At 73.6% G+C, this 57,275-nt stretch carries 48 protein-coding genes and 1 riboswitch (2 of these 49 cut by a window edge); of the genes, 15 read left to right on the forward strand and 33 right to left on the reverse strand.

Going from position 1 to position 57,275, the window contains the following annotated elements; translation table 11 throughout:
* On the forward strand, positions 1–392 hold the 3' portion of the coding sequence (locus tag JE024_RS10695) for a PQQ-dependent sugar dehydrogenase (protein WP_205376485.1). The gene continues 766 nt to the left of window position 1, outside the view; 392 of the gene's 1,158 nt are visible here — the last part of the coding sequence; its start codon lies off the left edge, out of view; its stop codon occupies positions 390–392.
* 91 nt (positions 393–483) lie between these two features.
* On the opposite strand, the gene JE024_RS10700 is transcribed toward JE024_RS10695, so the two are convergent.
* The 5 genes from JE024_RS10700 to JE024_RS10720 form a co-directional block, all read right to left on the reverse strand.
* Positions 484–3,564 (reverse strand): ATP-binding protein, encoded by a 3,081-nt coding sequence (locus tag JE024_RS10700; protein WP_205373358.1) that lies wholly within the window; start codon positions 3,562–3,564, stop codon positions 484–486.
* Positions 3,565–3,665: 101 nt separating this feature from the next.
* Positions 3,666–3,836, reverse strand: a complete 171-nt coding sequence (locus JE024_RS10705; RefSeq protein ID WP_205373359.1) for a hypothetical protein — start codon at positions 3,834–3,836, stop codon at positions 3,666–3,668.
* Between the two features lie 216 nt (positions 3,837–4,052).
* Positions 4,053–5,306, reverse strand: a complete 1,254-nt coding sequence (locus tag JE024_RS10710) for a serine hydrolase domain-containing protein (RefSeq protein WP_244882749.1) — start codon at positions 5,304–5,306, stop codon at positions 4,053–4,055.
* Positions 5,307–5,481: 175 nt separating this feature from the next.
* A complete protein-coding gene (locus JE024_RS10715; protein WP_205373360.1) occupies positions 5,482–7,692 on the reverse strand; it encodes an MMPL family transporter in 2,211 nt (736 codons plus the stop codon).
* Positions 7,693–7,895: 203 nt separating this feature from the next.
* On the reverse strand, positions 7,896–9,989 hold the full coding sequence (locus tag JE024_RS10720) for a phosphocholine-specific phospholipase C (RefSeq protein WP_205373361.1): 2,094 nt from the start codon (positions 9,987–9,989) through the stop codon (positions 7,896–7,898).
* A 261-nt stretch (positions 9,990–10,250) separates the two neighbouring features.
* On the opposite strand from JE024_RS10720, the gene JE024_RS10725 reads away from it, so the two are divergent.
* The gene (locus JE024_RS10725; RefSeq protein ID WP_307840696.1) at positions 10,251–11,150 is read left to right on the forward strand and encodes a hypothetical protein; all 900 of its coding nucleotides are present in this window, start codon (positions 10,251–10,253) and stop codon (positions 11,148–11,150) included.
* Between the two features lie 764 nt (positions 11,151–11,914).
* On the opposite strand, the gene JE024_RS10730 is transcribed toward JE024_RS10725, so the two are convergent.
* The 10 genes from JE024_RS10730 to JE024_RS10775 form a co-directional block, all read right to left on the reverse strand.
* The gene (locus tag JE024_RS10730) at positions 11,915–12,196 is read right to left on the reverse strand and encodes a hypothetical protein (RefSeq protein WP_205373363.1); all 282 of its coding nucleotides are present in this window, start codon (positions 12,194–12,196) and stop codon (positions 11,915–11,917) included.
* A 155-nt stretch (positions 12,197–12,351) separates the two neighbouring features.
* Positions 12,352–13,860, reverse strand: coding sequence for an Asp-tRNA(Asn)/Glu-tRNA(Gln) amidotransferase subunit GatB (gene gatB / locus JE024_RS10735; protein ID WP_205373364.1), 1,509 nt, complete (start codon positions 13,858–13,860; stop codon positions 12,352–12,354).
* Positions 13,861–13,876: 16 nt separating this feature from the next.
* Entirely contained in the window at positions 13,877–14,119 is a 243-nt protein-coding gene (locus JE024_RS10740) for a hypothetical protein (RefSeq protein ID WP_205373365.1), read from the reverse strand.
* Positions 14,116–15,612, reverse strand: coding sequence for an Asp-tRNA(Asn)/Glu-tRNA(Gln) amidotransferase subunit GatA (gatA, locus tag JE024_RS10745; RefSeq protein ID WP_205373366.1), 1,497 nt, complete (start codon positions 15,610–15,612; stop codon positions 14,116–14,118). Before gatA ends, JE024_RS10740 begins: the two co-directional genes overlap by 4 nt.
* A 5-nt stretch (positions 15,613–15,617) precedes the next feature.
* A complete protein-coding gene (gatC, locus tag JE024_RS10750; RefSeq protein ID WP_005311569.1) occupies positions 15,618–15,914 on the reverse strand; it encodes an Asp-tRNA(Asn)/Glu-tRNA(Gln) amidotransferase subunit GatC in 297 nt (98 codons plus the stop codon).
* Positions 15,915–16,512: 598 nt separating this feature from the next.
* Positions 16,513–18,630 carry a putative bifunctional diguanylate cyclase/phosphodiesterase gene (locus JE024_RS10755; protein WP_205373367.1) on the reverse strand — a complete coding sequence of 706 codons (2,118 nt, stop codon included), beginning with the start codon at positions 18,628–18,630 and terminating at the stop codon, positions 16,513–16,515.
* A gap of 357 nt (positions 18,631–18,987) precedes the next feature.
* The gene (gene ligA, locus JE024_RS10760) at positions 18,988–21,171 is read right to left on the reverse strand and encodes an NAD-dependent DNA ligase LigA (protein WP_205373368.1); all 2,184 of its coding nucleotides are present in this window, start codon (positions 21,169–21,171) and stop codon (positions 18,988–18,990) included.
* A 31-nt stretch (positions 21,172–21,202) separates the two neighbouring features.
* Positions 21,203–22,207 carry a methionine synthase gene (locus tag JE024_RS10765; protein WP_205373369.1) on the reverse strand — a complete coding sequence of 335 codons (1,005 nt, stop codon included), beginning with the start codon at positions 22,205–22,207 and terminating at the stop codon, positions 21,203–21,205.
* Positions 22,208–22,300: 93 nt separating this feature from the next.
* Entirely contained in the window at positions 22,301–22,990 is a 690-nt protein-coding gene (locus JE024_RS10770) for an SDR family oxidoreductase (protein ID WP_205373370.1), read from the reverse strand.
* A 16-nt stretch (positions 22,991–23,006) separates the two neighbouring features.
* Positions 23,007–23,546, reverse strand: a complete 540-nt coding sequence (locus JE024_RS10775) for an LOG family protein (RefSeq protein ID WP_205373371.1) — start codon at positions 23,544–23,546, stop codon at positions 23,007–23,009.
* A gap of 394 nt (positions 23,547–23,940) precedes the next feature.
* On the opposite strand from JE024_RS10775, the gene JE024_RS10780 reads away from it, so the two are divergent.
* The gene (locus JE024_RS10780) at positions 23,941–24,738 is read left to right on the forward strand and encodes an alpha/beta fold hydrolase (protein ID WP_205373372.1); all 798 of its coding nucleotides are present in this window, start codon (positions 23,941–23,943) and stop codon (positions 24,736–24,738) included.
* A 208-nt stretch (positions 24,739–24,946) separates the two neighbouring features.
* Here JE024_RS10780 and JE024_RS10785 read toward each other — a convergent pair whose 3' ends face one another.
* The 4 genes from JE024_RS10785 to mnmA all read right to left on the reverse strand — a co-directional run bounded on the left by JE024_RS10785 (position 24,947) and on the right by mnmA (position 31,844).
* A complete protein-coding gene (locus JE024_RS10785; protein WP_205373373.1) occupies positions 24,947–26,971 on the reverse strand; it encodes a sulfatase in 2,025 nt (674 codons plus the stop codon).
* A gap of 85 nt (positions 26,972–27,056) precedes the next feature.
* Entirely contained in the window at positions 27,057–28,793 is a 1,737-nt protein-coding gene (locus JE024_RS10790; protein ID WP_205373374.1) for a sulfatase, read from the reverse strand.
* Positions 28,794–28,927: 134 nt separating this feature from the next.
* The gene (locus JE024_RS10795; protein WP_205373375.1) at positions 28,928–29,938 is read right to left on the reverse strand and encodes a formylglycine-generating enzyme family protein; all 1,011 of its coding nucleotides are present in this window, start codon (positions 29,936–29,938) and stop codon (positions 28,928–28,930) included.
* A 781-nt stretch (positions 29,939–30,719) separates the two neighbouring features.
* Entirely contained in the window at positions 30,720–31,844 is a 1,125-nt protein-coding gene (gene mnmA / locus JE024_RS10800) for a tRNA 2-thiouridine(34) synthase MnmA (RefSeq protein ID WP_205373376.1), read from the reverse strand.
* A gap of 61 nt (positions 31,845–31,905) precedes the next feature.
* Between mnmA and JE024_RS10805 the strand changes: the two genes are divergently transcribed.
* A complete protein-coding gene (locus tag JE024_RS10805) occupies positions 31,906–32,610 on the forward strand; it encodes an N-acetylmuramoyl-L-alanine amidase (RefSeq protein WP_205373377.1) in 705 nt (234 codons plus the stop codon).
* 64 nt (positions 32,611–32,674) lie between these two features.
* Here the strand turns inward: JE024_RS10805 and JE024_RS10810 are convergent, their stop codons facing one another.
* A complete protein-coding gene (locus JE024_RS10810; RefSeq protein WP_205373378.1) occupies positions 32,675–32,911 on the reverse strand; it encodes a hypothetical protein in 237 nt (78 codons plus the stop codon).
* Between the two features lie 814 nt (positions 32,912–33,725).
* Between JE024_RS10810 and JE024_RS10815 the strand changes: the two genes are divergently transcribed.
* The 6 genes from JE024_RS10815 to JE024_RS10840 all read left to right on the forward strand — a co-directional run bounded on the left by JE024_RS10815 (position 33,726) and on the right by JE024_RS10840 (position 38,342).
* Positions 33,726–34,094, forward strand: a complete 369-nt coding sequence (locus JE024_RS10815) for a hypothetical protein (protein ID WP_205373379.1) — start codon at positions 33,726–33,728, stop codon at positions 34,092–34,094.
* A gap of 123 nt (positions 34,095–34,217) precedes the next feature.
* Positions 34,218–35,393 (forward strand): radical SAM protein, encoded by a 1,176-nt coding sequence (locus JE024_RS10820; RefSeq protein ID WP_205373380.1) that lies wholly within the window; start codon positions 34,218–34,220, stop codon positions 35,391–35,393.
* Between the two features lie 6 nt (positions 35,394–35,399).
* Positions 35,400–35,993 carry a hypothetical protein gene (locus tag JE024_RS10825; protein WP_205373381.1) on the forward strand — a complete coding sequence of 198 codons (594 nt, stop codon included), beginning with the start codon at positions 35,400–35,402 and terminating at the stop codon, positions 35,991–35,993.
* Positions 35,994–36,044: 51 nt separating this feature from the next.
* The gene (locus JE024_RS10830; RefSeq protein ID WP_205373382.1) at positions 36,045–37,127 is read left to right on the forward strand and encodes a DNA polymerase III subunit beta family protein; all 1,083 of its coding nucleotides are present in this window, start codon (positions 36,045–36,047) and stop codon (positions 37,125–37,127) included.
* A 163-nt stretch (positions 37,128–37,290) separates the two neighbouring features.
* The gene (locus JE024_RS10835) at positions 37,291–38,139 is read left to right on the forward strand and encodes a helix-turn-helix domain-containing protein (protein WP_205373383.1); all 849 of its coding nucleotides are present in this window, start codon (positions 37,291–37,293) and stop codon (positions 38,137–38,139) included.
* Entirely contained in the window at positions 38,136–38,342 is a 207-nt protein-coding gene (locus JE024_RS10840; protein WP_205373384.1) for a DUF397 domain-containing protein, read from the forward strand. Before JE024_RS10835 ends, JE024_RS10840 begins: the two co-directional genes overlap by 4 nt.
* Before the next feature lie 9 nt (positions 38,343–38,351).
* Here the strand turns inward: JE024_RS10840 and JE024_RS10845 are convergent, their stop codons facing one another.
* The 3 genes from JE024_RS10845 to JE024_RS10855 form a co-directional block, all read right to left on the reverse strand.
* Positions 38,352–39,515 (reverse strand): cysteine desulfurase family protein, encoded by a 1,164-nt coding sequence (locus tag JE024_RS10845; protein ID WP_205373385.1) that lies wholly within the window; start codon positions 39,513–39,515, stop codon positions 38,352–38,354.
* A gap of 257 nt (positions 39,516–39,772) precedes the next feature.
* Positions 39,773–40,144, reverse strand: coding sequence for a hypothetical protein (locus tag JE024_RS41030; RefSeq protein WP_244882753.1), 372 nt, complete (start codon positions 40,142–40,144; stop codon positions 39,773–39,775).
* Positions 40,145–40,170: 26 nt separating this feature from the next.
* Positions 40,171–40,353, reverse strand: a complete 183-nt coding sequence (locus tag JE024_RS10855; RefSeq protein ID WP_205376771.1) for a hypothetical protein — start codon at positions 40,351–40,353, stop codon at positions 40,171–40,173.
* 74 nt (positions 40,354–40,427) lie between these two features.
* Between JE024_RS10855 and JE024_RS10860 the strand changes: the two genes are divergently transcribed.
* Complete coding sequence (locus tag JE024_RS10860) at positions 40,428–41,042, forward strand: TetR family transcriptional regulator (protein WP_205373386.1); 615 nt, start codon at positions 40,428–40,430, stop codon at positions 41,040–41,042.
* A 255-nt stretch (positions 41,043–41,297) separates the two neighbouring features.
* Here the strand turns inward: JE024_RS10860 and JE024_RS10865 are convergent, their stop codons facing one another.
* The 10 genes from JE024_RS10865 to JE024_RS10910 form a co-directional block, all read right to left on the reverse strand.
* Positions 41,298–42,176, reverse strand: coding sequence for a thioesterase family protein (locus tag JE024_RS10865; protein ID WP_205373387.1), 879 nt, complete (start codon positions 42,174–42,176; stop codon positions 41,298–41,300).
* 22 nt (positions 42,177–42,198) lie between these two features.
* Entirely contained in the window at positions 42,199–42,870 is a 672-nt protein-coding gene (locus JE024_RS10870; RefSeq protein WP_205373388.1) for a trimeric intracellular cation channel family protein, read from the reverse strand.
* A 56-nt stretch (positions 42,871–42,926) separates the two neighbouring features.
* Positions 42,927–44,525: an oligopeptide/dipeptide ABC transporter ATP-binding protein gene (locus tag JE024_RS41035; RefSeq protein ID WP_244882755.1), complete on the reverse strand. Its 1,599-nt coding sequence runs from the start codon at positions 44,523–44,525 to the stop codon at positions 42,927–42,929.
* Positions 44,522–45,520, reverse strand: coding sequence for an ABC transporter ATP-binding protein (locus tag JE024_RS10880; RefSeq protein ID WP_205373389.1), 999 nt, complete (start codon positions 45,518–45,520; stop codon positions 44,522–44,524). The genes JE024_RS41035 and JE024_RS10880 overlap by 4 nt, the downstream gene beginning before the upstream one ends.
* 6 nt (positions 45,521–45,526) lie before the next feature.
* Positions 45,527–46,480 carry an ABC transporter permease gene (locus tag JE024_RS10885; protein WP_205376488.1) on the reverse strand — a complete coding sequence of 318 codons (954 nt, stop codon included), beginning with the start codon at positions 46,478–46,480 and terminating at the stop codon, positions 45,527–45,529.
* 10 nt (positions 46,481–46,490) lie between these two features.
* Positions 46,491–47,495: an ABC transporter permease gene (locus JE024_RS10890; RefSeq protein ID WP_205373390.1), complete on the reverse strand. Its 1,005-nt coding sequence runs from the start codon at positions 47,493–47,495 to the stop codon at positions 46,491–46,493.
* 86 nt (positions 47,496–47,581) lie between these two features.
* Entirely contained in the window at positions 47,582–49,252 is a 1,671-nt protein-coding gene (locus tag JE024_RS10895) for an ABC transporter substrate-binding protein (RefSeq protein WP_205373391.1), read from the reverse strand.
* A gap of 252 nt (positions 49,253–49,504) precedes the next feature.
* Entirely contained in the window at positions 49,505–50,311 is an 807-nt protein-coding gene (locus JE024_RS10900; RefSeq protein ID WP_205373392.1) for an enhanced serine sensitivity protein SseB C-terminal domain-containing protein, read from the reverse strand.
* Between the two features lie 229 nt (positions 50,312–50,540).
* Positions 50,541–51,287: an enhanced serine sensitivity protein SseB gene (locus tag JE024_RS10905; protein WP_205376489.1), complete on the reverse strand. Its 747-nt coding sequence runs from the start codon at positions 51,285–51,287 to the stop codon at positions 50,541–50,543.
* An 825-nt stretch (positions 51,288–52,112) separates the two neighbouring features.
* Positions 52,113–52,781, reverse strand: a complete 669-nt coding sequence (locus JE024_RS10910; RefSeq protein WP_205373393.1) for an AAA family ATPase — start codon at positions 52,779–52,781, stop codon at positions 52,113–52,115.
* A gap of 216 nt (positions 52,782–52,997) precedes the next feature.
* Positions 52,998–53,095, forward strand: a riboswitch (glycine riboswitch).
* A 150-nt stretch (positions 53,096–53,245) separates the two neighbouring features.
* Here JE024_RS10910 and gcvT point away from each other — a divergent pair.
* The 4 genes from gcvT to JE024_RS10930 all read left to right on the forward strand — a co-directional run.
* On the forward strand, positions 53,246–54,361 hold the full coding sequence (gene gcvT, locus JE024_RS10915) for a glycine cleavage system aminomethyltransferase GcvT (RefSeq protein WP_205373394.1): 1,116 nt from the start codon (positions 53,246–53,248) through the stop codon (positions 54,359–54,361).
* 79 nt (positions 54,362–54,440) lie between these two features.
* Positions 54,441–54,818, forward strand: coding sequence for a glycine cleavage system protein GcvH (gene gcvH / locus JE024_RS10920; protein WP_205373395.1), 378 nt, complete (start codon positions 54,441–54,443; stop codon positions 54,816–54,818).
* An 11-nt stretch (positions 54,819–54,829) separates the two neighbouring features.
* Entirely contained in the window at positions 54,830–56,089 is a 1,260-nt protein-coding gene (glyA, locus tag JE024_RS10925) for a serine hydroxymethyltransferase (protein WP_205373396.1), read from the forward strand.
* Positions 56,090–56,220: 131 nt separating this feature from the next.
* A protein-coding gene (locus JE024_RS10930; RefSeq protein ID WP_205373397.1) for an L-serine ammonia-lyase crosses the window boundary here: on the forward strand, positions 56,221–57,275 show its 5' portion. Its footprint extends 316 nt past the window's final position; 1,055 of the gene's 1,371 nt are visible here — the first part of the coding sequence; it begins with the start codon at positions 56,221–56,223; the stop codon falls past the right edge of the window.

The following is a 57,275-nucleotide window of genomic DNA, read 5'->3' on the forward strand; positions in this document are numbered from 1 at the left end:
CGGAGTTCGGGCAGAACACCTGGGACGAGCTGAACCTGATCGAGCCCGGCCGCAACTACGGCTGGCCCGAGGCCGAGGGCAAGGCCGGCGAGGCGGGCTTCACCGACCCGGTGGCGCAGTGGCGGACGGAGGAGGCCTCGCCGAGCGGCATCGCCTGGGCGGCCGGGTCGATCTGGATGGCCGGGCTGCGCGGCGAACGGCTCTGGCGGATCCCGCTCGCCGGGGCGGAACCCTCCGCGGAGCCCGAGGCGTTCCTGGAGGAGGAGTACGGCCGGCTGCGCACGGTGGTGCCGGCCGGTGGTGACGGCCTGTGGCTGGTCACCAGCGAGACCGACGGCCGGGGCACGCCCGGCGGGGGCGACGACCGGATCCTCCGGCTGGAGGTCCGGTAGAGGTCGCCTTTTTGAGGCTCGGTTCGCCTCCGGGGCGCTCAAGACGGCGCCCCGGCGCGCCCGGTGGGTCCGGGCACGGGCCGGGTGGCGGTCAGGGTGCCGCGGGGGTCTCCTGCAGGAGATCGGTGAACAGCCGCAGCCGGTGCGCCATCGCGGCGGCCTCTCCCCGCCCGGAGACGCCCAGCTTGGCGAGGATGTTGGAGACGTGGACGCTCGCCGTCTTGGGCGAGATGTACAGCTCCTCGGCGATGCGGCGGTTGCTGTGGCCGGCCGCGACCAGGCGGAGCACGTCCTGCTCGCGCGGGGTGAGCCCCAGCGCGGACGTGTCGGCCTCGGGCACCGGCGCGGCCTCGACGGCCGGTGCGCCGTCCTCGGTGAGCGCGATCCGGGCCCTGCGGGCGAGCAGAGCGAGGTCCTCGGTCAGCGGCCGGGCGCCCAGCTCGCGGGCGGCCTCCACGGCCTCCCGCAGCAGCGAGCCGGCCCGGGCGCGCTCCTCGGCGCCGCCGGCGGCTCCGTGCAGCAGCGCCTCGGCGCAGCGCCGGCGCACCAGGGCGAGGTCGTAGGGGCGGCCCAGCGGCTCGAACGCCGCCACGGCCTCGGCCCAGTCGGCGGCGGTGTCCTCGCCCCCGGCCCGGCGCAGCTCCGCGCGCACCCAGCGCTCGTGGGCCGTCCACACGGGGACGGCGGTGACCAGCCTGCGGGCCGCCGCGCGGATCCCGCCGAGCGCCTCGGCACGGCCGGCCTCCGCGGCGGGCAGCCCCCGGGTGTCGGCCTCCAGCGTCGCGGCGGCGCGCAGCAGCGGCCAGGCGAAGCACTGGGTGCCGGGCGGGAAACCGCCGTCGGCCGCCCGCTGGAATTCGGCACGGGCGTCGGCGAGCCGGCCCTCGGCCGCCGCGACGCGCAGCGCGATGGTGGCGAGCGGCAGCGTGGTCTGGGGCATGGGGTTGTGCGGGCCGAAGTGGCGCTGCGCGGCGGCGAGCCGTTCGGCCGCGGCCCGGGTGTCGCCCCGGTCGACGGCGAGCAGGGCGAGCAGCGCCGAGGCGTAGCCGCGGGGCATCGGGCTGGTCCCGACCCGCAGGGCCCGGGACGCCGCCTCCTCGGCCTCCTGCCAGTGGCCGAGCGCGTGGTTGGTCTCCGCGATGTTGCTGAGCACCCACGCCTCGGTGTCCAGCAGCCCGTAGCGCCGGGTGTGCCCGACGCCTTCGAGGAGGAGTTCCATCGCCTCGGCGGACCGGCCGACGCTGTGCAGGACGGAGGGGAGGTTCACATGGGTGCGGCCGATGTGGCCGGGCAGGCAGAGCGCCAGCACCCGGTCCTTGACGTCGTACATCTCCTTCAGGCCGCCCTCGACGTCGCCGGAGTCGACCATGAGGCTGCCGCGGGTGAGGCGGGCCTTCAGCTCGATGTCCTCGTCGCCGACCATCCGGGCGTAGTCGACGGCCCGTTCGGCGGTGGCGAGGCTCTCGGGGCCGGGGCGGTGGGTCATCCCCCAGGCCGCCGCGTCCGCGAGCACCTCGGCGTGGACCGCGGAGGGCGGCAGGCCGCGCACGAGCTGCTGGGCGGTGTCCAGTTCGGCCCAGCCGTCGCCCCGGCCGAGCGAGGAGACCAGCCGGGAGCGCTGCACCGAGAACCAGGCGGCCCTGAGCTGGTCGCCCTCCGACTCGGAGAGGCGCTGCCCCCGCTTGCTGATCTTGTAGGCGCGTTCGCGTTCCCCGCAGAGGCGGCCGGCGAGCGACGCCTCGGCCATCAGGTCGAGGTAGCGCAGGGGTGTGGTCTCCGGGTCGCAGCCGCACGGCGGGTAGACCTCGACGTGGTCGACCGGGCGCAGCCGCTCGCGCACCTCCTCGGGCGCGTCGTCCCACAGCTCCATCGCCCGCTCCAGCAGGCCCAGTTGTTCCGCGTAGGCGTGCCGGCGGCGGGCGACGACGGAGGCCGCCAGCACGGCGGGCAGCGCCTTGGCGGGGTTGTTCGCCCGGTACCAGTAGCCGGCGAGGCGGGTGGCGCGCTGTTCCTCGGCCACCAGGGCCGGGTCGGCCTCCAGGGCCTCGGCGTACCGGCGGTTGAGGCGGGAGCGCTCGCCGGGCAGCAGGTCGTCGCTGACGGCCTCGCGGGCGAGCGAGTGGCGGAAGCGGTAGCCGTCGCCGTCGGGGGTGGCGAGCAGGATGTTGGCGCCCACGGCGGCGCGCAGCGCCTCGTCCAGGTCGTCGTCGGGCAGGCCGGCGACCGCGTGCAGCAGCCCGTGCTCGACGGTGGAGCCGCCCTCGGCGAGGATCCGGGCGACCCGCTGGGTGTCCTCGGTGAGCGCCTCGATGCGCACCAGGAGGATGTCGCGCAGCGAATCGGGCAGACCGGTGCAGGAGTCGTCGCTGAGGCTGGCGGCGAGCTCCTCGACGAAGAAGGCGTTGCCGTCGGAGCGTTCGAAGACGCGGTCGACGAGGGCGGGGGCCGGCTCGTCGGCGAGGATGCCGGCCATCTGCCGCCCCACCTCGGACCGGTTGAACCGGGTGAGCTCCAGGCGCTGGACGGTGCGGGTGCGGTCGAGCTCGGCGAGGAAGGGGCGCAGCGGATGGCGGCGGTGGACGTCGTCCGAGCGGTAGGTGGCGATCAGCAGGAGGTGCCCGCGCCGCAGGGTGCGCAGCAGGTACGCGAGCAGATGACGGGTGGAGGCCTCGGACCAGTGCAGGTCCTCCAGGACCAGGACGACGGTGCGCTCCCCCGAGACGCGCTCCAGCAGCCGGGCGGTCAGCTCGAAGAGGCGCGCGGTGCCCGACTCGTCGGGCCGCCCGGCGTCCGCGCCGGTGCCCAGCTCGGGCAGCAGCCGGGCGAGTTCGTCCTCCTGGCCGGCCGCCGCCTCCGCGAACTCCTCGGGGAGCTGCCGCCGCAGGGCGCGCAGCGCGGCCGAGAAGGCGGCGAACGGCAGGCCGTCCGCGCCGATCTCGACGCAGCCGCCGACGGCGGTGACGGCTTCGCGCCGGCACGCCTCGGCGAGCAGTTCCTCGACGAGCCGGGTCTTGCCGACGCCGGCCTCGCCGCCGATCAGCAGTGCCTGCGGCTCGCCGCAGGAGCGCGGGGCGCCCGCGGTACGGGTCAGGGCGTCGGCGAGCACGGCCAGTTCGCCGGCGCGGCCGACGAACACCGGGCTGACGGATCGGGTCTCCACACCGCTGAGCATCGCACAGGAGTCCGACAACGCGGCGGGGCGGACCACCGCCGTGGCCCGCCCCCTCCCCCCGGTCCCCACCGGGGTGTCACTCCCGCGTGCGGCGCGGACGATCACGCCGCGCGGGTGAAGCGGTCGTCGGGCCGGCTCACCCGCCCCTCCTCGTCCTTGCGCCGGCGTCTCGCGGTGCGGCGGACGGCGGCGACCTCGCGGACGAGGCGCTGCCGCTCGGCCTGGCGGATCAGTTCGGCACGGTGCATCTCGTGGATCTCGTAGTGCAGCACGGTGTGCTCCCCGGTTCGTCGGTCTCGGCCGGCGGCGTCTGCCGCCGGTGGAAACTCTCGTCCGCAAGGCGGGGCCCGCGCATCGGGCGGGTGCCGCATCCGCGGCGGCGTCCCGCCTTAGGGCGGGGGCGGGGGGTCCCCAGGCGGCCGGGCCGTTCCCCGCGGGTACCTCAGAACCGGGGCGCGGGGGCCTCAGACCGCCGGGGCGGGGGCCGTTCAGGTGCGGAGCAGGGCGCAGACGGCGTCCTCCTGGATGTCGCGGACGGTGCTCAACAGAGCGGGCGCCACCTGGGCGTTGATCTGCCGGGTCAGCGAGAACGTGAGGGAGTACCTGCCGTCGGGGGTGGCGGCGACGAGCTGGGTGTAGCCGGGGAAGTTGCCGGTGTGCCCGAGGACGACGCCGCAGCGAGTGGTGTAGCGGAAGATGCCCAGCCCCGCCCGGTTGGCGCCGGGCCCGGCGGGCTCGGACGCGCCGGGCACCCAGCGGCGCTGTTCGCGGACGACGGACGGCGAGGTGAGGACCCCGGGGGCGTAGCCGCGGATGAAACGGGTCATGTCCCGGGGGGTGGAGACGATGCCGCCGGACGCCCAGACGCCCGAGGCGCTGAGGATCTCGCTGATGTCCTCCGGCGGCGCGGGCGGGTCGACGTCGTAGCCGTGGAGGTAGGGCTCGGGCAGCTCCCAGCCCTGCGGGAGGCTGGTGTTCCGCAGGCCGAGGGGCCGGTAGACGATCCGGCGGAGCAGTTCCTCGTAGGGGCGCCCGGTCACGGCCTCGGCCATCAGGGCCACGGCGATGTTGTCGGAGTTGGAGTACAGGTAGCGCGAGCCGGGGGCGAAGACCAGGGGCTCGCCGGCGACGAAGCGGAGCAGCCGCCGGGAGTCGAAGCGGCGGCGGGGGTCCTCCTGCAGCAGCCGCTGGAACTCGGGGGCGGTGGTGTAGTCGGGCAGGCCGCTCGTGTGCTGGAGGAGCTGGCGCAGGGTGACGGCGTGCCAGGCGCGCGGCAGGCGGGGCAGGCGCCTGCCGATGGTGTCGTCGAGACCGAGCCGGCCCTCCGCGACCAGGTGCAGCGCGACGGCTCCGCTGTACGCCTTGGCCGTGCTGGCGATCCGCATGTGGTCGTCGATCCGGGGCGGGCGCCCGGTCGCGAGGTCGGCCGTGCCCGCGCGCAGCACCCGCTGCCGGCGGTCGTCCCGGAGCACGACCACGGCGCCCGGCGGGCCGTCCTGCCGGTGCACCAGGGCGTCCAGGCGCTTCTGGAGGCTCCGTACGGAGACGGGCGGCGTCGCCGTACGGGAGCCGGGGCCGGCGGCGGAGCCGGCGGGCGGCGGGGCGGGGACGGGTGCCGCGGGTGCCGGGGGCGCGATGCCGAGGGCGGCCGCGGCGAGGGCGAGGCAGGCGCCGAGGCGCAGCGCGCGGGCACGGCCGCGGCGGGGGGCGGGGCCGGGAGCGGGGGGCGGTGCGAGGGGCATGGGGGAACCTCTGCTGGGGGGAAGGACTGACTCCCCATCAGCATCCGGGCTGGGCGGTGCGGCGCCCGTGCGGGTGCTCCGTCCGGCCCAGCGCCCCCGCGCGGCGGGGGCGGGCGGCTCCGGACTCCCGGACTCCCGGGCTCCGGGCTCCGGGCTCCGGGCTCCGGGCGGTGCCCTACGAGACGAGCTTGTCCTCGTCGCGGGTCTGCTGGGCCGGAATGGCCGGGCGGGCGGCCTCGCGGCACTCCGGCTTCTCGATGCTGATGCGGGGCAGCAGCCGGTCCAGCCGCTTCGGCAGCCACCAGTTCGCCCCGCCGAGCAGGTGCATCAGGGCGGGCACCAGCAGGGTGCGCAGGACGAAGGCGTCCAGCGCGACGGCGACGGCGAGGCCGATGCCGAACATGGCGATGACCCGGTCGCCGCTGAGGACGAAGGCGAGGAAGACCGAGATCATGATCACGGCCGCGGAGTTGATGACCCGGCTGGTCTCGGCGAGGCCGACGCGCACCGCGCGCCGGTTGTCCCCCGTCTCCAGCCACTCCTCGTACATCCGGCTGACCAGGAACACCTGGTAGTCCATGGAGAGCCCGAAGAGCACCGAGACCATGATCACCGGGAGGAAGGGCTCGATGGGCCCGCCGCGGCCCAGGCCGAGCGGTTCGCTGCCCCAGCCCCACTGGAAGATCGCGACGACCACCCCGAAGGCGGCCGCCACCGCGGCCACGTTCATCACCGCGGCCTTCAGCGGGATGCCGATCGAGCGGAACGCGAGGAGCAGCAGCAGACAGCCGAGGGCGACGACGACGCCCACGAAGAGCGGCAGTTTGCCGACGATGACACCGGCGAAGTCGTCGTAGCTCGCGGTGATGCCGCCGACGTACGCCTGGAGCGAGGTGCCCTGCTCTGCGGCGGGCAGCACGTCGTCGCGCAGCCGGTCGACCAGCTCGCTCGTCTCGCGGGACTGCGGCGAGGAGTCGGGGACGACGGTGAGCACGGCGGTGTCGCCGCTGCCGTTGTAGACGACGGGGCCGGCCGATGCCACGCCGTCGGCCGTCCCCAGGGTCCCGGCCAGGCGGTCCATGGCGATCTTGTCGTCGGCGCCGTCGAGGGTGGCGACGACGGTGAGCGGTCCGTTGACGCCGGGGCCGAAGCCGTCGGCGAGCAGGTCGTACGCCTGGCGGGTGGTGGCGGTGGCGGGCCCGTTGCCCTGGTCGGAGGTGCCGAGGTGCAGGGAGAACGTGGGCAGGGCGAGCACCAGCATCACGACGGCGGCGACGGCGCCCAGCAGCTTCGGCCGGCGTTCGACGAAGGCGGACCAGCGGGCGGCGAAGCCGGTCGGCAGCTCGGGCCGGGGCCCGTGCTCGGCAAGCCGGCGCCGCTCGCGGCGGCTGAGCGCCCGGGGGCCGATGAAGGAGAGCAGCGCCGGGAGCAGGGTGACGGACGCGGCGACGGTCAGGACCACGGTCAGCGAGGCGGCGATGGCGACGCCGTTGAGGAAGTCCAGGCGCAGGATCAGCATGCCGAGCAGGGCGATGCAGACGGTGGCCCCGGCGAAGACGACGGCCCGTCCGGTCGTGCTCACGGCCTCCCGCGCGGCCTCGGCGACCGGCAGGCCGCGCTTGAGCGCGCCGCGGTGTCTGGTGACGATGAACAGGGCGTAGTCGATGCCCACGCCGAGGCCGACCAGCAGGCCCAGCATCGGCGCGAAGTCGGCGACCGTCATCACGTGGCCGAGGAGCACGATCCCGGCGTAGGCGGTGCCGACGGAGACCAGGGCGGTCACGATGGGCAGCAGGCTGGCGGCCAGGGAGCCGAAGGCGAGGAACAGCACGACGGCGGCGACGGCGACTCCGACGATCTCGGCGACGTGCCCGCCGGACGCCTCGGTCAGGGCGGTCACGGTGCCGCCCATCTCCACCCGCAGCCCGTCGCCCTCGGCCGACTTCGCGGTGTCGACGACGGCGCGGGCCTGGCCGGCGGAGATGTCGTCGGCCTGGGCGTCGAAGGCGACGACGGCGTACGCGGTGCGGCCGTCGGCGCTGATCTGCCCGGTGCCCCGGTCGCCGTAGGGCCCGGTGACGGCGGCGACGCCGTCCAGGGCGGCGACCTCGTCGAGCATCGCCGTCACCTGCCGCTCGGTGGCGGCTGAGCGCACGCTGCCGTCGGCGGTGTGCCACACGATGGTGTCGCTGTCGCCGCCGAGGCCGTGGAAGCCCTCCTGGAGGAGGGCGGTGGCCCGGCCGGACTCGGTGCCGTGGGCGTCGTAGTCGTTGGAGTAGGCGGAGCCGGCCACGACCGCGCCGGCGGCGGTGCCGCCGAGGGCGAGGAGCCAGAGCAGGACGACGACGAGTCGGTGGGTGACACACCAGCGCGCGATAGCTGCCAACGGACCTGCTCCCTGAGTGGTGCGTCGATCTTTGACCGGGAACAGCCCGCAAAGAAACGCATGACCTGTACCGCCACTGTCGCAGCCAACTGTGATCGTTTGCCCGTTTCGTGGCATTACTCACAGCGGTGCGCGGAAGCCGGATCTTCGGGAGAACCGGCCGCCGCGCACCCGCCGCGGGGAGCGGGCCGCGCTCGCGCGGCTCAGCCGGAGACGCCCGCGCGGCCGTTCTCGATGCGTCCCATCAGACGGCGCCGGAAGCCCTCGTCGCCGTCGGCGGTCACCTCCAGGTCGTACCAGCCGTGGGCGTCCGCGGCGGAGTGCACGAGCGTGCGGGCCCGGCCGGGGCGGACCGTGACCCGGTGGGGCCGGCCGTGCAGATCGGCCTCGTCGGCGTAGCCGAGCGGGCGGACCGCGAAGGTGAGCGGGGTGGTGCCGTCGTTGCGCAGGGTGAGGTGCAGGTCCCGGTCGCGGGGATCGACGCGCGAGACGACCCCGGCGCCCCCGTCCCGGCGGCCGGCGAACTCGCGCCGGAAGCCGCCCGGGCCGGTGATCGTGAAGCGGTAGGCGTCACCGGCCAGCGGCACCTCCCAGAGCGCCTCCCCCCGCACGTCGCGGTGCTGGGGCACGGCGAACTCCCCGGCGTACGGGTAGAGCGCGAAGTGCGCGCTCGCCCGGCCCGTGTTGCGCAGGGTCACCGTGAACGCCTCCCCGTCGGCCCTCCCGTGGGCGTCGGGCTGGTACGGCAGCGGCCGGGACGGGCGGGTGCCCGGCTCCTGGACGGGCATCCGCTGCTCCGCCGGCGGCAGCGGACGCCAGCGGCCGGTGAACGGCGGGACGGGGCCGGGGCGCTCCACGGGGGGCTGCCGCCGGCCGCGGCCGAAGTCGAAGGCCGACGTCAGGTCGCCCGTGACGGTGCGCCGCCAGCGGGTGATGTTCGGCTCGGCGACACCGGTCCACTTCTCCAGCAGGCGGATCACCGAGGTGTGGTCGAAGACCTCGGAGCAGACGTACCCGCCGACGGACCACGGGGAGACGACGAGCATCGGCACCCGGATGCCGAGACCGGTGGGCAGCCCCTGCCAGCGCTCCTCGGTGTCCCCGGCGGGCGGCACCGGCGGCGGCACGTGGTCGAAGAAGCCGTCGTTCTCGTCGTAGTTGATCAGCAGCACGGTGTGCCGCCACACCTCCGGGTGGGAGGCGAGCGCGTCCAGGATCCGGTAGACGAGCGAGGCGGAGGCGATCGGCGACGAGGAGCCGGGGTGCTCGGAGTCGACCGCGGAGGGCACCAGGTAGGAGACCTCCGGCAGCGTGCCCGCGGCGACGTCGGCCCGGAAGGCGTCCGCGAGACCGCCCGTGGGGACGCGGCGCAGCCCCCGCTCGAACAGCGAGCGCTCGGCCGGGGTCAGCGCGGCGACGCCCCGGTCGAGCGCGGCGAGCAGCCGCTCCCGCTCGGCGGCGTCGGCGGTGGAGCGGACCTTCGCGTAGAAGGCCTCCATGTAAGTGAAGTCACCCGCCGGGGCCAGCGCCTTGCGGGCGATCCGCTTGAAGGTGGTGAAGAACTCGATGTTGTTGTCGGTGAAGTTCTCCCACTCGGTGTACGTCCGCCAGCTCCGGCCCGCCTTCTCCAGGCGCTCGGCGTAGGTGGGCCAGGGGTAGCCGGGGTGGGTGCCCTCCGCGTACGCGGCGTTCGTCACCGCCCGCTTGCCGTCGGCCTCGTAGCCCGTCCAGCCGCTCCACAGATGGTTGCGGTTGGGGCTGGTGGAGGTGTGGGTGGAGGAGTGGTAGGCGTCGCAGATCGTGAAGGTGTCGGCGAGTTCGTAGTGCAGGGGCAGGTCGCGGCGGTCGTAGTGGGCCATGGTCGCGCCGGTCTTCGCGGAGACCCACCCGTCCATCCAGCCGTCGCGCCACGCCTTGGCGCCGCCGCTCCAGGAGTGGTCGAGGTCGCCGATGTACTGGAGGTCCTTGCGCTGCGCCTCGGCGGCGTCCCGGACGGGGAAGGGCAGCACCGGGCCGGACGGCCCCGGCTGCTCGAACACCGTGCCGCCGGAGGGAAGATCCACGGCGTTGCGGTCGCCGAAGCCGCGGACTCCGCGCAGGGTGCCGAAGTAGTGGTCGAAGGAGCGGTTCTCCTGCATCAGGACCACGACGTGCCGCACCGCGTCCAGTCCGCCCCGGGGCGGCTCGGCGGCGAGCGCCGTTCGGAGCGACGGCGGCAGCAGGGAACCGGCCGCGGCCGCGCCGAGGGCGCTTCCTCCGAGCGCGAGCATCCTTCTGCGTGAGACTTCCGGTGACATGCGCGACCTCTTCGTCGACGGCCAGTGGGGCGGCTGCGGTCCAGCGGTGGACACGGCCCGGACGGTACTGAGCACGGGTGGCCCCGAGAAGGCCCGGTGGCGTCATCGCCGTGAACGTCCATCCGCCCGGACGAGGAGTCCAAGCGAGATCCGGCCACCGCCGACGGGCCGGCCAGCACGGCACCGGTCCGCTGGGGCCCGAATCGGTCGCCGTCGCCAGTACGCCCCGAAGTGTCGGCGCCGGCTGGCACCATGGCCGGCATGGACTACAGGGGGCCCCACGGGACGGCACCGGCGCCGGCGGACGCCGCGGAGTACGCCCGCGCGCTGCACGACACACCCGGGCCGTACCTCGGCCGGGCCCCGGCGGCCGTGCTGGTGCACGAGCCCGGGGCCGGCCTCGCGGCGCGGCGCGAGGCCCTGTGGGACGTGTACGCGGCGATCGTGGCCCGGCTCGGCGAACCGACGCTGTACGGCGGCTCGTCGCACGGCCCGAGCGTCCGCTGGCGCGACAGCCGCAGGACGGTACTGCTCTCGGGCGACCGGGACACCGTCGGCCTCTCCGTGCACGACACGGCGGCGCTGGAGGGCGAGGAGGACCGCACGTTCGCCTGGAGCGGCGCCTGGCGGGCCGACGACCCGCTCGGCACCGGCGAACTCCCCTACCTCTGGCGGCTGGACCGCGGCGGCCCCGGCGAGTCCCCCGCCGGCCGCCCGCGCTGCCGCGCGGCCACGACCCTCGACGACTTCCGGGCCCGCCTCGGCATGCTCCTCGCGGCGTGGGTGGAGCAACTGCCGGTGCAGGTGGGCACGGACTGGGCGTCGTTCCGGCTGACCAGCGCCGCCGACCGCGGCCGCCAGCTCCTCGTCTCCTACAGCATCGAGGACGGACTGCACGCCTCCGTCGACGACCGCGACGGCCCCGACGGGGAGGACCGGGCGCGGACGATGCACGCCCGGGGCTGGCAGTACCGCGACCGCGGCTGGTGGCAGACGGAGTTCACCGCCCCCGACCGGGCCGAGGCCACCGCCCTGGCCGATCTCGTCGTCGCCGAACTCTGGGCCCGCGGCACCCTCGACCCGGAGTCCCTCCGCGCCCGCGACGTGAGCTGCAAGGACCGCGGCGAGATGTGGCTCCCGGGGCTGGGCATCCGCCAGTGAGGCGCGCGGGGCGCGCGCTGCGGGCGGGCCGCGCTGAGCGCGGCGGCCGCGGGAGCCGTCCCCGGGGCGGTACGGGCAGCCGGGGCGGGGCGAGCGCACGGGGGCCTTCAGCGGCCGGACGCACTCAGGCGGCACGGGCAGCCCGGCCTCGGGACCCTGGCCCGGGCGGGCCGCCGGAAGCGCTGCACGCACCTGGCGCGCCCCGGCACGCGAGACGCCGGGCGGCGGAAGCCCCGCGGCTCCCGGCGGACCCGGCGGCCACGGGAGCCGTCCCCGGGGCGGTACGGGCAGCCGGGGCGGGGCGAGCGCACGGGGGCACGGGCCGCCCGGCTGGGGGACGTGGCCAGGGGCGCCGCAGGAGCGGTCGGACTCACCCCGGCGTGCGCTGACGCGCAGGTGGTGCCGCGCGGCGCCCGCAGGGCCCGGCGGCTCCGGGAGCCGTCCCCGGGTGTGGCCCTGGGGCGGTACGGGAAGCCCCGCCTGGAGCGCCGCGGGAACGACCGGCCGCACCTGGCGTGCCCCGGCATGCGAGACGCGTGGTGCGCGGGAGTGGGTGGCGCCCTGAGCGCGGCACCAGCAGGTTCCCGCCGGCCTGGCGGCCGCGGGAGGCGGCGCGGGCCCGCTAGGCCGGAACGCCGGCGGAGCGGCGGGACCGCGCGAACCCGGCCCGGTGTCGCCGGAGGGGCGGACCCCCGAGACCGCGAGCGCCCCCGGCCGGCCCTCCGGGGCGGCGCCGGGGCCCGTCGGCCCCGGGGCCGGTCGGGTCAGGAACCCAGGAGGCCCGTGACCGGGGCGAGCTGGCCCGTCAGGGGGTCGAGGTCGTGGGGGATGCCCGCCAGGCGGTTGAGGCCGTTGAGCTGCTGGGTGGGGGTGGGGAGCTGCTCGCGGTGCTCGGGGGCGACGGAGCTCGTCGCGAGGGAGTCCAGCTCGTGGGTCACCGAGAGCGCCCCGGCGTCGGAGTGGGCGGCGCTCGCGGCGGGGGCCGCGAGGGCCGTGGCGCCCGCGGCGAGCGCGACGGCGGCGAGGACACGCTGTGCTGTGATCATGCCGTGAGCAACGGCCCCGCCCCCTGATCGGTCACGGCCCCCCGCCCCCGCTCACCCGTGCGGTGCCGGGACCGCACGCCGCGGGGGCGGCGCGCACCGCGTGGTGCGCGCCGCCCCCGTGGACGGTCCTGCCGGGCGCGCGGCCCGGCGTGGGCTCAGCCCTCGACGCCGAGGCGCTCCAGGATGAGCTCCTTGACGCGTGCCGCGTCCGCCTGGCCGCGCGTGGTCTTCATGACCGCGCCGACCAGCGCGCCGACCGCGGCCACCTTGCCGCCGCGGATCTTGTCGGCGATCGCCGCGTTGCCCGCGATGGCCTCGTCGACGGCCGCGCCGAGCGCGCCCTCGTCCGAGACGACCTTCAGGCCGCGCTTCTCGACGACCGCGTCCGGGTCGCCCTCGCCGGCGAGCACGCCCTCGATGACCTGACGGGCCAGCTTGTCGTTGAGGTCGCCGGCCGCCACCAGCGCCGTCACCCGGGCGACCTGCGCCGGGGTGATGGGCAGCGCGGCGAGGTCGACGCCCTGCTCGTTGGCGCTGCGGGCCAGCTCGCCCATCCACCACTTGCGGGCCGAGCCCGCGTCCGCGCCGGCCTCGGTGGTGGCGACGATCAGGTCGACCGCGCCCGCGTTGAGGATCGACTGCATGTCGTGCTCGGAGACGCCCCACTCCTCGCGGAGACGGTTGCGGCGCACCCGCGGCAGCTCGGGCAGCGTGGCGCGCAGCTCCTCGACCCACTCGCGCGACGGCGCGACCGGGACCAGGTCGGGCTCGGGGAAGTAGCGGTAGTCCTCCGCCTCCTCCTTGATCCGGCCGGACGTGGTGGAGCCGTCGTCCTCGTGGAAGTGACGGGTCTCCTGCACGATCGTGCCACCCGACGAGAGCACCGCGGCGTGCCGCTGGATCTCGAAGCGGGCCGCACGCTCGACGCTGCGCAGCGAGTTGACGTTCTTCGTCTCGGAGCGGGTGCCGAACTTCTCGGTGCCGTTGGGCCGCAGCGACAGGTTCACGTCGCAGCGCATCTGGCCCATCTCCATGCGGGCGTCGGAGACCCCGAGGGCGCGGATCAGCTCGCGCAGCTCCGCGACGTACGCCTTGGCGACCTCGGGGGCGCGCGCGCCGGCGCCGGTGATCGGCTTGGTGACGATCTCGATCAGCGGGATGCCGGCCCGGTTGTAGTCGAGCAGCGAGTGCGAGGCGCCGTGGATGCGGCCGGTGGCACCGCCGACGTGGGTCGACTTGCCGGTGTCCTCCTCCATGTGGGCGCGCTCGATCTCCACGCGGAAGATCTCGCCGTCCTCCAGCTGGACGTCCAGATAGCCGTTGAAGGCGATCGGCTCGTCGTACTGGGAGGTCTGGAAGTTCTTCGGCATGTCCGGATAGAAGTAGTTCTTCCGGGCGAAACGGCACCACTCGGCGATCTCGCAGTGCAGCGCGAGACCGATCTTGACGGCCGACTCGACGCCGACGGCGTTGACGACGGGCAGCGAGCCGGGCATGCCGAGGCAGGTCGGGCAGGTCTGCGAGTTGGGCTCGGCGCCCAGCTCGGTCGAGCACCCGCAGAACATCTTGGTCTTGGTGCCGAGCTCGACATGGACCTCCAGGCCCATGACGGGGTCGTAGGACGCGAGGGCGTCCTCGTACGACACCAGTTCAGTGACGGTCACGATGAAACTTTCCCTCTCAGCCCAGCAGAACGTCGTCGTCGCCGAGCCGCTTCAGCTCGCGGTAGAGGATGGCCAGGCCGGTGACGATCGCGGCGGCCGACACGGCGGCGTCGGCCAGGCGCAGGAAGTCGTTGTCGCTGCGGGCCATCTTCGCCTGCTTCGCGACGCTGATCGCGCCGAACGCGGTGCTGGCCAGCGAGACGTACAGACCGGTCTTGGACTTCTTGAAGTTCTTGGCCTTCTTTGCCATGGCGCTCATAGCGACGGTGCCTCCTCGATCAGCGGGTGACCCCAGCGTTCCACGAAGGCGGCCTCGACGGCGGCACCGACCTTGTACAGCCGGTCGTCCTTCATGGCCGGGGCGATGATCTGCAGGCCGACGGGCAGGCCGTCCTCCGGGGCGAGACCGCACGGGAGGGACATGGCCGCGTTGCCGGCGAGGTTGGTCGGAATGGTGCACAGGTCCGCGAGGTACATCGCCATCGGGTCGTCGGCGCGCTCGCCGATCGGGAAGGCGGTGGTCGGGGTCGTCGGGGAGACGATCACGTCCACCTGCTCGAACGCCTTCTCGAAGTCCCGGGTGATGAGCGTGCGGACCTTCTGCGCGGAGCCGTAGTACGCGTCGTAGTAGCCGGAGCTGAGCGCGTAGGTCCCGAGCATGATGCGGCGCTTGACCTCGGGGCCGAAACCGGCCTCGCGGGTGAGCGCGGTGACGTCCTCCGCGGACTTCGTGCCGTCGTCGCCGACCCGCAGGCCGTAGCGCATGGCGTCGAAGCGCGCGAGGTTCGAGGAGCACTCGGACGGCGCGATGAGGTAGTACGCGGCGAGTGCCAGGTCGAAGGACGGGCAGTCCAGCTCGACGATCTCGGCGCCCAGCTCCTTCAGCAGCTCGACGGACTCGTCGAAGCGCTGCACGACGCCGGCCTGGTAGCCCTCGCCGCGGAACTGCTTGACCACGCCGACGCGCATGCCCGTGACGGAGCCGTTGCGGGCGGCCTCGACGACCGGCGGGACCGGGGCGTCGATCGAGGTGGAGTCGAGCGGGTCGTGACCGGCGATGACCTCGTGCAGCAGGGCCGCGTCGAGGACCGTGCGGGCACAGGGGCCGCCCTGGTCGAGGCTGGAGGAGAAGGCCACCATGCCGTAGCGGGAGACCGCGCCGTAGGTGGGCTTCACGCCCACGGTCGCCGTGACGGCGGCGGGCTGGCGGATGGAACCGCCGGTGTCCGTGCCGATGGCGAGCGGGGCCTGGAAGGAGGCGAGCGCGGCGGAGGAGCCGCCGCCGGAGCCGCCGGGGATGCGGGTCAGGTCCCAGGGGTTGCCCGTGGGGCCGTAGGCGCTGTTCTCCGTGGAGGACCCCATGGCGAACTCGTCCATGTTGGTCTTGCCGAGGATGACGACGTCGGCGGCCTTGAGCCGCTTCGTCAGCGTCGCGTCGTACGGCGGGATCCAGCCCTCGAGGATCTTCGAGCCGACGGTGGTCGGCACGCCCTCGGTGGTGAAGATGTCCTTCAGCGCGAGCGGCACACCGGCGAGCGGGCCGAGCTTCTCGCCCCGCTCCCGCTTCTCGTCGACGGCGCGGGCCTGCGCGAGCGCGCCCTCGCGGTCGACGTGCAGGAAGGCGTGCACCTTCTCGTCGACGGCCTCGATGCGGGCCAGGTGGGCCTCGGCGACCTGGACGGCCGTGAGCTCGCCCGAGGCGATCTTCGCGGCGGTCTCGGCGGCGGTGAGCTTGATGATGCTGTCCGACATGGTGATTAGTCCTCCCCCAGGATCTGCGGCACCTTGAAACGCTGCTGCTCCTGTGCCGGGGCGCCGGAGAGCGCCTGCTCGGGGGTGAGCGACGGACGGACCTCGTCCGCGCGCATGACGTTGGTCAGCGGCAGCGGGTGGGAGGTGGGCGGAACGTCTTGGTCGGCGACCTCGGAGACGCGGGCGACCGCGCCGATGATGTCGTCGAGCTGTCCGGCGAAGTGTTCGAGCTCTTCACCGGAAAGCTCCAGGCGCGCCAGCCGGGCGAGGTGGGCGACCTCCTCGCGCGTGATGCCAGGCATGCAGCGATCCTCAGGGGTGAGTGTGATGGTTTCGGCCCCAATCCTATGGGGCGGGGCGGGGTGCCCGTGAAACGGTTTCCCCGCACCCGGCGCGAGGACACTCTCCGGCCCGTCCGCCCGGGGAGCGCGGGGCCGCGGAGCGCCTCTCCCGCCCGCCCGCTCGGCGAGGACACCGGCCTGGAGCGCCTCTCCCACCCGCTCGGGGGAGGGCGCCGCCTCGGAGCGCCTCTCCCGCCCGCCCGCTCGGCGAGGACACCGGCCTGGAGCGCCTTCTCAGCCCGTCCGGCGATTGAGGACGCGGCCGCAGGCCGTGCCGCGGCCACCGGCGCGCAGCCGGGTCCGCGAGGGCGACCGGCCCCGGCGGGGCTCCGCCCCGCACCCCGCGCCTCAATCGCCGGCGGGGCTTGATGTGGCCGGCCCCGCATGGGCATCCCCACTCCGGCGGAGGCTTGGGTGTGGGCCGGCCCCGCAAGCGCATCCCCACACCGGCGGAGGCTTGATGGGGCCGGCCCCGCGAGCGCATCCCCACTCCGGCGAGGGCTTGAGTGTGGGCCGGCCCCGCATGCGCACCCCCACTCCGGCAGGGCTCCCGCGAGGGTCACGTCACCGCGCGGCGGGGGGACGGCTGGGGCGGGCGGCGGTCGGTGGGGCGGTGGGACGGGCGGAGCCAGCCGCTCTCGCCGCGGGCGAGCAGCCAGGCGGTCGTCTCCTGGGGCGGCATCGCCGCCGCCACCAGCCACCCCTGCACCGCGTCGCAGCGCAGATCGCGCAGGCGTTCCCAGGTCTCGTCGTCCTCGACGCCCTCCGCGACGACCAGCAGGCCCAGCGAGTGGGCCAGGTCGATGGTGCAGCGGACGATCTCCGCGTCCTCGGCGTCGCGCGCGAGGCGGGCGACGAACGAGCGGTCGATCTTCAGCTCGCTGACCGGGAGCCGGCGCAGGTGCACCAGTGAGGAGTAGCCCGTCCCGAAGTCGTCGAGCGACATCTTGACGCCGTGGTCGGCGAGCCCCGCGAGGGTGTCGGCCGCTCGCTGGGGGTCCTCCAGCAGGACGTGCTCGGTGATCTCCAGCTGGAGCGCGCCCGGCGGGACCCCGTGGCGGGCGAGCCGGGCGGCCACCGCGCCGGCGAAGCCGGGGGTGTGGACGTCCCGGGGGGAGACGTTGACGGCGACGGGGACGTCGAGCCCCTGCGCCCGCCAGCGCGCCACCTGTCCGAGCGCCGTCTCCAGGACGTACTCCGTGAGGTGGGGCATCAGCCCGGAGGACTCCGCGATGGCGATGAACTCGTCGGGGGGCACCCGGCCGCGCTCGGGGTGCACCCAGCGCACCAGGGCCTCCAGCCCGGCGACGTGCCCGTCGAAGCGGACCTTGGGCTGGTAGTGCAGTTCGACGTCGCCGGCGTCGAGCGCCCGGCGGAGGTCGCCGAGCAGGCCGAGCCGGTCGGGGGTGTTGCTGTCCCGCTTGGACTCGTACACCTCGACGCCCGTGCGGTCGCGCTTGGCCTGGTACATCGCCACGTCGGCCCGGCGCAGCAGCCCTTCGGCGTCCAGGGCGTGGTCGGGGAAGACGGCGAGGCCGGCGCTGGCCTCCAGGACGAGGGTGAGGCCGTCCAGGTCGAGCGGGGAGGAGAGTTCGGAGACGAGATGGCGCGCGACGCGCTGCGCGCTGGTGGTGGAGTCGGCGGTGGGCAGCAGGACGGCGAACTCGTCGCCGCCGAGCCGGGCCGCCTCGGCCCCGCGGGGCAGGGCGAGCCGGAGCCGGTCGGCTATCTGGAGCAGCAGCCGGTCTCCGGCGAGGTGGCCGAGGGTGTCGTTGACGGAGCGGAAGCGGTCGAGGTCGATGAGGACGAGGGCCGAGCGGGCGCCGGACCGCTCGGCCTCCTCCAGGGCGGACCAGGTGCGCTCCAGCAGCCACTGGCGGTTGGGCAGCCCGGTGAGCGGGTCCTTGAGCTGCTCCTCGGCCCTGGCCCGCGCTATCCACAGGGTGGAGTCGAGGGCGATCAGCGCGACGGCGAAGAGCGGCAGCAGCATCGGCACGGCGACCGCGACGACGCAGATCAGCGGGGCGATGCAGACGAGGGCGACGGCGACCAGTCCCTGGCGGACCAGGGCGGTGCGCGCGACGGTGGGCAGTCCGCCGCCCTGGGGGGTGAGGACGTACCACAGCAGCAGGCGGGTGACGGCGAGGTAGGCCGCGGCGGCGAGCACGATCTCGGCGGCGGCCCCGACGCCCCACTCCAGCGGGTCCCAGGGGCGTTCGACGCTGGGGGTCACCCCGAAGGCGGCGAGCACGAGGGCGGCCGCGCCGATGCCGAGGACGTCGACCGCTCCGTGCAGCAGGCCGTGGCGCCGGCGGCCGCGGCCCGCGGCGCCGACGAGGGCGACCACGGAGAGGCTGACGAGCGTGGCGGGCACCCAGCCGTAGAGGAGCAGGGCGGCGAGGGTGAGCGCGGCGCCCGAGCCGGTGCCGCCCCACCAGCGGTCGCGGCCGAGCATCACGAGATGGCCGACGATGATCCCGGTGAGCAGCGCGAAGGCCCAGCCGGCGGTGGAGCCGGGGAAGAGCGCGCTGCGTTCCCGGACGGTGGTCACGACGCCGGTCAGGAGCAGGGCGCCGCCCGCCGTGACGACGGCGGCGGTGAGCCCGGGGGCGGTGCCCGTCAGTGCCGCGAGCGCGCGCGGTCGTGAGACCGGGGCGGCGCTATCCGTCGGTTCCATTCCCGTCCCTCTCACAGCCGGCGGTGCCGATGCCCGGGTTGTCTCCGGTCGTTCGTGTGCGGGGCCGCCGGTCGGCGGACGACCGGCGGTGGCTTTCCCCGTGCCTCGCCCCCACGGCCGAACGACCCCCGCGCAGCCGTGCACGACAGCGCACAGCTCAACAGTAGGACGCGGGAGGCACGGACGGGCAGCGCTCTACAGCTCTTGCCCGAATGCGACCCGGCCACCCTTCTTCCGCTGATTTGCACGGAACGCGTGACCTGTACTCGGCGTTCCACCGGCGGCTGTTGGGGTGCTTTCCGGACGCGCGCGCCGCGGGGAGCGCCCTCGTGCGCCCCTGGTGTCGGTGACGTGTCGTCAGGCCTCTTCCGTCACGGCCGCCTCACGCGCCGCGTCCGGTCCCTGTTCCAACAGGACGACGAAGCCCGGCTCGTCGAGTACGGGCACCTTCAGCTGCACGGCCTTGTCGTATTTGGAGCCGGGGTTGTCCCCGACGACCACGAAGCTGGTCTTCTTGGAAACGGAACCGGCCACTTTCGCGCCGAGAGCCTGAAGGGCTTCTTTTGCGCCATCTCTGGTGTGGTTCTCCAGAGTTCCGGTGACGACGACGGTCAGGCCTTCCAGCGGGCGGGGGCCCGTGTCGCCCTCGGCGGCCTCCTCCTCCATCCGGACACCGGCCAGCCGCCACTTGCGCAGGATCTCCTGGTGCCAGTCCTCGGCGAACCACTGCTTGAGGGAGGCGGCGATGATCGAGCCCACGCCGTCGGTGGCCGCGAGCTCCTCCTCGCTCGCCTGCTCGATCCGCTCGATGGAGCGGAACTCGCGGGCGAGCGCCTGCGCGGCGACCGGGCCGACGTGCCGGATGGAGAGGCCGTTGATGATCCGGGCGAGCGGACGAGTCTTGGCGGCCTCGATGTTGGCGAGCAGCTTGACGGCGTTGGCCTTCGGGGTGCCCTGCTTGGTGGCGAAGACCATGGCGGTCTTGTCCTCGCCGGTCTTCGGATCCCGCTTGGGGATGCCGGAGTCCTTGTCGACCACGTACGCCTTGATGGGCAGCAGCTGCTCCATCGTCAGGTCGAAGAGGTCGCCCTCGTCGGCCAGCGGCGGGGCGGCCGGTTCCAGCGGGCGGGTCAGGGCGGCGGCGACGACCTCGCCGAAGTACTCGATGTCGAGGCTCTCCCGGCCGGCCAGGTAGGAGACGCGCTCCCGCAACTGCGCCGGGCAGGAGCGGGCGTTGGGGCAGCGGAGGTCGATGTCGCCCTCCTTCATGGCCTTCAGCGGCGTGCCGCACTCGGGGCACTCGGCGGGCATCACGAACTCCCGCTCGCTGCCGTCCCGCAGGTCCACCACGGGGCCGAGGATCTCCGGGATCACGTCGCCCGCCTTGCGCAGCACCACCGTGTCGCCGATGAGCACGCCCTTGGCCTTGACGACGTCCTGGTTGTGCAGGGTGGCGAACTCGACCTCGGAGCCCGCGACCGTCACCGGCTCCACCTGGGCGTAGGGCGTCACACGGCCGGTGCGGCCCACGCCGACCCGGATGTTGACGAGCTTGGTGTTGACCTCCTCCGGGGCGTACTTCCAGGCGATGGCCCAGCGGGGGGCGCGGGCCGTGGAGCCCAGGCGGCCCTGGAGGCGGATCTCGTCGAGCTTGACGACGACGCCGTCGATCTCGTGCTCCACGGAGTGGCGGTTCTCGCCGAAATGGGCGATGAACGCGCGGACCTCCTCCAGGGAGCCCACGACCTTGTTGTGCCGCGCGGTGGGCAGGCCCCAGTCGCGCAGCAGGTCGTAGGCCTCGGAGAGCCGGTCGATGTCGAGGCCCTCACGGGCGCCGATGCCGTGCACCACCATGTGCAGCGGCAGCGTGGCGGTGACCCGGGGGTCCTTCTGGCGCAGCGAGCCGGAGGCGCTGTTGCGGGGGTTGGCGTACGGCTGCTCGCCCGCGGCGACCCGCCGCTCGTTCAGCGCCTGGAACTGGTCCATCGGGAAGTAGACCTCGCCGCGGATCTCGACCAGGGCGGGCACGCGGTCGCCGTGCAGCCGGTCGGGGATCTCGGCGATGGTGCGCACGTTGGGGGTGATGTCCTCGCCGACGCGGCCGTCGCCCCGGGTCGCGGCGCGGGTCAGCCTGCCGTGCTCGTAGGTGAGGTTCACCGCGAGGCCGTCGACCTTGAGCTCGCACAGGAAGTGGTGGCCGGGGGCGCCGACCTCCCGGGCGACGCGCTCCGCCCAGGCGGCGAGCTCGGCGTCGTCGAAGGCGTTGTCCAGGGAGAGCATCCGCTCGCGGTGCTCGACCTTGGTCAGTTCCGTCTCGTAGTGCGCGCCGACCTTCTGCGACGGCGAGTCGGGCGTGCGCAGCGCCGGGTACTCCTCCTCGATCGCCTCCAGCGAGCGCATGAGCGTGTCGAACTCCGCGTCGCTGACGACCGGGGCGTCCTTCACGTAGTACCGGAAGCGGTGCTCCTCGATCTGCTCGGCGAGCTCCGCGTGCCGCTCCCGCACATCGGCGGGCAGTGCCGTCTGCTCTTCGCCAGCCACCGTTTCGTCCTCCCGTGTCCCGTGCACCCCGTCACTCAGGGTTGTCTGCGAGCGATCTCGCGGCCCGGACGCAATGGGCGAGCGCCGCGCGCGCGTACGCGGGCGAGGCGCCCGCGAGACCGCAGGAGGGAGTGATCACGACGGACTCGGCGAGAGTCCCCGGATTCAGCCCCAGCCTGCGCCACAGCGTCCTGACACCCATGACGCTACCGCCCGGGTCGGACAATGCGGCGTCGGTGGAGGGCACGACTCCCGCGAGGATCCTGGTTCCGCTCTCGACGGCCTCGCCGATCGCCTCCTCCTCACGCTCGGTGAGCAACGAGAAGTCGAAGGAGATCCCTGCGGCACCCGCGCGGCGCAGCAGCGCGAACGGGACGCCGGGGGCGCAGGAGTGCACGACGACGGGACCGTCGTGCACCGCGACGACGTCGCGCAGCGCGCTCTCGACGATCTGCCGGTCGACGGCCCGGTGGGTGCGGTAGCCGCTGGCGGTGCGGACGCTGCCGCGCAGCACGGCGGTCAGCGAGGGCTCGTCGAGCTGGAGCACGATGCTCGCCCCCGGCAGCCGGCGGCGGACGTCGGCGAGGTGACCGCGCAGGCCCTCGGCGAGCGAGCCGGCCAGGTCGCGGCAGGCGCCCGCGTCACCGAGCGCGGCCTCCCCGCCGCGCAGTTCGAGCGCGGCGGCGAGCGTCCACGGCCCGACGGCCTGCACCTTCACGGGGCCTTCGTAGCCCTGGGTGAACTCCTCCAGCGCGTCGAGGTCCTCGCCCAGCCAGGAGTGGGCGCGGCGGGTGTCGCGCCCGGGGCGGTCGCTGACCCGCCAGCCGCTCGGCTCGACATGCGCGTACATCTCGACGAGGAGGCCGATGCTGCGCCCGATCATGTCGGCGCCCGGGCCGCGGGCGGGCAGCTCGGCGAGGAAGGGGAAGTCCTCGAAGGAGCCGGTGACGGTCTTCGCGCTCTCGCGCGCGTCCCCGCCGGGCATGGAGCCGACGCCGGTCGCGGGACCCCAGGGGAAGGTGTTCGTGTCACTCACCCGGGAAGCGTACGCGGCCCCGGCGGTCGGGCCGGGGCGGGGAGCCGCCCGCCCGACCCGGCCCCGGGGCCGCCCGGCCCCGGGCCGGCCCGCTCAGCGTCCGGGGCGGACCGTCAGGTCGTTGACCTCGGCGTCGCGCGGGAGGTCGAGCGCCATGACGAGCGCCGTCGCGACGGACTCGGGGTCGATCCAGCGCGCCTCGTCGTACTCCTTGCCCTCCTGCGCGTGCACCTTCGCCTGCATGGGGCTGGCCGTGCGCCCCGGGTACACCGTGGTGACCCGCACCCCGGCCGGGTGCTCCTCGTGGCGCAGCGAGTCGGCGAGCGCCTTGAGCCCGTGCTTGGAGGCCGCGTACGCGCCCCACTGGGCGTGCGCGGCGAGCCCGGCGCCCGAGTTCACGAAGACGACATGGCCCTGGGCGACGCGCAGTTGGGGCAGGAACAGCCGGGTGAGCTCGGCGGGCGCGACCAGGTTGACGTCGAGCTGGTGGTGCCAGGTCTTCGTGGTGAGTTCGCCGACCTCGCCGAGGTCGACGACCCCCGCGATGTGCAGCAGCGAGTCGAGGCGGTCGGGCATCGTCTGGTGCCCGAGGGCCCAGGAGATGCGGTCGGGCTCGGCGAGGTCGGCGACGAGGGTGCCGGCTCCGGGGAACCGGGTCGCGAGCTCCTTGGCGCGGCCGGCGTCGCGCGCGACGAGGATCAGCTCGTCGCCGCGTGCGTGCAGCCGTCGCGCCACGGCCTCGCCGATTCCGGATCCGGCGCCGGTGATCAGGTGGGTAGCCATGCCCGCCATGCTCGCACTACCGCACGCCCGCGCTCTCCTCCAGGTACGCGAGCGCCGACGCGCCGTCCTCCGCGAAGAACACCAGCTCGGTGAGGGGCAGCGGCAGGAAGCCCTCCTCGTCCATCCTGCGGAACTGCTGCTTCAGCCCGTCGTAGAAGCCCGCCGTGTTGAGCAGCACCACGGGCTTGGTGTGGTGCCCGTGCTTCTTGAACTCCAGGATCTCGGTGGCCTCGTCGAGGGTCCCCGTGCCGCCGACCATGATCACGATCGCGTCCGACCTGGCGAGCAGCTCCGCCTTGCGCTCGGCGAGGTCCCTGGTGATCACCATCTCGTCGGCGACGGCCCGCGCGCTGGAGCGGAGGAACTCGACCGAGACGCCCACCAGCCGCCCGCCCGCCTGCGCGACGCCGTCCGCGACGACCTTCATCAGCCCGACGTCGGAGCCGCCCCAGACCAGGGTGTGGCCGCCCTTGCCGATCAGCTCCGCGAATTCGCGGGCGGGGCCGGTGTAGCGCTCGTCGAGGTCGGCGGCGGAGAGGAAGACGCAGATGTTCATGCCGCCACCGTACGGGCCGCCGCTCCGGCTCCCGGCGGGAGGCCCGCCGGGGGCAGGCGCCGGGGGGCGGTGACGGGAGGCGGCGCCGGGGGACGGTGACGGGGGACGGCCCCCGGCCGGGAGGCCGGGGCGGGTCCGCCGGGCCCGACCGGGAGGTCGTCCGAAGATCGCCGGCAGCCCGCCGCGCACCGCCGGGCCCGCCCCGCGCGCCGGGTGCGGCCCCGTCGCCCTCCCGCCAGGACCACCCCGCGTGCCGCACAAGCACCCGCCGCGCACCGTCCACGCCGGCGGGACGCGCCCCCTCGGCCCACCCGCCGGAGAATTCCTCCGCCGCGCCGCAGGAATTCCTGCGCCTCGCCGATGAGTTCCGCCGCGTGCTCCGGTCAGCACTCGCATGGACAACCGCAGCAGCACCGTGAGCCTGACCACGTCGTCCGACGGCACCGCCATCGCCTGCGAACAGCGCGGCGCGGGACCGGCGTTGGTCCTGGTCGGCGGTGCCCTGTGCACCGCCGCCTCGGACGCGCCGCTGGCCGGCTTACTGGCGGCCGACTTCACCGTGTACACCTACGACCGGCGGGGCCGCGGCGGCAGCGGGGACCGGTCCCCGTACGCCGTCGAGCGCGAGATCGAGGACCTGGCGGCGGTCGTCGCGCTGGCCGGCGGCGAGGTGATGGTGCACGGCATGTCGTCCGGCGCCGCGCTGGCCCTGCGGGCGGCCGCCGCCGGGGTCCCCGTCCGCCGGCTCTCCGTCTACGAGCCGCCGTACGCGACCGGCCCCGAGGCCCGGACGGCCCATCTGGCCCGCACGCGGCGGCTGCGGGAGCTGCTGGCCGAGGGCCGCGCGGGCGACGCCCTGGCGGAGTTCCTGCGGGCCGTCGGGATGCCCGACGAGGCGCTGTACGGGCTGCGCCGGCTCCCCGTGTGGGCGGACATGGAGAAGCTCGCCCCCACCCTGGTGTACGACCACGAGGTGCTGGGCGACGGCACGGTGCCGGTGGACGTGCTGGCGTCCGTGACCGACCGCGTGCTGGTCGTCGACGGCGGCGCCAGCCCCGCCCCGATGCGCGAGGCCGCCCGCAGCGTGGCCACGGCCCTCCCCCGCGCCCGCCACCGCACCCTGACCGGCCAGACCCACGAGGTGGCCCCGCACATCCTGGCCCCGGCGCTGGCGGCGTTCCTCGCGGAGTGAGGCGTCCGGATCCGGAGCGCCGCGAGCCGGAGCGCCCCGGCGCCGAAGCGCCGCCGAAGTCCTGGAGCACCTCGGCTCCGCAGCGCCGAAGCACCGCAGCGCCGAAGGACCGAAGCGTCACGAGCCGCGGCACCACGAGCCGCGGCCTCACGGGCCGAAGTGCCGGCCCCGGCGGGCCCCGGCGCTGCACGGCGGTGTACGGCGCGGCTCAGGCGCGGTGCGCCGTGAGGCCGTCGAGCGAGACGGTGCCGTCGTCGAGCCGGACGCTCGCGGCCCAGCGGTACCGGGCCCGCACGACGGGATCGCTCAGGTCGAGCGCGCCGCCGGTGTCGGCCGTGAAGAGGTACTCCCAGCCCCTGCCCTGGTCCGCGTAGGCCGTCGCCGCCGTCCCGCGGAGCACGAAGGCGAAGCGGGCGCCCGGGCCGGTGAGGTCGACGGTGCCGTCCAGGTTGTCCAGCGGTTCGGCCCCGGCCGTGATCAGCCGGCCGCCCACACGCAGGTCCCAGCCGACCCGGTGGAGCCCGTTGTGGTAGCGGAACAGCAGGTAGTTGGCGGCGTCCTGGGCGACACCGACGAAGACGGTGTCCTGCGTGCCGGCCTCGGCGAAGGCCCCGGGGGCGAGCACCGCCACCGCCTCGTCGGAGCCGGGAGCGACGTCCGAACGGAACACCAGATGCGTCATCCGCCGCGCGCTCACGCTCAGCCGGCCGCCGTCCACGGCGACCGTGCCGGCCTCCGGGGTCACCGGCAGGACGCTCCAGCGCGCCAGACCCCCGTCGAAGGTCTCCTCCAGTTCGGTGACCGGGTACGCCCTTGCCCCGGGCGGGGCGGGCAGGACGCCGACGTCGGCGATGTGCGCCTCCAGCCGGGCGCGGAGGGCGCGGGTCAGCCCGGGGTGCCGGGCCGCGATGTCGGTGGTCTCGCCCGGGTCGTGGGCGAGGTCGTACAGCTCCGTCCGGCCGTCGCGGAAGTACCGGACCAGCTTGTGGCGTCCGCTGCGGACGGCGGCGTGCGGGTGGGTCCGGCCGATGAAGTGCGGGTAGACCCAGAAGAGTTCGCCGCGTTCGGGCCGGCGGCCGGTACCGGTCAGCAGCGGTGCGATGCTGACGCCGTCGAACCGGCCGCCGGGTCTGCCGCCCGCGAGGTCGAGCGCGGTGGGCAGGAGGTCGATGGTGCTCACGGGCGTGGCCTCCCGGTGTCCGGCGCGGACACCGCCCGGCCGGTGGGCGATCAGCGGCACCCGGATGCCGCCCTCGTAGAGCTCGCCCTTGCCGCCGCGCAGGGGTGCGTTGGCCGGCCGGTGGGCGCCGCCGTTGTCCGCGGTGACCAGCAGCAGGGTGTCGCGGTCCAGCCCGAGACCGGCCAGGGTGTCGGCGATCAGGCCGACCTGCGCGTCCACGCGTTCCAGCATCGCGGCGAGCACGGGCCGGTTCGGCGGCGCGTCGGCACCGGGCTTCGCCTCGTACTCGGCGACCAGGTCCGCCGGAGCGTCGAGGGCGGTGTGCACGGCGTAGTTGGAGACATGGAGGAAGAACGACTCGTCGCGGTGGCGGGTGATGTAGTCGGCTGCCTCCGCCGCCAGCCGGTCGGTGAGGTGTTCTCCCGGTTCCCGGGCCGGGAGGTCCGGCATGAAGGAGTACGGGTGGAAGTAGTCGCCGTCCGCGATGTACTTCTGCTCGCTGGCGATCACCTCGTCGAAGCCGTGGGCGTACGGGTTGCCGGGCCGCTGCTCGTAGGGGCCGCTGTAGGTCTCGGTGAGGTGCCACTTGCCGATCAGGGCGGTGGTGTAGCCGTACGGGCGGAGCACGTCCGGCACGGTGGGGACCGACGGGGAGAGGTGCTTGTCACTGGCGGCGTTCTCGCCCCGCAGGAAGTCGGTGATGCCGGTGCGCGCCGGATAGCGCCCGGTCACCAGCGCGGCGCGGGTCGGCGAGCAGAGCGGGGCGGCGGCGTACGCGTCGGTGAAGAGGGTTCCCTCGCGGGCCAGCCGGTCGATGCGGGGCGTCTCGTTGAACGTGTTGCCGTAGGCGCCGAGTTCGTACAGTCCGAGGTCGTCGACGGTGACGACGACGATGTTGGGAGGGCGGCGGCGCGGGCGGCCGGGACGCGGACCGGGGTCGCGGGGGTGCGGTGCGGCGGGCGGGGCGGCGGCGAGCTGGGCGGCGACGGCGGCGCCGGAGACGCCGCCGATGAAGCGGCGCCGGGTGGCGCCCGCCGGGACATGGCTGCTCATGGGGACTCCGTACGTGGTCGGGTGACGGGCGGGCGACGGCGGGCCCGGGGCGGCCGCCGCGGGGTGCGGCGGCCGCCCCGGCGCGTCAGCGGCCGGCGGGTGTCCGGAGCACCAGGGGCACCTCCTCGCCCGGCCGGACGACGACGGTCTCCCCGGTCCGCACGGTGGCCCGGCCGTCGGCGTAGGTGGTCCCGCGGACGGTGAACCGGAGCGGCTCCCTGCCCTCGCGCAGGGTGGCCAGCGGCGCGTCCACCTCGTCCAGCCAGCGGATCAGATCGCGTCCGAGGCGCTGCACCTGGTCCGGCCGCTCGCCCGCGAGGTCGCGTGTCTCGCCGATGTCGGTGGCCAGGTCGTACAGCTCCCAGGAGCGGTCCTCGTAGGAGTGGACCAGCTTCCAGCGGCCGGAGCGGATCACCGACTGCGGACGCTGGTCGCGGTCGCCCGCGATCAGGTAACCGGGCAGGTGCCAGAAGATCGCCTGCCGGCCGAGCCCGGCGCCGTCGCCGGCGAACAGCCCCTTCAGGGACACCCCGTCGACGGGCCGGGCGGCAGGCGCGGCCCCGGCGAGCGAGGCGATGGTGGCGTGGTGGTCGGCGGCGTACACCGGCGTGTGGTCGATCCGGCCGCCCTTCACCAGGGCGGGATTGCCGCTCCAGGCGATCAGCGGGACGCGGATGCCGCCCTCCCGGAGCTCGCCCTTCTGGCCGCGCAGCGGGCCGTTGTCGGTGAAGTTCTCCACTCCCCCGTTGTCGGCGGTGAAGACGACGACGGTGTTGTCGGCGAGCGGGTGGCCGGGGTTGCGCGGGTCCGGGGTGGTCTCCAGGTGGCGCACCACCCGGGCGACGCTCTGGTCGAGGCCCTCGACCAGAGCCCCGTACGCCGGGTTCGACGTGCTCGTACCCGGTGTCTTCGCCTTGTACGTGGCCAGCAGGTCCTTACGGCCCTGCGCGTCCCCGACCGGGGTGTGGACGGCGTAGGGGCTCAGGAAGGCGAGGAAGGGGTCCTGCTTGTTGCGGTCGACGAAGTCGATGGTGGCGTCGGCCAGCGCGTCGGAGACGTGCTTGTCCGTGCCCACCAGCGCGTCCAGCGCCGCCGGGTCGGTGCCCGCGCTCCAGGGGCGGATGTTCTCGTCGACGTAGGCCCGGGTGTAGTCGCCGGCGAAGGCGTCGAGGGCGGGGCCGATCTTCGGGCCGAACTGCCCGTCCTTCGCGTGGTAGGCGCCCGGGTCGCCGCTGGCCTGGCCGCCGATGTTCTCGTCGAAGCCGTGCTGCGCGGTGATGGCCTCGGCCGTCCGCGTCACATGGAACTTCCCGAGGTACCCGGTGGTGTACCCGGCGCCCTGGAGGCGCTCGCCGAAGGTGACGGCCTCCGGGGGCAGTGCGGTGGCGCCGTCGGGACGGCCCTGGGCGGGGCCCTTGAGCAGGGTGTCGTCGCCGCCGCGGTTGAGGTCGCCGACGAGGTAGATGTTGTTCTCCGCCCGGGGGGCGTAGAGCCCGGTGAGCAGGGCGGCACGGGTCGGCGTGCAGTTCACGGACGTGTACGCGTTGTCGAAGGCGACGCCCTCGCGGGCGATCCGCTCCAGGGCCGGTGTCTCGTAGAAGTCGCTGCCGTTGCCCTGGTTGGTGAGCGGGCTGCTCGTGCTGGTCCAGCCGAAGTCGTCGGCGAGGACGTAGACGATGTTGGGCCGCGGCGCCCGGGGCCCGGCGGCGCGGTCGACTCCGGGGGTGGCCGCGGCGGGCGCGCTGAGCGTCGTGAGCGTGAGGATCGCGGGGAGGGCGAGCAGGCCGAACGGGCGTGATCGTCGGGTGGGTCGGCTGGGCATGGGGACCTCTCCTTCGGGCGGGGGCGGTTGGAGCGGGGCGGTTCCGGGCGAGGGCGGTTCCGGGCAGGGCGGGGCAGGGCGGTTCGGAGCGGGTGCATGTGGAGCGGGTGCGCTTCGGCGCGGGTGCGGGGTCGTCAGAGGGCGTCGTTGGCGCAGCGGAAGCCGATGTTCGCCGCCGCCGAATCGGCGGTGTTGCCGGAACGGGCGGCGACCCGGTAGCGGTGGCAGTAGGAGTCGTGGCAGAGGTACGAGCCGCCGCGCATGACGCGCTGCGCGTCATGGCCCGGGTCGTGCCACGGGCCGCGCGGGTCGTGCACCGGCGCGGCACCGGCACGCGCCGCGTAGGCGTCGGCGGCGAAGGTGTCGGCGCACCACTCCCAGACGTTGCCGACCGTGTTCCACAGCCCGTGGCCGTTGGGACGGTAGGACGTGACCGGTGCGGTGGTCTCGTGACCGTCCTCGGCCGTGTTGAGGGTGGGGAAGGTGCCCTGCCAGATGTTGCACATCCACCGTCCGCGCGGAGTGAGTTCGTCGCCCCACGGGAAGCGCCGGCCCTCCAGACCGCCGCGCGCGCCGTACTCCCACTCGGCCTCGGTCGGCAGCCGCTTCCCGGCCCACGCGCAGTACGCCTGGGCGTCGTTCCAGCTGACCTGCACCACCGGGTGGTTCTGGAGGGTGCCGGCGGACGAGAGCGGTCCGGCGGGGTGGCGCCACGAGGCGCCCCGCACCACCAGCCACCAGGGGGTGCCGGCGGCCCGGCCCAGCACGTCCCCGGGCTCGGCGCGCACCGCGAGGTGGAACACGGCGGACATGCCCAGCCGTTCGGCGTCCGTGACGTAGCCGGTGTCCTTGACGAAGGCGGCGAACGCGGCGTTGGTGACCGTGGCGGCGTCCATGAGGAACGGGTCGAGACGGACCTGGTGCACGGGCCCCTCGCCGTCCGCCGCGTATCCCTCGCCGAAGCCGTCGCCCATGGCGAACGTGCCGCCCGGCAGGCGCACTTGGCCCCGGGTGCCGCGCCGGTCCGCGGCCGGGCGGAACGGACCGGGAGGGGCGGCACCGATGGAACCGATCAGCACGCCGCCGGCGCCGGCGGACGCGTGGCAGCGGCCGTGGCCGTCGGCTGACGGGACGCAGCAGGACATGGCGGGGCTCCATGGGTCGGCGGAAGGGGACACATGGCCCCCACCGGGCACGCGCACGGTGCCGTCCGCCCCACCGCCGCGGCGGCCCCGGAGCGGGGCACGGCAGGCGGGTGGGCGGTGCGCGGACGCGGCGGCCCGGCGGAAGGGCACGGGACGGAAGGCGGACGGGCTACGGCGAGCGCGTCGGCGTCACAGGAACGGCGGGACGGACACCCAGGGGGTTTTCGCCGGGGTCTTCGTCGGCCGTGTCACGGGGAGCAGCCCCGAGGGCACCCGCGAAAGGGGCCGGAGGCTGTGGAGAACGAGGTGCTCAGCGACAGATCTGGTCGAAGTGGTCGGCGCGGCGGCTGGGCCAGAAGGGGTCCAGCGGCACGGTGTGACCTGTGTGGGCACTCCTCATGCCGGAGATGACACCACGTCACCCTCCGCACCGCAACGCCCTGTCCGTCCCCTGAGACCCTTCGTCCCGGCATGCGGCGGCCCGGCGCCGCATGCCGGGCAGAGCTGCGCGGAGGTCAGCCGGGGTGGGCGGCCGGCCGGAACCGCGCCCGGGGTCCGGCCGGGCGGACGGTCGGCCGCGACCCGAGGGTGCCGGGGCGCCGGGAGCGGATGGCCGGCCCGGACGCGGCAGGGCTGTGGCCCCGGGACGGGCGGCCGGGACCGGGCCGATCGACCGGAGCGGGCGTCGGGCCGATCCACCGGAGCGGGCGCTCCATCGCGCCCCGACAGGGTGCGTCCGCGGCGTCGGCGTGCCTCGCGGCGTCGGGACGACGCGGCCGCCTCAGACCGACGCCGTCGCCCGCCGCGTCGTCGCGATCGTGGCGGAGCCGACGACCCGCGTGCCGTCGTAGAGGACGATCGCCTGGCCGGGGGCGACGCCCCGCACCGGCTCGCCGAAGGAGACCCGGAGCTCGGCGCCGTCCACCAGCTCGGCCGTGACCTCGGTCTCGCCGCCGTGGGCGCGGAGCTGGGCCGTGTACGTGCCCGGGCCGGCCGGGGGCGCCCCGCACCAGCGGGGCTTGATCGCGGTGAGGGCGTCGACGTCCAGCGCCTCGGCGGGGCCGACGGTGACGGTGTTGTCGACCGGGGAGATGTCCAGGACGTAGCGCGGCTTGCCGTCGGGCGCGGGGTGGCCGATGCGCAGGCCCTTGCGCTGCCCGATGGTGAAGCCGTAGGCGCCCTCGTGGGTGCCGAGCTTCGCGCCCGCCTCGTCGACGATGTCGCCCTCGGCGCGGCCGAGGCGGTTCGCCAGGAAGCCCTGGGTGTCGCCGTCGGCGATGAAGCAGATGTCGTGGCTGTCGGGCTTCTTGGCCACGGCCAGGCCCCGGCGCTCGGCCTCCGCCCGGATCTCGTCCTTGGTGGTGAGGGTGTCACCCAGCGGGAACATGGCGTGGGCGAGCTGCTTCTCGTCCAGCACGCCGAGCACGTACGACTGGTCCTTGGCCATGTCGCTGGCCCGGTGCAGCTCGCGGGTGCCGTCGTCGTTCAGCACCACGGTCGCGTAGTGGCCCGTGCACACCGCGTCGAAGCCCAGCGCGAGCGCCTTGTCGAGGAGCGCGGCGAACTTGATCTTCTCGTTGCAGCGCAGGCAGGGGTTGGGCGTGCGCCCGGCCTCGTACTCGGCGACGAAGTCCTCGACGACGTCCTCACGGAAGCGCTCGGCGAGGTCCCACACGTAGAAGGGGATGCCGATGACGTCGGCGGCCCGGCGCGCGTCGCGCGAGTCCTCGATGGTGCAGCACCCGCGGGCGCCGGTGCGGAAGGACTGCGGATTCGCGGAGAGCGCCAGGTGCACGCCGGTGACGTCGTGCCCCGCCTCGGCTGCGCGGGCTGCGGCGACGGCGGAGTCGACACCGCCCGACATGGCGGCGAGGACGCGGAGGGGGCGCTGGGGGGTCTCAGTCATAGCGCTACCAGGGTACGGGGCCCGGGGAACCGAAAGCTCGTGAGTATGCGTTGTGGTCGGCATGGGGAGCGAGAGCGGTCGCGGCAGCCGGAAGAAGCCCGCGGAGAAACCGAACATGACCAGGCGCGCCGTGCTGATCGGCGGCGGCGCCGCGGTGGTGGGCGGCGGGATCTGGGCCGAGGAGGAGATCCGCCGGCTGTGGCGCGGCATGCCCTGGGTGCGCCCGCCGCGCAAGGAGGGCGAGCTGGACTTCGCGGGCGCCCAGTGGGTCTCGGCGAACGCGGCGAACTGGCGGCTGGCCTGGCGGCCGGACGACTACGAGATCGACCGGGTCGTGATCCATGTCGTGCAGGGCAGCTACGCGACGGCGCTGAAGGTGTTCCGCGACCCCCTGCACAAGGCGGCGACCCACTACGTGGTGCGCAAGGACGGTCACGTCGCGCAGATGATCCGGGAGTACGACGTCGCCTACCACTGCGGCAACCGCTCCTACAACGAGCGCAGCATCGGCATCGAGCACGAGGGGTTCGTCGACCGGCCCAAGGACCTCACGGACGCGATGTACGCCGGTTCGGCCAGGCTGACGGCCGACATCTGCGCCCGTCACGACATACCGGTGGACCGTGAGCACATCGTCGGCCATGTGGAGATCCCCGGCACCGACCACACCGACCCGGGCCCGCACTGGGACTGGGACCGCTACATGAAGCTGGTGGGCGAGGCGCTGCCCGAGGCGAAGCGGGCCGCGGAGGCGCGCAAGGCCTGACACGAGCCCGGCGCGGGGCGTTCCGGTGGCCCGGACCGCCCCGCGAGGGTCCCTGCGGGGCCGCTCAGTAGCGGACCCACAGGACGTAGACGTCCGGTCTCGTCGGGAAGGGCTCGCAGAAGTAGATCAGGCCCCACAGGTGCCGCCCGGCCTGGCCGGCCGCGTCGCACTCCGCGAGCGAGGCATGGTGGCTGCGGGCGTAGGTCCCGGGGGGTGCGGCGGCGGCCGGTGCGGCGGTCGTGCCGATGGCGAGAAGACAGGCGGCGGCCGTGACGACGGCTCCGGCGATGCGACGGTACACGCGTCTTTCCTCCTGGTCGTGCCGGGTCGTCCCGGCGGCGGAAGATACGAGGTGTGACGAGGCGTTTCCGTACGGCTGCGCAGCCGGGGCCAACGTAGCGCCGGGCACCCGCGGCACACAAGGTCTAGACCAAGGGTCGGACGGGGTGCGGCGGGGCCAGGATGCCCGGAGCCCGGCACCGTGCCGCCGCTCGCCGGCACGGCGTCCCGCCGCCGCGCCGTCTCCCGCCCCCACGGACGCGCACCGGGCACGCAACGCACGGGCGACGGACGGACGCCGGACGGGCACCTCGCCTGAGGCGCCTTCTCGCCAAAATGACCGCCCACAGGACCGCCCGCCTGGTGAGAGCGGGAGGGAAGGGACTCCTGTGCACACGCCGGGCCGCCGCCGGCAGGGCCCGGCCGGTCACGCCCCTCGACGGACCCGGCCGCCCGGATAACCGCGTTCAACTGGGGATTCCCGTCCGCACCCGCATGCGGGACCCGCACGGAACGGACAGCCGGATCCTCCCGCGCGTACACGGCGCATTCATCAGGCCATCGCCCGCACGGCCGGGCGGAAGGGGAATCACCCTGTTGACCGGCCGGGTCCGTGACGCCTTCAATACCGGCAGCGCCAGGCGCCGGAGCCGGTCGGATTTCGCCTCGGGGATTCCCCCGCGGTGGCCGCCTCCTCGCGTCCGCGCTTCGGTTGTCCGCTCATGAGGTACGTGCACCGCCGCGATAGTGAGTCGTGCTCGCACCCGTTCCTCGTGACGCGTGCGCCGGCCCGATTCCTCATGTCCGGAGGGCGCGTTCCCGGAAATGGAGGAGCAATGAGACCCGTCGATCCCCAGCGCTATCTCGCCTATCTGGCGACCCTGGCCGCCGGTCTGACCGCACCGGCCCTCGCGGCCGGTGCGGCCCACGCCGCCGCCGCGCCCGCTCAGCCCGCGCAGACGGTCGCCGTCTCCGACTCGGCACGGGCGACGCTCGCCGCCCAGTCGGCGGAGGCGGACCAGGAGGCGCTCTCCGCCGACGGCCTGTACTCGCAGTTCAACGAGATCTACAACAGGGTCTACAACGAGGTGATCAACCCCTACCTGCAGCGGGTCCAGCCGTACCTCCAGGGCTTCACCCCTGCCGAGTCCGGGAGGACGGCCGCCGACGCGCCGCTGAGCCGGATCCTCGACGACCTGTCCTGATCTCACCCGCCGGTGCCCGTACCGGCGGCGTTCACCAGGCACCGAACCGGGTGCGGACCGCGTCCGCCGGCCGCATCCGGTGATCCGCGTTCCTGACATCCCTACGTGCGAGGAGGCCGGCGAGTGGCGAGGGAAACGAAGAGACAGGTCCAATTCGTCGTCAAGATATCCAAGTTCTGCAATCTGCGATGCTCGTACTGCTACGAGTTCGCCGACCTCGGACAGCGCGAACGGATGAGCCGGGAACAACTGCGTTCCATGTACGTGCACATGCGCGACTACTACGTGGAAAGGGACCGGGAGGACGGTGCGCGCACGCACGTCCACATCGTCTGGCACGGCGGCGAACCGCTCATGATCGAACCGGAATACTATTGGCAGAGCCTGGACGACCAGCGTGAAATCTTCGGTGACGCGCTGACGGTGAGCAATTTCGTCCAGACGAATCTCACCGTCCTCGACGACGAACGGATCAGACTCCTGAAGGACGGATTCGACCATGTCGGCGTCTCCGTCGACCTCTTCAGCGGACTCCGCGTCAACATCGCCGGCCGGGACCAGCAGAGCAAGGTCGTCGCCAACATGGAGCGGCTGCGGTCCGAAGGGGTGCAGTTCGGCTGCATCACCGTGCTCACCCGGCGGAACCTGCGCAGGGTGAAGGACACCTTCGCCTTCTACGAGAAGGCGGGCATCGGCTTCCGGGTGCTCCCCCTCTTCGACGGCGCCTACGACGACCAGCACCTGGCGTACGACATCACCGTGCCGGAGATCGTCTCCGCGCTCAGCGAGATGGCCGACCTCTGGCTGGAGAGCGACACCCCGGTGCAGGTCTCCCCGCTGGACAGCCACTTCCAGATCGTGCTGCGCCACCTCAACCCCGACGCCCCGCGCGTGTACTTCAACCAGCGCGAGTGGATGTCGGTCATGGTCGTCGACACCCCCGGGGACGTCTACGCCTACGGAGACCCCTACGAGGACCCCGACGCCTGTCTCGGCAACATCTTCACCACCCCGATCGGAGAGCTGCTCTCGGGGTCACGCTTCGAGGCATCGGCCGTCGCCGCAGAGTCCCGGATGGCCGCGAACTGCCTGAACTGCAAGTACTTCGGCGCGTGCTCCGGCGCACCCATCGCGAGCAACCGCGACAACGTGCACACGGTCGTCGACGGCATCGCCGTCTGCGACGTCGAGCGCGCCGTGCTGGAACACATCGAGCACCGGCTGCGGAGCAGCGACGTCGTCGACCCCGACGGACGGATCAGGGCGGCGTCGGCACCCGCCGTCGATCCCGTCGCCTGACGGCGGATGGACGGCGGCAGGGGCGGCCCGCCCCGCGATCCCTTCGAGGTGACGGTCACCGCGGCGGACGGCCCCCGCTCCCCCGTGCCCGACCCGCCGTTCCACGACGCCGCACCGCTGGTCGCCGTGACCCTGGAGACCATGCCGGACGCGGACTCAGGGCAGGCACCCCTGCCGTTCCTGTACCTCGACCTGGACGGTCTGCCGGGCTCGGCGGCGATCGTCCGGGGAGACCGCATGCCGGGCACGGCCCTGGAGAAGGCGCTGACGCTGTTCGTCCACAGCTCCGGCAACGGCTACGTCGGCATCACGGTCACGGAACGCGCCACGGAGCCCGCTGCCTCGGGCCCCGCCCCGCGCGTCCTGCGCGTGGCCGTCGACCCCGTCCGGCACGCGGCGGGCCTCGCGGCCGCCGTCCGCGGCGGGCGCCTGGTGGTGGCCCACCTCCGGACGTCACCGACGGGTGAGCGCCGCCGTTCCCTGCTTCCGGTCGACGTCGACGGCCGCCTGCTCGAACGGATCGTCCACGCGGCGCTGACGCATCCGCGGCGGGTGCGGGTGGGGCTGGGAGGCGCGATGCCCCGCTCCCTCGCCCCGTAGGTTGACCCTCTACCTGGTGCAGGGCCCAGGGTCATGGGTGTGGAGAGCGAGATGCGCAGTATCGGCGAGATGGCCGGGGACAGCGGGCTGAGCGCGAGTGCGCTGCGGTTCTACGACCGGTCCGGGGTCCTCGTGCCCGCGTGGGTGGATCCGCTGAGCGGCTACCGGTGGTACGAGCCGGGGCAGCTCGACGAGGCCAGGGTGCTGACCCGGCTGCGACGGGCCCAGATGCCGCTGGCCGACATCAGGCTGGTGCTGGCGGGCTGGTCCGGCGCGGACACGGAGCTGGTCCGGGGGCTGCTGGAAGCCCATCTGCGCCGGCTCGAAGAGGGCCTTGCCGACGCCCGCACCGAGTTCTCCGCGATCCGAGCGCTACTGGACGACAGGGAGAACCTCATGACCTCACTCGGCACCGCCGCCCCCGTACGCGTCGGCGTCCCCGCCGACCGTCTCGCCGCGGCCCTGGACGCGGTCCGCTTCGCGGTGGGCACCGACCCCGCGCTGCCGGTGCTCGGCGGGGTGTTGTTCGACGTGGAGGGCGACGCGCTGCGGGTCGTGGCGACCGACCGCTACCGGCTGGCCGTCGCCGAGACGGGCACCGAGGGCCACGGCGGCGACCGGGTGCAGGCCCTCGTCGACGCCCCGCTGGTCGACGCGATGCGGGCACTGCTCCGCGGCGAGGGGACCGCGCAGCTGACCGTCGACGGGGACAGGGTGTCGCTGGAGACCGACGGCGGCCAGGCGGGCGGGCAGCGCCTGGAGCACGAGTTCCCCGACTACCGGCGTCTCGTCCAGCTCCCGGCCGGCCGCACCGCCGTCGTGGACGTCGCCGCCTTCGGCGAGGCCCTGCGGTCCGGCCCGGTGCGCGACCACGAGGACTCCGAGCGGAGCGGCGTCTCCTACGAGGTGAGCGTCGTCGCGGTGGACGGCGGGACGGTGACGGTCCGCGGCGAGGGTGACGAGGACGAGCACCGCGTCGGCGTGAACCGCGCCTATCTGCTGGACGCGCTCGCCGCCGGCGCCCGGGACCGGCTCGTCCTGGAACTCGGCGCGCCCACGGCCCCCGTGGTGATCCGGCGTCCGGACGACGCGGGCACGTACTCGCTGCTGATGCCGGTCCGCCTGGAGGGCTGAGCCAGGCCGTCCTCCGTACGTGTACGGCCGTTGTACGGGTGCGATGACGTGTCCCGGGCGTTCCGTGCCGCGTTGAGCACTGCCCCGGCACCCTGCGTGACCCACGCCGTGTGCCGGGGTGGCGGCGTACGCGGGGACGGGAGACGGGAAGGACGTGAGGGCGGTGCGCGAGACGCGGAACAGCCGTACGGCGAAGGAGAAGGCGGAGGGCGGCGATCTGCCGGGGGTGTGGTCCGCCTACGGCAAGCTGCTCCAACACCTGCGCAAGCGGGCGGGCTTGAGCCAGCAGATGCTCGCCGAGGCGATCGGCTACTCACAGGAGCAGGTCGCCTCGGTGGAACAGGGACGCCGTCCGGCGAAGACGTTGTTCACCACGGCGGCGGACCGGGTGCTGGAGGCACGGGGCGTGCTGGAGGTGCTCCAGGACGACGTGGACCGGGCCAAACTGCCGCAGTTCTTCCGGAACTTCGCGCTGATCGAGGCGGAGGTGGTGAGCCGCTTCTCCTACGATCCGCTGCTGGTGCCGGGGCTGTTGCAGACGGAGGCGTACGCGCGCGCCGTGTTCGCGGGGCACTGCCCGCCACTGAGCGAGGAGACGGTGGACCAGCACACGGAGGCCCGGCTGAGCCGCCAGAAGCTGCTGACGCGGGTGCCACTGGCGGAGCTGTCGTTCATCGTGAGCGAGGAGGCGTTGCGCGATCCCGTGGGCGATGCCGACGTGATGCGCGGCCAGTGGCGCCGCATCCTGGAGGTCGGTGCCGTGCGGAACGTGGCGATCCAGGTCATGCCGGCGGGCCGGGGGTTCCATCCGGGCAAGAACGGCGGCTTCGTGGTCGTGGAGACGAACGACCACCGCCACCTCGGGTACTTCGAGTCCCAGGGAGTCGGCTGCGTCGTGCAAGGTGCGGCCGAGGTCAGCGCCTTCGGTCTGCGCTATGGCAAGCTGCGATCGCAGGCCCTGAACGTCGAGGAGTCTGCGCGGCTCGTCGAACGGATGGTGGGAGAGACATGAGCGCGAAGCAGGCGGCCGGCAACCTGGACGGGCTGCGGTGGTTCAAGAGCAGCCACAGCGGGTCGGACGGCGGGGACTGCGTCGAGGTCGCCGCCGCCGTGGACGCCGTGTACGTGCGCGACTCGAAGACCGCCGGCGGCGGCCCGCTGCTGCGGGTCGGCCGGGGCGAGTGGGCCGCGTTCGTGGCGGCGGCCGCCGCGTAACCCGTCCCGCTACGTCAGCCCCGCCGAGCGGGCCCGCTCGACCGCCGGGCCGATGGCGTGGGCGACGGCGTCGACGTCCGCCTTGGTGGAGGTGTGGCCGAGGCTGAAGCGCAGGGTGCCGCGGGCCAGGTCGGGGGCGGTGCCGGTGGCGAGGAGGACGTGGCTGGGCTGGGCGACGCCCGCGGTGCAGGCGGAGCCGGTGGAGCACTCGATGCCCTGGGCGTCGAGGAGCAGGAGCAGCGAGTCGCCCTCGCAGCCGGGGAAGGCGAAGTGCGCGTTGGCGGGCAGGCGGTCGACGGGGTCGCCGCCGAGGATGGCGTCCGGGACGGCCTCGCGGACGGCGGCCACCAGGCTGTCGCGCAGCGCGCCGACCTCGCGGGCGAACTCCTCGCGGCGCTCGGCGGCGAGCCGGCCGGCGACGGCGAAGGCGGCCACGGCCGGGACGTCGAGCGTGCCGGAGCGCACATGGCGCTCCTGGCCGCCGCCGTGGAGCACGGGGACGGGGCTGTACTCGCGGCCGAGCAGCAGCGCGCCGATGCCGTACGGGCCGCCGACCTTGTGACCGGAGACGGTCATCGCGGCGAGCCCGGAGGCGGCGAAGTCGACGTCGAGCTGGCCGAACGCCTGGACGGCGTCGGCGTGCAGGGGGACGTCGAACTCCTTCGCGACGGCGGCGAGCCCGGCGACCGGGAAGACCGTGCCGATCTCGTTGTTGGCCCACATGACGGTGGCCAGGGCGACGTCGTCCGGGTTGCGCCCGATGGCCTCGCGCAGGGCGTCCGGGTGGACCCGTCCGAAGGCGTCGACCGGCAGGTACTCCACCGTGGCGCCCTCGTGCTCGGCGAGCCAGTCCACGGCGTCGAGCACGGCGTGGTGCTCGACGGGGCTGGCGAGGACGCGTGTCCTCGCGGGGTCGGCGTCGCGGCGGGCCCAGTAGAGGCCCTTCACGGCCAGGTTGTCGGCCTCGGTGCCTCCCGAGGTGAGGACGACTTCGCTGGGCCGGGCACCGAGGGCTTCGGCGAGGGTTTCGCGGGACTCCTCGACGGTACGGCGGGCCCGGCGGCCGGCGGCGTGCAGTGCGGACGCGTTGCCGGTGACGGCGAGCTGGGCGGTCATCGCCTCGATCGCCTCCGGAAGCATCGGAGTGGTCGCGGCGTGGTCGAGGTAAGCCATGGTGGCCCCGATTCTACGAGGCGCGCCGAGGGCGCGGACGCGGCGCAGGGGCGCACGCGTGTTCCGGCTGCGCGCCGGGGTGCGAAGACGGGTCGCGCCGGGGGTCCGTAGGGGTCCGGGCGGGCCGTCGCGGAAGGCGTGTGCGGAGGGCCGGCCGGCGCTGAAAGGCGTGCTGCGGCGGGCGGCTCGACGCCCGGGCGCCGGGGCCGGGGGGCGGCTCTCCCCCGGGTGCGGCGGGCGCGCCGCGCGGCGGCCGGTCAGCCGCCGAAGCCCCAGACGACGGAGCCGTTCGCCGTGACCAGGACGGCGAGGACCACGAGGTCGGCGACGCCGAGCCCGAGTCCGAGGAGGGCCCGGCCGCGGCGGGCGGTGCCGCGCAGCAGGGCGATCGAGGCGAGCACGATCGCGATCGGCCCGAGCACGATGTTCATCACGAGCAGACCGGTGAGGCCGAGCACGAAGGCCGCGACGGCCATGCCGTCGGTGTCCCGGGTGCCGGACGGACCTGGGGCCGGGGCGGGTGCGGCGGCGGGCTCCTGGGGGCGCCGCTCGGGAGCGCCGTCCGCAGGGGTGGAGCGCCGGTGGCGGTCCGGGCCCGCGGTGGGCCGGACGAGGGTGTCGATACGCATGGGGTGCTTCTCCTTCCGTTCGAGGGTCAGCCGCGCCGGGCGGCGCGGCGCTCGCGCACGGCGAAGGCGATCAGCCAGCAGCCGATCGCCGTGCCGGCCACGAGAGATACGGGAGCGGGGAGTTGGACCACGGCGCCCAGCATGATGCCCATGACGAGGAGCGCGGCGACGATGACCATCACGGTCGTCCTTCCGGTGGACGAGTGCATTTGGGAGTACGTATGTTCACTGACCGCTGAGTCTACTCTTCCCAATTCGAGATAACGGTTGTTTACTGAATGTCATGAGTCACACCGTCGGCATCCGTCAGGCCCAGAAGCAGAAGACCCGTCAGGCCCTGCTCGACGCCGCGCTGCGGCTGCTGGAGGACCAGAGCCTGAGCAGCGTCGGGCTGCGCGAGGTCACCCGGGCCGTGGGGGTCGCGCCGACCGCCTTCTACCGGCACTTCACGGGCATGGCCGATCTCGGCGTCGCCCTGGTCGAGGAGGCGCTCGGCTCGCTGCACGCGACGATCGGGGAGGCGCTGACGGAGCCCGCGGACGAGGACCGCATCGACCGCACGGTGGCGCTCGTGGCGGAGCTGGTGCGCACCTCACCCGCGCATGTGCGCTTCGTGGCACGGGAGCAGCACGGCGGCGTGGCGGCCGTGCGCGCGGCGATCGGCGAGCAGCTCAGGCGGTTCGCGGACGAGGTGGCGGCGGTGTTCGCGGCCGAGCCGGAGTCGGCGGGCTGGAGCGGGGACGATCTGGAGATGCTGGCCGGGATGTACGTCGACCACATGGTGATGATCGCCTCGGCGTTCCTGGAGGCGGGCCCCGAGGGCGAGGAGCGGGTCAGCGCGCTGGCGCGGCGCAGGCTGCGACTGGTGAGCCTCGGACGCCGGCACTGGCTGGACTGACCGGCGGGGGCCCGGAGGCGCGGGCGGTGGCCGACGGCACGGGCGGCGCTTGCGGGGACCGGAGGCGCGGGCGGCGACCGGAGGCGCGGGCGGCGCATGCGGTGACCGGCCGCGCGGGCGGTGACCGGCCGCGCGGGCGGTGACCGGCGGCACGGGCTCGGGCGGCCCCGCACACGGCAGCCAGGAGGCGTGAACCCGGACGCGGCCGCGCCCCCGGCCGGTCTCGGACGGGGGCACATGGCACGAAGGCGTGCGTCAGGCGGTGCGGGGCGCCTTGGCGAGCTGGCGGGACTGGGCGACGAGGCGGTCCGCGGAGTCCCAGACCTCGGCGTCCTCCTCCAGGAAGCCGCCCGCCAGGTTGCGGGTGGTGATCGCGACGCGCAGCGGACCGGGCGCGGGGCGGCAGCGCACGTGGGTGGTCAGCTCGACCGTCGGGGTCCAGCCCGTGAGGCCCAGCTCGAACGAGGTCGGCGGCAGCGCGTCCACCGTCAGCAGCAGCGACAGCGGGTCCGCGTCACGGCCGTCGGCCAGGCCGAACCAGCCGCGCATCTCGCCCTTGCCGGAGGGGGCGCCGATCGCCCAGCCGACGGTCGCCGGGTCGAGCCTGATGTCCAGCCGCTCCGTGATGGCGGAGCTGCCGGGGATCGGGGCCGGGCCGTCCGAGGGGCCGAAGCAGTGCTCGATCGGGGCGATCGCGGGCGGCTTCGCCGTGGTGCGCACCTCGCCGGGCAGCGCGTCGAGGTCGCCGTAGGTGGCGAGGACGCGGATGCGCTCGACCTCGGTGCCGTCCTCCTCGAACTGGAGGAGGGACGCCTGGCCGGTGGAGAGGGTGCGGCCGGTGCGGACGACCTCGGTGCGGATCACGGCGGGGCCGGGACGGGACGCCGTGAGGTAGTGCGCCGACACGGAGAAGGGGTCGGGGTGCGGGAGGGCGTCGCCGAGCGCGCGGCCCAGCATCGCGAGGAGGTAGCCGCCGTTGACGGCGTGGATGATCGTCCAGCCGGCCGAGAGCTCCGCGTCGTAGACGCCGGGCTCGCGGCGGGTGACCGCGGTGTCGCGGTCGAACTCGCTGTCGCCGACGGTCGCCTGCGCGGAACGCGCCGCGGGCGCCGCCGTCTGCACTGCCTCTGCCATGCCGGTACGGTACAACAAACGATTACTGAGCGGTAGCTTTTTCCTCGGTGGCCGCCGAGCGACGGTTCCAGGCGCGGGGTGCGCGCCAGTGGTAGCGCATGGCCAGCAGCCGCAGGACGAAGGCGGTCACCACGGCGACACCGCTGGTCAGCGCGTTCAGGGTGTCGAACTGGATGCACAGCACCACGATGGTGGCGCCGACGATCGCGGGCACCGCGTAGAGGTCCCGGTCCCAGCGCAGCAGCGAGGGCACCTCGTTGGCGAGGACGTCGCGCAGCACACCGCCGCCGACGGCCGTCGCCACGCCCAGCGCGGCGGAGGAGGTGAGGCCCAGGCCGAACTCGTACGCCTTGGTCGTCCCGGTCACGCAGAAGAGGCCGAGCCCGGCCGCGTCGAAGACGTTCACACCGACCTGGATGCGCTCCACGTGCGGGTGGAGGAAGAACACGAGCACGGTGGCGACCAGGGGCATCACGAAGTACCCGAGATCGGTGAAGGCAGCGGGCGGTACGGCCCCGATGATCAGGTCACGGATCAGCCCTCCGCCCAGTGCCGTGACCTCGGCGAGGACGGCGATGCCGAAGACGTCGAAGTTCTTCCGTACAGCGAGCAGCGCGCCCGAGATCGCGAAGACGAAGATCCCCGAGAGGTCGAGCGCGTGCTGGACGGAGGGCGTGAAGAGTTCTTGGAACACCGGACAGTTCTACCGTGCGTGTCCGTGCCCGGTGTTCCCGGCCACTCCCGAGCCCGTCAGCCGGCCTCGGGAGCCTCCTTCGCGGACCCCTTGCCGGCGGACCCCTTGCCGGCGGGCTCCGCCGCCGGGGCGGCGGAGTCGGAGCCCTTGGCCTCGTCGGCGTCGTCACCGGCAAAGTCGCCTCCGCCGGCTGCGGGCGCCTCGGCGTCCGAGTCCTTCGGCGCGGCGGCGTCGGCGGTGCTGTCGGCCTCGACGGCGTCCGAGCCCTCGGGCTCGTCGGCCGCCTTCGGCGCGTCCGCGTCCGCCGCGGAGCCCTCGGGCTCGACGGCGGCAGCATCCTCGGCGGGCGCGGCCGACGCGGCGCCCTCGGACGGATCGGCGTCGCTCGTGGCAGCGGCTTCGGCGGGCGCGGCCGACGCGGCGCCCTCGGACGGATCGGCGTCGCTCGTGGCAGCGGCGTCGGCGGCGTCCGCGGTGACGGGCGCGTCACCGGAGGCGTCCGCGCCCTCCGCCGGCGCCGCGTCGTCCGTGGACGGGCGGGGCGCGGGGACGGCGACCGCGGCGGAGGACGGGTCCGTCACCGTCTCGGAGACCGCGGCCTCCTTCGACGCCACCGCCTCCGTCGCCACGACCGCGTCGATCCCGGTCGAGCGGGTCTGCGGGACCGTGCCCTCGTCGATCTCCCGGGCGAAGTGGCAGGCCACCTTGTGCCCGTCGCCGAGGTCGGTCAGCACCGGGCGCTCGACGGCGCACCTGTCCTGTGCCCACGGGCAGCGTGTGTGGAAGCGGCAGCCGGCCGGCGGATTCGCCGGCGACGGCAGGTCGCCCTGGAGCAGGATGCGCTCCCGGCGGTCCTCGATCTCGGGGTCGGGCACCGGGACGGCCGACATCAGCGCCTTGGTGTACGGGTGCTTGGGGCCCTCGTACAGCACGTCGCTGGGCGCCTCCTCGACGAGCCCGCCGAGGTACATCACGCCGATGACGTCGGAGATGTGCCGGACGACGGCGAGGTCGTGCGCGATCACCAGGTAGGTGAGGCCCAGGGACTCCTGGAGCTCCTCCAGCAGGTTGATGACCTGCGCCTGGACGGAGACGTCCAGCGCGGACACCGGCTCGTCGCAGATGATCACGTCCGGTTCCAGGACGAGCGCCCGCGCGATGCCGATGCGCTGGCGCTGACCGCCGGAGAACTCGTGCGGGTAGCGGGAGAGCGCGTTGGCCGGCAGGCCGACCTTGGCGAGGATCTCCTTGATCTTCTCCCGCCGCTCGTTCTGGTCCTTGCCGATGCCGTGCGCGGCCATGCCCTCGGCGAGGATCGACTCGATGTTCTGCCGGGGGTTGAGGCTGCCCAGCGGGTCCTGGAAGACCATCTGGAGGCGGCGGCGGAAGCGGCGCATCTCCTCGTCGGGCAGCTTCGCCAGGTCGGTGCCGTCGAAGACGACCTCGCCGTCGGTGATGTCCACCAGCCGCAGCACGGCCCGGCCGAGCGTCGTCTTGCCGCAGCCCGACTCGCCGACGAGACCGTACGTCTGACCGGCCTCGACCTTCAGCGAGACACCGTCGACCGCGTACACATGGCCGACCGTGCGGTCGAAGAAGATGCCCTTCTTGACGGGGAAGTGGACCTTCACGTCGTCGAGTTCGAGCAGACTCATGCCGAGACCTCCGCCTGGTTCTTGGGAAGGACCGGGTTGACGCAGCGCACCTGGTGGCCCGCGGCGCGTGGTTCGGTCAGTTCGGGGGTGCCCGTCAGGCACTCCATCGTGTAGTGGTCGCAGCGCGGGGCGAAGGCGCAGCCGTCGGCCCAGGCGATGCGGTCGTTGATGGAGCCGCGGATCGGGCTGAGCGGCTCGCCGCGCGGGGCGTCGAGACGCGGGATGGAGCCGAGCAGCCCGTGCGCGTACGGGTGGGTGGGGTGGGCGAACAGCTCGCGCCGTGCCGCGGACTCCACCGCCCGACCCGCGTAGAGCACGTTGACCTGGTCGCACAGGCCGGCGACGACACCCAGGTCGTGGGTGATCATCAGCAGCGCGGTGCCCTCCTGGTCGACCAGTTCCTTGAGCAGTTCGAGGATCTGCGCCTGGATGGTGACGTCGAGCGCGGTGGTCGGCTCGTCCGCGATCAGCATCCGGGGGGCGCAGGCGACGGCCATGGCGATCAGCGCGCGCTGGCGCATACCGCCGGAGAGCTGGTGCGGGTATTCCTTGAGCCTGCGCGTCGGGTCGGGGATGCCGACCCGGTCCAGCAGGTGTGCTGCCTCCTTGCGGGCCGCCTCGCCCTTCAGCCCGCGGTGGCGCTGGAGGATCTCGGTGACCTGCACGCCGATCGGGATGACCGGGTTGAGCGAGGACAGCGGGTCCTGGAAGATCATCGCGAGCTGGCTGCCGCGCAGGTCGCGCCGCTTGCGCGGGCTCATGGAGAGCAGGTCCTGGCCGTCGAAGACGGCCCGTCCGCCGATCCGCACGCCCTTGTCCGGCAGCAGGCCCATCAGCGCGAGCGAGGTGACGGACTTGCCGCAGCCCGACTCGCCGACGAGACCGACGACCTGGCCCTGGTCCACGTCGAAGGAGACCCCGTCGACCGCGGTGGAGTCCTTGCGGCCCTTGGCGGTGAAGGTGACGCTGAGTTCGTCAACAGAAAGCAGTGCCATGGGACTTCAGCCTCGCAGCTTGGGGTCGAGGGCTTCGCGCATGGCCTCGCCGAGCAGGGTGAAGCCGAGGGCGGTGATGATGATGCCGATGGCCGGGTAGGCCGCCATCATGGGCTCGTTGTCGAAGAACCGCTGCGCCTGGGAGAGCATGACGCCCCACTCGGGCACGGCGGGGTCGGGGTTGCCGAGGCCCAGGTAGGAGAGCGCCGCCGCCTCGATGATCGCGGTGGCGAGGCTGAGCGTCGCCTGGACGATCACGGGGCTGAGCGAGTTCGGCAGGATCTGCGTGAGCACGATCCGCCGCTTGCGCACACCGAGCGCCTTGGCCGCGAGCACGTAGTCGGCGCCGCCCTGGGCGAGCATCGAACCACGCAGCATGCGGGCGAAGACGGGGATCTGCACGACGCCGACGGCGATCATCACGGTGGTCAGGGACTGGCCCATGACGGCGGCGATCGAGACCGCGAGCAGCAGGCCCGGCAGCGACAGCATGATGTCGGTGATGCGCATGATCACGGTGTCGACCCGCTGGCCGGCCCGTCCGCCGAGCGTGGCCGCGGCGCCGGACAGGATGCCGACGAGCGCGCCGACGACGAGGCCGATCAGCATCGAGACGACACCGACGAGCAGGGTCTGGCGCGCGCCGACGAGCATCCGGGAGAACAGGTCGCGGCCCAGGTGGTCGAGGCCGAACCAGTTCTCGCCGCGCATGCCGACGAACTTGCCCTGGTTGGGGAAGACCTCGCCGCGCCAGGTCTGCGCGGTGGGGGTGTGCGGGGCGATCCACGGGCCGATGATCGCGAGCACCACGAAGACGGCGATGACGGCGGCGCCGATGATCGCCATCTTGCTGGAGCGCAGCCGCCGCATGGCCTCGCGCCACAGGCTGGCGCCGGTGGTGGCCTCGGAGGTCTGCATCAGCTCGGCGAGCCGATCGATCTTGTCGGCCTTCTTGGTCATGGTCGTCACGTCAGTGCACCCGCACTCTCGGGTCGATGATGCTGTACGCGAGGTCGACCAGCAGGTTGATGAGGACGTACACCATCGCGATGAAGAGGATGAACCCGACGAGCACCGGGTAGTCGCGGGCGTCGATCGAGGTGCGGATGAAGGAGCCGATGCCGCCGAAGGAGAACACCGACTCGGTGAGCACCGCGCCCGACAGGAGGCTGCCGGTCAGCAGGCCCACGGCGGTGATCACGGGGAGCATCGCGTTGCGCAGCACGTGCCGGCCGCGCACCACGCGCTTCTCCAGGCCCTTGGACTCCGCCGTGCGGACGTAGTCCTCGCCGAGGACCTCCAGCACGCTGGCCCGGGTCATGCGCACGATCACCGCGAGGGGGATGGAGGCGAGCGCGACGGCGGGCAGGATCAGGTGCATGATCGCGTCCCAGCTCGCGTCGAACTCACCGGTGAGCAGGCCGTCCAGGACGGCGAACCCGGTGACGTCCGTCGCGTTGAGGCCCGTCGAGAGGCGCCCGTAGCTGGGGAACCACTGGAGCTGGACGGCGAAGACGCCCTTGAGCAGCAGCGCCAGGAAGAACACCGGGATGCAGATGCCGAGCAGGGACCCGGACACCGAGGCCACGTCGAGCCAGCCGCCGCGCCGCTTGGCGGCCAGGTAGCCGAGCGGGATGCCGACGACGACGGCGATGAGGATCGCCGCGATGCTGAGCTCCACCGTCGCCGGGAAGCGCAGGGCGAACTCGTCCCACACCGGCTGTCCGGTCTGGGTGGACGTGCCGAGGTCGAGCTCGACGATGCGCTTGAGGAAGCGCCAGTACTGGACGTAGACGGGCTGGTCGAGGCCCAGCGCCCGGTTGATTCTCGCCACTTCGGCTTCGGTCGCCCGCTCGCCCAGGATCGCTGAGGCGGGTCCGCCGGGCAGTCGGTTCAGCCACAGGAAGAGCAGAACCGACAGGCCGAGCAGGGTGGGAATGAGCTGTAGCAGTCTTCGTACGACGAGTCGCAGCACCCCGCATGCCCCTTTCTCACGTGCGTCGAAGCGGGTCCGCCCGGCCACGGAAGTGCTGTGGCCGGGCGGACCCGCAGGGTTTTCGATTACTTGAAGGAGACCTCGGCGAAGTTCTCCTGCGTCAGCGGGGAGACCTTCGGCGGGTTGACGTTCTTGCCGAACGCGATGGCCGGCGGGGAGGACGAGATCGGCACGCCCGGGGCGTAGGCCATGATCGCGTCGTTGGCGGCCTTGTAGGCGTCGACGCGACCCGCGGGGTCGGTCACCTTGGAAGCGGCGTTGACGGCGTCGAAGACCTTCTGGTCCTTGAAGCCCCACTGCTTGTCGTACCCGGCGAACCAGGTGCCGATGAAGTTGAAGCCGTCGTTGAAGTCACCGGTCCAGCCGAGCATGTGCAGGGCGCAGGAGCCCGCCTCGGTGGCGTCCAGGTAGTCCGGGGCCCACTTCATGGCCTTCGGCTTGACGGTGATGCCGGCCTTCTCCAGGTCGGCCTTCATCAGCTCGAACATGTCCTGCGGAGCGGGCATGTACGGGCGGGTGACCTCGGTCGGGTAGCAGAACTCGACCGTCAGCTTCTCCTCACCGGCGGCCTTGAGGAGCTCCTTGGCCTTGTTGGTGTCGAAGGGGTAGGTCTTCACCTTGTCGGAGAAGCCGGCGACCGTGTCGGGCATGAACTGGGTCGCGGCCTTGCCGCCCTCGGGAAGCTGGGTCTTGACCAGGTTCTCGCGGTCGATGGCGTGGGTGATGGCCTGGCGGACCTCGGGCTTCTTCAGCGCCGGGTTCACCTCCTGGCTCATACCGACGTAGAAGATGTTGAAGACGTCACGGGTCGGGACCTGGTAGCCCTCGCCCTCCAGCGTCTTCACATCGGCCGGGGCGACGAGGTCGTAGCCGTCGATGTCGCCGGCCTGGAGGGCCTGGCGGCGGCCGTCCTCGGTGTCGATCGTGCGGAAGACCAGGTTCTTGACCTTGGCCTTCTCACCCCAGTAGCCGTCGAAGGCCTCCAGGGAGACCTCCTTGTTGCCCTTGTTCCACTTGGTGATCTTGTACGGGCCGGTGCCGGCGACCGTGCCGGCCTCCTGGCTGTACTTGGGGTACGTGATCGCGTCGCCCTTGGCGGTCGCGTCCTGCTTCTCGTACTCCTTGAGGGCCTTCGGCGAGTGGATCGCGAGCGCCTGGAGGGAGAAGCCGCCCGGGAGGTTGGCGGAGGGCTCGTTGACCTCGATGACGGCGGTGTTCTCGTCCTTGGCGGTGCAGGACTTGAAGTTCGCCTTCGGGGCCTCGGGGTCCTCGTTCTTCGCGAACCCGCCCATGATGGTCTGCCAGTAGTAGGAGACCGCGCTGGACTGGTACGTGCCCTTCCAGTTGAACCAGTGGTTGTAGTTCGCGCAGACGGCGTCGGCGTTGAACGCCTCGCCGTCGTGGAACTTCACGCCCTGGCGCAGGTTGAACGTCCAGACCTTGCCGGCCGGGTCGCTGGACCACTTCTCGGCGAGGCCGCCGACGAGCTTGCTGCCTCCGGGCTCGTGCTCGAGAAGCGCCTCGAACGCCTGACGGGTGACGCGGAACGTCTCGCCGTCACTCGCAAGGGCCGGGTCGAGGGAACCCGGGTCACCGGCACCGGCGAAGACGAAGGTGTCCTTCGCGCCGGCCTTGTCACCGCCCTCGCCGCGCTCGGAGGAGCATCCCGTGGCAACCAGTCCGACAGCCACGGCTGCCGTGATCACCCGAGCAGCTCGGGACTTGAGTATTCGCATGGGTCCACCCCTGGTTCACCATGTGGAAGGTCTTGACGGCCGAACACTACAGATCAGGGGCACGACGGTGAACAGTCCGGATAGCGGTGATACCTACCTGAGACCCGGACACTCAACAAACCGGTCATATCCGGGACATCCTCCCCCGGCCAGTTAACACCCTTGACATCTGGCGCAGTTCGAGGATGGGTGTTCGAGGCGCGTCTCAACCCGTGGGCGGGTCGATGCGTCCGGGCAGCGGACGGAGACGGATCAGCGCAGGCCACCGGCCGCGCCGGGCTGCGGGTAGCCGTACCCGCCGCCCCCGGCGGGAGGTCCGCCGGCATGCGCCTCGCGGTCGTAGAAGGGGCGGGTATTGGCCCGCATCCACATCGTCACGGGGTCGTACTCGTCGGCGAGCGCGACCGTCGAGACCGGCAGCCCGTCCGGGACCGCGCCGACCGACTGCTGCATCATCACGCGGACCGACTCGACCGCCTGCGGACCGGTGTCGTAGAGGTCGAGGCCGACGGCGAGGTAGGCCGGGCCGACCGCCGGCTGCACCCAGGCGCGGCGCAGCGAGCGCACGGCGGGGGTGCGGTGCGCGTTCTGCGTGAGGAGGGCGTAGAACTGGGGGATCTCGACGGCCGGTTCGGACAGCCGCAGCGGGCCGGCCGGCATCCGGTCGAGACCGGCGGCGATACGGCGCAGATCCAGCCACGGGATGCCGACACCGCCGCCCGGCGCGTGCGGGTTGAGCCAGATGCCCCAGCGCTCCGGATAGAGGATGCGGGCGATGTCCGGGCCGCTCACCACCTCGTGGGCGCGGGTCCAGCCGGACGCGGCGAGCTCCTGGGGGGAGGTGACGCACGGGGCGTAGCCCGCGCCGTCGACCTCGATGTTCCCGTACTGGGCGTCCGGGGAGCCGGGCTGCCCGTGCCACAGGAGCATCCAGATCCTGCCGCCCGCCGGATCGGAGAGGGCGCGCAGCAGTGCCTCGTACGTGTCGAAGCGACCGGGAGTCACCTGGCGCAGCATGTGCTCGACCTGCCCGGCCGCCGCGGTGCCTGACGCGCTCACCCTGGGTTCCGCCCCTTCGTCCCTGCACGGCGGCGCGATCCGCGCCCCGCCGCCCGTCGTTGCCTGCTGGTGCCGTGTACTTCGCTGTGCGTGTGCTTCGCCGGTGCGTGTGCCCTGCCGGTGGTGGTGCCCTCCCGGTGGTGTGCCGCCGCCGGTGGTGGTGCCGTGCCGCCGTACCGTTCAGGCCATCAAACCAGCTTAATCGGCAGTTCCGACACAGACCTGGCGTCTACCGCGGAAGTCGCTCGTAGAAGGGGCGGACCCGCTCCAGCATCCAGTCGGACACCGGGTCCTGCGCAACGTCCAGAAGGACGAGATTCACCGGCCACGGGACCTGGACCCGGCCGAGCGCGCGGCCGAGGGCGTCCATCGGCGCGTTGCGGTCCGGGCCCTCCCAGGAGGAGAGCCGCACCCCGACGAAGAGGGAGGGCGCCTCGCCCTCGACGGAGGCGAGCGCGCGGCGGGCGCTGACGACGACGCCGGACGCCTCGAACTCACCGGCCGCGGCGGCGAGGAAGTCGACCGGCTCCTCCTGCCAGTCCGGCTCGAACAGCCGGACCCGGCCGCCGGAGGCGGGACCGTCGAGCGGGGTCCGTCCCGACCGGCAGAGTTCGGCCACGGCGGGCGGGGGGAGGGGGACGCCGACCGCGCCGCCCGGGTTCACGGCGATGCCGAGCTGCGGGGGGAGTCCGCGGGCGAACTCGCGGGCGGGCGCCACGGTGAACGGCATGTGGGCGCCGACGATGGCGAGGAACTGCTGCTCGGAGCTGAAGACGGGGACGTAGGCGGCGCCGGCTATCTCGGTGGTCGGCAGGTCGAGGTCCCGGCTGTCGGGGCCCCCGCCGTTGGGCAGCGGCACCCATATGTGGCTGCGCCCGAGCACCTCGACGATGCGGCCGCCGGCGGCGGGGTTGCCGAGGGCGGCGGCGAGGGTCTCTTCCAGCTCGTTTCCGGGCCAGCCGTGGTGGTTGTCCATGCGCGTCGTCTCTGTCTTCCCGCTCATGCCCGGGGGCGCTCCCGGGGCCGCTCCGACTGTAGCGGGGGTGCCCTCCGGGCGGGGTGCCTCCGGGTGGGGGCGCGGTCATGGGGGCTCCGTGGCGGGGTGCGGTCATGGGGGGCTCCGTGGCGGGGTGCGTCCCGGGGGGCTCCCCAGGTGGGGGTGCGGTCACGGGGTGGGGGTGCTCGTGGGGATCGGCTGCTCCGGGGCGGGGCTCGGGGCTCCGGTCGCCCGTGCGCGCAGCGCCTTTCCAGGGGCTCCGCCCCCGGACCCCCGCGCCTCAATCGCCGGCGGGGCTGAACAGGCCCGGAGGACCCCCCAGCCTCACCCGGAGCAACCGGTCCCGCCGGCGATTGAGGCGCGGGGCAGAGCCCCGCCGGACCCGGGTGCGGGGACGGGCGCGGGCACCCCGGCACGCAGGACACGCCCCGCAGGCGCGTCCTCGAACCCGCGGGGCTGAACAGGCCCGGGGCAACCCCCCGGCCTCACCCGGAGCACCCCAGCCCCGCCGGCGATTGAGGCGCGGGGCGCGGGGCAGAGCCCCGCCGGACCCGGGTGCGGGGACGGGCGCGGGCACCCCGGCACGCAGGACACGCCCCGCAGGCGCGTCCTCGAACCCGCGGGGCTGAACAGGCCCGGAGCAACCCCCCAGCCTCACCCGGAGCACCCCAGCCCCGCCGGCGATTGAGGCGCGGGGCGCGGGGCAGAGCCCCGCCGGACCCGGGTGCGGGGACGGGCGCGTGCAGCCCGGGCCGGCGGGCACGCCGGAGCAGACGAGGGGCGCCCCGGAGGAGGCGCCCAGGCTCAGGAGGGCCCGAAGATCAGAGACCGCAGCGTCGCCGCCGCGTCGCGGTCGAGGAGGACGGCGGAGGAGCAGCCCGACGGGAGGCGGCCGGACTCCGCGTCGGCGACGAGGCGGCCGACGGCGCGGCGGTGGCGGGCGAAGGCGTAGCCGGAGACGCCGCGGCCGCGCTCGCGCTGCCCGTCGCGGGCGACCCGCGGCGGCACGTCGAGGAGGAGCAGATGGAGTTCGCGGCCGCGCCGCGCCGCCTCGCGGGCGAGCCAGCGGCGCACCCACGCCTGGGTGCCGCAGTCGTGCACGACGACGCTCTCCCCGGAGCGCAGGGCCCGGCGCAGGCCCGCGTAGTGGGCGAGGCGCACGAGCGGGCGGTAGGCGGCGTAGGGCAGCAGGCCCGGCATCCGCGCGTCCCAGCGGTCGCGGGTGTCCTGCGAGTCGATGCCCAGGCCGCGCGCCGCGCGCTGGATCAGCGTCGTCTTGCCGCTGCCGGGCAGGCCGGAGACGACCACCAGGTCCCCTTCGCCGAACACCAGCCGCCGCGGACCGCGGCCCGCGCGCTCGCGCAGGTCCCGCAGGACCGGCGCGGGTGTGTCGATCAGGCCGTCGACGGGCACGGCCGGTCTCGCGGGCACCCCCGCGGCCGCGGCGTATGCACCGGAGCTCTGCAACGTCATCAGCGTCCCCCTTGTCACGTCGTCCGACCCTTGCCCATTAACCTGACCCATGAAGTGTAAAGAATTGGTAATACGAATCCACCGATTTCGGCGCGGCAGGCGCGTTCGGTGTCACCGCGCGCACCCGGACCGTCACATGCCGCCGCCTGGTACCGCACTCCCCCGCTTCGCCCGCGGGCATGCAATGATGTGCGCGCCAACTCCATACAGGCCGCTTGAATCCGCGCGGGAGAGTCCCTGCCACCTGGTGTGGCGGGCGCCGAAGGAGCAAGTTCCTCCCTTGAATCTCTCAGGCCCCGTACCGCGTGCGATGAGGCAGATCTGAAAAGCGAGCCGCGCTCACACCCGGCTCCACCCAAGGTGCAAGTCACGACCATCCGTACGCGGGGTCGCGGCGAACCTCTCAGGTTCCGATGACAGATGGGGAGGATTGTCCTCGCCGTCATGCCCTGGGAGCCACACCTATGAGCACTTCGCCCCGCCGCACCGCGCTCGATGCCCTGCATCGTTCGCTGGGCGCGACCATGACCGACTTCGCCGGCTGGGACATGCCGCTGCGGTACGCCAGCGAGCGCGACGAGCACAACGCCGTCCGCACCCGGGCCGGACTGTTCGACCTCTCGCACATGGGCGAGATCACCGTCACCGGTCCCGAGGCCGTCGCCCTGCTCGACCACGCCCTGGTCGGCAACATCTCCACGGTGGGCCCGGGCCGCGCCCGGTACACGATGATCTGCCGCGAGGACGGCGGGATCCTCGACGACCTGATCGTCTACCGCCTGGGCGGGACCGAGTACATGGTGGTCGCCAACGCGGGCAACGCCCAGACCGTGCTGGACGCCCTGCGCGAGCGCGCGGCGGGCTTCGACGCCGAGGTGCGCGACGACCGCGACGCCTACGCGCTGATCGCGGTGCAGGGACCGGAGTCCCCCGGCATCCTCGCCTCGCTGACCGACGCGGACCTGGACGGCCTGAAGTACTACGCGGGCCTGCCCGGCACGGTGGCCGGCGTCCCGGCGCTGATCGCGCGCACCGGCTACACCGGGGAGGACGGCTTCGAGCTGTTCACCGAGCCGCAGCACGCGGAGAAGCTGTGGACCGCGCTCACCGAGGCCGGCCGGGACGCCGGCCTCATCCCCTGCGGCCTGTCCTGCCGAGACACGCTGCGCCTGGAGGCGGGCATGCCGCTGTACGGGCACGAGCTGACGACCGCGCTGACCCCGTTCGACGCCGGTCTAGGCCGGGTCGTGAAGTTCGAGAAGACCGGTGACTTCGTCGGCCGCGAGGCCCTGGCCGCCGCCGCGGAGCGCGCCGGGCAGGCTCCGCCGCGCAAGCTCGTCGGCCTGATCGCCGAGGGCCGGCGGGTGCCGCGCGCGGGGATGCAGGTCGTCGCCGGCGGCGAGGTCGTCGGCGAGGTGACCTCCGGCGCGCCCAGCCCGACGCTCGGCCGTCCGATCGCCATGGCGTACGTCGACGCGGCCCACGCCGCGCCGGGCACCGAGGGTGTCGGGGTCGACATCCGTGGTACGCACGAGCCGTACGAGGTCGTCGCGCTGCCGTTCTACCAGCGCGCGAAGTGATACTCCGGGGGCACGACGTGACCCCCCGCACTCCCCTCCCGTTCACCACCACTCCCCCGCGTACAGGAGAATTCACCTCATGAGCAACCCGCAGCAGCTGCGCTACAGCAAGGAGCACGAGTGGCTGTCGGCCGCCGAGGACGGCGTGTCGACGGTCGGCATCACGGAGTTCGCGGCCAACGCGCTCGGCGATGTCGTCTACGCCCAGCTCCCGGAGGTCGGCCAGAGCGTGACCGCGGGCGAGACCTGCGGCGAACTGGAGTCGACCAAGTCCGTCAGCGACCTCTACTCGCCGGTGACCGGTGAGGTCGTCGAGGCGAACCAGGACGTCGTGGACGACCCGTCGCTGGTGAACTCGGCGCCCTTCGAGGGCGGGTGGCTCTTCAAGGTGCGCGTCGCCGGGGAGCCGGACGATCTGCTCTCCGCCGACGAGTACACCGAGTTCTCCGGGAACTGAGGATCTTCTCCATGTCGCTCCTGAACACCCCCCTCCATGAGCTGGACCCGGACGTCGCCGCCGCCGTCGACGCCGAGCTCCACCGCCAGCAGTCCACCCTCGAGATGATCGCCTCGGAGAACTTCGCTCCGGTCGCGGTCATGGAGGCGCAGGGCTCCGTCCTCACCAACAAGTACGCCGAGGGCTACCCCGGCCGCCGCTACTACGGCGGCTGCGAGCACGTCGACGTGATCGAGCAGATCGCCATCGACCGCATCAAGGAGCTCTTCGGCGCCGAGCACGCCAACGTGCAGCCCCACTCGGGCGCGCAGGCCAACGCCGCGGCGATGTTCGCGCTGCTGAAGCCGGGCGACACGATCATGGGCCTGAACCTGGCCCACGGCGGTCACCTGACCCACGGCATGAAGATCAACTTCTCCGGCAAGCTCTACAACGTGGTCGCGTACCACGTCGACGAGCAGACCGGCCAGGTCGACATGGCCGAGGTCGAGAGGCTGGCCAAGGAGTCCAAGCCGAAGCTGATCGTCGCCGGCTGGTCCGCCTACCCGCGGCAGCTCGACTTCGCCGCCTTCCGCCGGATCGCGGACGAGGTCGGCGCGTACCTGATGGTCGACATGGCGCACTTCGCCGGTCTGGTCGCCGCGGGTCTGCACCCGAACCCGGTGCCGCACGCCCATGTCGTCACCACGACCACCCACAAGACCCTCGGCGGTCCGCGCGGCGGTGTGATCCTCTCGACGGCCGAGCTCGCCAAGAAGATCAACTCCGCGGTCTTCCCCGGTCAGCAGGGCGGTCCGCTGGAGCACGTGATCGCGGCCAAGGCGGTCTCCTTCAAGGTCGCCGCCTCCGAGGACTTCCGCGAGCGCCAGCAGCGTACGCTGGACGGCGCCCGCATCCTCGCCGAGCGCCTGGTCAAGGACGACGTCACGCAGCACGGCGTCTCCGTGCTGTCCGGCGGCACGGACGTGCACCTGGTCCTGGTGGACCTGCGCAACTCCGAGCTCGACGGCCAGCAGGCCGAGGACCGCCTCCACGAGGTCGGCATCACGGTCAACCGCAACGCGGTCCCGAACGACCCCCGGCCGCCGATGGTCACCTCGGGTCTGCGGATCGGCACCCCGGCCCTGGCCACCCGCGGCTTCCAGGACGAGGACTTCCGCGAGGTCGCGGACATCATCGCCGAGGCGCTGAAGCCGGAGTACGACGCCGCCGCCCTGCGCGCCCGCGTCACGGCCCTCGCCGGGAAGCACCCGCTGTACCCCGGTCTGTAACCCGGACCACAGCACAACAAAAGGGGCACCGCGCACACTGGACAGTGCGTGCGGTGCCCCGCACCGCGTCAGCCCGCATTGCCGCACCACCGGCAGACAACGGCGTCTACCACCCCCACAAGGAGTTCTCCGTGGCCATCTCGGTCTTCGACCTGTTCTCGGTCGGCATCGGCCCGTCCAGCTCCCACACGGTCGGCCCGATGCGCGCCGCCCGCATGTTCTCCCGGCGGCTGAAGAACGAGGGCCTGCTGGCGCACACCGCCTCCATACGGGCCGAGCTCTTCGGTTCCCTCGGCGCGACGGGCCACGGCCACGGCACCCCGAAGGCGGTGCTGCTGGGCCTGGAGGGGAACTCCCCGCGCACGGTCGACGTCGAGACCGCCGACGAGCAGGTGGAGCGGATCAAGGCCGAGGGGCGCATCAGCCTGCTGGGCGTCCACGAGATCGGCTTCTCCTTCGACGACCACCTCGTGCTGCACCGCCGCAAGGCCCTGCCGTACCACGCGAACGGGATGACCGTGGCCGCGTACGACGCGGAGGGCGCGGCGCTGCTGGAGAAGACCTACTACTCGGTCGGCGGCGGCTTCGTCGTGGACGAGGACGCCGTGGCCGGCGACGACCCGATCGTCCCCGAGGACACCGTCCTCAAGCACCCCTTCCGCACCGGTGACGAGCTGCTGCGGCTGACCCGGGAGACGGGCCTGTCGATCTCCGCGCTGATGCTGGAGAACGAGAAGGCGTGGCGCTCGGAGGCGGAGATCCGCGAGGGACTGCTGGAGATCTGGCGGGTCATGCAGGCCTGTGTCGCCCGCGGCATGTCGCGCGAGGGCATCCTCCCCGGCGGCCTCAAGGTCCGCCGCCGCGCCGCGACCACCGCCCGCAAGCTGCGCTCCGAGGGCGACGCGGCGGCGCTCGCGATGGAGTGGATCACCCTCTACGCGATGGCCGTCAACGAGGAGAACGCGGCCGGCGGCCGGGTCGTGACCGCGCCCACCAACGGCGCGGCCGGCATCATCCCCGCCGTCCTGCACTACTACATGAACTTCGTCCCGGGCGCCGACGAGGAGGGCGTGGTCCGCTTCCTGCTGGCCGCCGGGGCGATCGGCATGCTCTTCAAGGAGAACGCCTCCATCTCCGGCGCCGAGGTCGGCTGCCAGGGCGAGGTCGGCTCGGCCTGCTCCATGGC

Source organism: Streptomyces zhihengii (genome assembly GCF_016919245.1).
Lineage (GTDB): Bacteria > Actinomycetota > Actinomycetes > Streptomycetales > Streptomycetaceae > Streptomyces > Streptomyces zhihengii.

Coding starts and splice junctions, on each gene's coding strand:
- JE024_RS10725 (WP_307840696.1), top strand. CDS start 10,251: ATGGACTACAGGGGGCCCCACGGGACGGCACCGGCGCCGGCGGACGCC.
- JE024_RS10855 (WP_205376771.1), bottom strand. CDS start 40,353: ATGCACTCGTCCACCGGAAGGACGACCGTGATGGTCATCGTCGCCGCG.
- JE024_RS10845 (WP_205373385.1), bottom strand. CDS start 39,515: ATGGCTTACCTCGACCACGCCGCGACCACTCCGATGCTTCCGGAGGCG.
- JE024_RS10740 (WP_205373365.1), bottom strand. CDS start 14,119: ATGAGCGCCATGGCAAAGAAGGCCAAGAACTTCAAGAAGTCCAAGACC.
- JE024_RS10780 (WP_205373372.1), top strand. CDS start 23,941: ATGGACAACCGCAGCAGCACCGTGAGCCTGACCACGTCGTCCGACGGC.
- JE024_RS10770 (WP_205373370.1), bottom strand. CDS start 22,990: ATGGCTACCCACCTGATCACCGGCGCCGGATCCGGAATCGGCGAGGCC.
- JE024_RS10865 (WP_205373387.1), bottom strand. CDS start 42,176: ATGGCAGAGGCAGTGCAGACGGCGGCGCCCGCGGCGCGTTCCGCGCAG.
- JE024_RS10895 (WP_205373391.1), bottom strand. CDS start 49,252: ATGCGAATACTCAAGTCCCGAGCTGCTCGGGTGATCACGGCAGCCGTG.
- JE024_RS10720 (WP_205373361.1), bottom strand. CDS start 9,989: ATGTCACCGGAAGTCTCACGCAGAAGGATGCTCGCGCTCGGAGGAAGC.
- JE024_RS10805 (WP_205373377.1), top strand. CDS start 31,906: ATGGGGAGCGAGAGCGGTCGCGGCAGCCGGAAGAAGCCCGCGGAGAAA.
- JE024_RS10840 (WP_205373384.1), top strand. CDS start 38,136: ATGAGCGCGAAGCAGGCGGCCGGCAACCTGGACGGGCTGCGGTGGTTC.
- gcvH (WP_205373395.1), top strand. CDS start 54,441: ATGAGCAACCCGCAGCAGCTGCGCTACAGCAAGGAGCACGAGTGGCTG.
- JE024_RS41030 (WP_244882753.1), bottom strand. CDS start 40,144: ATGCGTATCGACACCCTCGTCCGGCCCACCGCGGGCCCGGACCGCCAC.
- glyA (WP_205373396.1), top strand. CDS start 54,830: ATGTCGCTCCTGAACACCCCCCTCCATGAGCTGGACCCGGACGTCGCC.
- JE024_RS10880 (WP_205373389.1), bottom strand. CDS start 45,520: ATGGCACTGCTTTCTGTTGACGAACTCAGCGTCACCTTCACCGCCAAG.
- JE024_RS10710 (WP_244882749.1), bottom strand. CDS start 5,306: ATGCCCCTCGCACCGCCCCCCGCTCCCGGCCCCGCCCCCCGCCGCGGC.
- JE024_RS10730 (WP_205373363.1), bottom strand. CDS start 12,196: ATGATCACAGCACAGCGTGTCCTCGCCGCCGTCGCGCTCGCCGCGGGC.
- JE024_RS41035 (WP_244882755.1), bottom strand. CDS start 44,525: ATGAGTCTGCTCGAACTCGACGACGTGAAGGTCCACTTCCCCGTCAAG.
- JE024_RS10830 (WP_205373382.1), top strand. CDS start 36,045: ATGCGCAGTATCGGCGAGATGGCCGGGGACAGCGGGCTGAGCGCGAGT.
- mnmA (WP_205373376.1), bottom strand. CDS start 31,844: ATGACTGAGACCCCCCAGCGCCCCCTCCGCGTCCTCGCCGCCATGTCG.
- JE024_RS10785 (WP_205373373.1), bottom strand. CDS start 26,971: ATGAGCAGCCATGTCCCGGCGGGCGCCACCCGGCGCCGCTTCATCGGC.
- JE024_RS10815 (WP_205373379.1), top strand. CDS start 33,726: ATGAGACCCGTCGATCCCCAGCGCTATCTCGCCTATCTGGCGACCCTG.
- JE024_RS10755 (WP_205373367.1), bottom strand. CDS start 18,630: ATGGAACCGACGGATAGCGCCGCCCCGGTCTCACGACCGCGCGCGCTC.
- JE024_RS10795 (WP_205373375.1), bottom strand. CDS start 29,938: ATGTCCTGCTGCGTCCCGTCAGCCGACGGCCACGGCCGCTGCCACGCG.
- JE024_RS10825 (WP_205373381.1), top strand. CDS start 35,400: ATGGACGGCGGCAGGGGCGGCCCGCCCCGCGATCCCTTCGAGGTGACG.
- JE024_RS10905 (WP_205376489.1), bottom strand. CDS start 51,287: ATGGACAACCACCACGGCTGGCCCGGAAACGAGCTGGAAGAGACCCTC.
- JE024_RS10885 (WP_205376488.1), bottom strand. CDS start 46,480: ATGACCAAGAAGGCCGACAAGATCGATCGGCTCGCCGAGCTGATGCAG.
- gatC (WP_005311569.1), bottom strand. CDS start 15,914: ATGCCTGGCATCACGCGCGAGGAGGTCGCCCACCTCGCCCGGCTGGCG.
- JE024_RS10775 (WP_205373371.1), bottom strand. CDS start 23,546: ATGAACATCTGCGTCTTCCTCTCCGCCGCCGACCTCGACGAGCGCTAC.
- JE024_RS10910 (WP_205373393.1), bottom strand. CDS start 52,781: ATGACGTTGCAGAGCTCCGGTGCATACGCCGCGGCCGCGGGGGTGCCC.
- gatA (WP_205373366.1), bottom strand. CDS start 15,612: ATGTCGGACAGCATCATCAAGCTCACCGCCGCCGAGACCGCCGCGAAG.
- JE024_RS10700 (WP_205373358.1), bottom strand. CDS start 3,564: ATGCTCAGCGGTGTGGAGACCCGATCCGTCAGCCCGGTGTTCGTCGGC.
- JE024_RS10790 (WP_205373374.1), bottom strand. CDS start 28,793: ATGCCCAGCCGACCCACCCGACGATCACGCCCGTTCGGCCTGCTCGCC.
- gcvT (WP_205373394.1), top strand. CDS start 53,246: ATGAGCACTTCGCCCCGCCGCACCGCGCTCGATGCCCTGCATCGTTCG.
- JE024_RS10860 (WP_205373386.1), top strand. CDS start 40,428: ATGAGTCACACCGTCGGCATCCGTCAGGCCCAGAAGCAGAAGACCCGT.